Here is a 54,809-nt window from a genome sequence, read left to right as displayed (position 1 = left end):
AGGCGAACCCCGGTTCGACCAACCGCACGCCGCTGATGAACGTCTTCATCCAGGGCAAGATCGGCATGCAGATCGGCCTCCCGCCGATCGTCGGCCAGATCAAGGACAAGAACCCGAGCCTGAAGTACGGTATCGCTCCGATCCCGACCAAGGACGGCTCCTCGTTCACCCTGGGCGTCGCCGACCACCTGATGGCGTTCAAGAACAAGACCGACAAGACGGCCTCGATCAAGAAGTTCCTCGACTACTTCTACAGCGCGCCCGTCTACAGCAAGTGGGTCGGCGCCGAGGGCTTCCTGCCCACGACCAAGACCGGTGCGGACGCAATGGCCTCCGACGAGACCATCAAGCCGTTCCTCGACCTGCTCCCCGACGCCAAGTTCTACCCGTCGACCAACCCCGACTGGGCTGCGGCGCAGGGCGCCATCCAGAGCCAGATCGGGCAGCTGGGCCAGGGCGCGAACCCGGCCGACCTGCTGAAGTCGATTCAGGCGAAGGCCGACGGCAAGTAACCGCAACAGTATGAGTGACACCATCGAGAAGACCCCGACGGGGGCGGCCACCGGCCGTCCCCGTCGCGGGGCGAGCGGACGGCCACGGCCCGGCGGAACACCCGGCGACCTGTGGCACGCGGTTCCGTGGACCCTGCCCGCCCTCATCCTGATCTTCGGCGTCGTGCTGTTCCCGGCCGGCTACATGATCTTCAACTCCACCCGCAAGATCTCGGTCGCCGGCGTCGACCACGGCTCCGTCGGGTTCCAGAACTACCTCACGGTGCTCGCGCGCCCCGAGCTCCCCGGCATCCTGCTCAACACCCTGTTCTGGGTGGTGTCCGTCGTCGTGATCACGGTCGTCATCTCCCTCGCGCTCGCCCAGTTCCTCAACAAGAACTTCCCCGGCCGGCAATGGGTGCGGATGGCCATCCTGATCCCGTGGGCGGCCAGCGTCGTCATGACGACGACCGTGTTCGTCTACGGTCTCGACCCGTTCTACGGCATCATCAACAAGTTCCTCGTCGATGTGCACCTCCTGTCGGAGCCGTTCGGCTTCACCAAGGAGCCGCTGCCCGCGTTCCTGTCGTCGATCGCCATCGCGGTGTTCGTATCGCTGCCGTTCTCGACCTACACCCTGCTCGCGGGTCTCGCCGGCATCCCGGGCGACATGCTCGAGGCGGCCAAGGTGGACGGCGCGGGACCGGCGCGCACGTACTTCAGCGTGACGCTGCCGAACCTCCGCAACGCGATCGCCCTCGCCAGCCTGATCAACATCATCAACGTGTTCAACTCGCTGCCGATCCTCAAGCTCATGACCGGATCGATCCCCGGCTACAAGGCGGACACGACCACGACCTACGTGTTCAAGCTCCTGCAGAACGAGCAGCGCATCGACCTGTCGAGCGCACTGAGCGTGATCAACTTCCTGATCGTGCTGGTGGTCGTCGCCCTCTACCTGTGGATCGTCAAGCCGATGAAGGAGGTCTCATGACCGCCCCCGCCCCCGTGGCGCTCGCCGGCGCTGACACCCCCGTGAAGCCGGCGCGACGTCGGCAGCAGGAAGGCCGGTTCACCGGGCGCGTCGCCGGCCGGATGGTCGCAGGCCTGGTCATCGCGTTGATCTTCGTGCTGCCCTACCTGATCATGCTGATCGGGTCGTTCAAGAGCCGGGACGACATCCTCGCGGTGCCGCCCAGCTACCTGCCGAAGACCTGGCATCCCGAGAACTACCTCACCATGTGGTCGACGCCGGAGACGCCGCTGCCCGAGAACCTCATCTCAACCATCGTCATCTCGGTCTTCGCCACCGCGCTGGTGCTGCTGGTCTGCGTTCCCGCTGCGTACTACACGGCGCGGTTCCGCTTTCCGGGGCGTGGGGTCTTCCTCTTCCTGGTGATCGTGACGCAGATGCTGCAGCCGACGGTGCTCGCCACCGGCCTCTTCAAAGAGATGGTGGCCCTGGGGCTCAACGACACCTGGCTCGCGATGATCCTCATCAACGCCGCGTTCAACCTGGCGTTCGCGATCTGGATCATGCACAACTTCTTCGCGGGGGTGCCGAAGGAGGTCGACGAGGCCGCCCAGCTCGACGGCGCCGGCAAGTGGACGGTGCTGTTCCGGGTGCAGCTGCCGCTCGTCTGGCCCGGCATCGTCACGGCGATCATCTACACCTTCGTGGCGTCGTGGAACGAGTTCGCGGCGAGCCTGGTGATCCTGTCCACCGACGGCAACCAGCCGCTGTCGGTCGCGCTGACCAAGTTCGTCGGTCAGTACGACGCGGCCTGGCAGTACGTCTTCGCCGTGTCGATCGTCGCGGTCATCCCGGTCGTGGTGCTGTTCATGCTGATCGAGAAGCGCCTGGTCGGCGGTCTCACGCAGGGCAGCGTCAAGTAGGCCGGAACGGAGCGCCCGCGCCGTGTGGCGCGATGCGGGCGCTCCGTTCCTGTACGTTTTCGGGTCCGATCGATTGCGGGTTGACCCTCGACCCGGCGTACCATCTCGTGAGGGGGCGCGCACTCGATTTCGGGATTCTGCGCGGGTTTGGAAACGCACGGAGTGGAGGAGCAGGGCGGCGTGCTCATCGACAGGATCGCGCTGGCGCCCTCGACCATCCGTTTCGGGGCACGACAGCACCGCTGGTGGATCGTGGTGCTCGGAATCTTCCTCGCGTCGCGCGTCTTCACGACCACCCTGATGCTCACGCTGTTCCTCACCGCGTCCGCCGGCGACTGGAGCTTCGCGAGCTCGCGCGCCGACCCGACCTTCTTCACCTTCTCCGGTTCGTGGGACGCATCGTTCTACCGGCAGATCGCCGAGATGGGGTACCCGTCGTCGATCCCCACCGACGGCTCCGGCAACGTGGTGCCGAACGCCTGGGCGTTCCTGCCGCTGTTCCCGTGGATCGTCAGCGGCGTCATGTTCGTCACCGGGCTCGCGTTCTACCAGGCCGGGGTGATCGTGGCGACGCTCTTCGGGGCCGCCGCCGCACTCGTGCTCTACCGGCTCGTCGCGTCCCGCGTCGGCGCCACCAGCGGACTGTGGACCGCCGTCTTCTTCTGCTTCGGGCCGCTCTCGTTCATCCTGCAGGTGGCGTACGCCGAGTCGATGTTCTTCTTCCTGCTGTTCGCCTCGCTCTGGGCGATCATGTCGCGCCGCTACTGGTGGGTCATCCCACTGGGCGTCGCTGCGGCGTTCACCAAGCCGGGGGAGCTGGCGCTTCCGCTGACCATCGGCATCCTGTTCATCGTGCGCCTGGTGCAGCAGCGGCGCGGCGGTGAGGCCTTCCGCTGGCGCGAACGGGTGGCGATGATCGTGACCGCCGGCGTGACCGCCGTTGCCGGCCTCGCCTGGCCGCTCATCGCGTCCGCCGTCACCGGCTTCCCCGGCGCCTACCTGCAGACCGAGCTCTCCTGGTGGACCGGTTTCGTCGGCCGGGTCGCGTTCGTTCCGATGACGCCCTGGTTCCTGTTCACCTGGCGGTACGCCAGCGTGATCGGCGCCGTGCTGGTGGTCGCGGCGATCGTCGGCTACGTCTGGTTGCTGCGGCGGCCGAGCATCCGGGCACTCGGCACGGAGGTGGTGGCCTTCGCGGCGAGCTACGCGCTCTACCTGTTCGCCGTGTTCCTGCCGCAGGAGAGCCTGTTCCGGCTGCTGATGCCGCTGTATCCCCTGGCGGGTGCCCGCGGGCTGACGCACAATCGGCGCGCCAGGATGACCGTGCTGATCACCGGGATCGCGCTGCAGCCGGTCGCGATCTTCCTGCTCTGGTTCCTCGGCTACCCCTGAGCGCGGCGCCTGGCTGCGTCAGACGGACGCGTGCTCGTGCCAGGCGATCTCCGGCACCCGGCGGAAGTTCGTGCCCGCGGCCGCCCAGTGCGCGCCCAGTGCGGCCAGCCGCGGTGCGAAGTCCCCGAAGTCCCGCACGCTCTCCACGTCGGCCGTGTCGGCCGGCGCCGGTGACCACGCCACCTCGGCGACCGCGGCGAGGCGCGGGAACACCATCTCCTCGACGTCGTCGATCGTGGCGAGCGTCTCGGTCCAGACCGGACCCTCCACGCCGAGGATGTGCGCGTCGCCGAGCCCGGGCACGATGCGTGCAGGGTCCCACTCGTACGACTGCCGGATGCTCGTGGGGCCGTCGGCCCAGTCCTGCCCGAGGCGGTCGCCCTCCTCGTACACGATGTCGAGGTAGGAGACGTCGGCGGGCGACATGATCACCGAGCCGCCCTGGCGCACGAACGAGAGCGTCTCGTCGCCTGCGCTCTCCCGCGGCGTCAGGAAGTCCCAGTACTGGCCGATCGTGCCGCCGGGGAGCGCGTCGCTCTTGCCCATCTCGTGCCAGCCGGCCGGCGTCTTGCCGTGGTCGGCGACGATCGCCGTCGCGCGGGCGATGAACCGCAGGAACTCACCGGGGGAGGTGCTCAGGCACTCGTCGCCGCCGATGTGCAGATAGGGGCCGGGGGTGAGCGCCGCGACCTCGCCGACCACGTCGTCGATGAACTCCCACGTGCGCACGTCGTCCGCCTGCAGCGTGCTGAAGCCGACCTTGGAGCCGGTGTAGAGCGCCGGGGCGGCGCCCGACGGAGTGAGCTCGGGGTACGAGGCGAGGGCGGCGTTCGTGTGTCCCGGCATGTCGAGCTCGGGAACGATCGTCACGTGGCGGGCCGCCGCGTAGGCGACGAGCTCGCGGAACTCGTCCTGCGTGTAGAAGCCGCCGGCGCTGCCGTCGCTGCCGGTCGAGCCGCCGTGCGCGGTCAGGTTCGGCCAGCGCTCGATCTGGATGCGCCAGCCCTGGTCGTCGGTGAGGTGCAGGTGCAGGTGGTTGATCTTGAGCAGCACGATCGCGTCGATGAAACGGCGCACCTCGGCCGGCGCGAAGAAGTGGCGGGCGACATCCAGCATCGCCCCGCGATACGCGTAACGCGGCCGGTCGCGGATGATCACCGGCTCGATCGTCAGCGGGTCCGAGGCGCACTCGACCGGGAGCAGCTGGCGCAGCGTCTGCACGCCCCAGAACGCCCCGGCGGCGCTCGCGGCCCCGACGCGCACGCCCTCGGCCGTGACGGACAGGCTGTAGCCCTCGGCACGGGAGTCCTCCGGCACCTCGTCCTCGGCGATCACGATGGCGATGTCGCCGAAGGCCGGTGGTTCGTGCACGACCGTGAGGTCGCGGCGGCAGTCGGAGGCGAGCTCGGCCAGCAACAGTTCGGCCACTTCCCCGGCTCCTGCGCCGGCGACGCTGACCCGGGCGCCCGGCCGGAGTGTGAACGGTGCGCCGTCGACGGACTCGGCGGAAACGGGATGGGGGATGACCGGGATCGGCTCGCCTGCGGGCACGCGTTCTCCTTCTGCTGGGTAAGAGCTTTGGTGAGAGAGGCCGACGCTGCCCGCCCGCTGGACGACCATCAGCGAGTATTGCAGGGCTCTTAACTAAAGGGCAAGGCCCGAGAGCGCGTTCGGGCTTTGCTATGCTTGCGATCGTCGCGACTGGCGCTCAAATGGTCACCATTGGGAAGCGACACGGAGCCTTGATCAGATCGGGTGGATTCGGCCGCGCGCCTGGGTCGATACGGATTCTCTGTCCACCCCTGTCATAAAAGGAGCCGGTTTTGACTGACACACTTCCTTCGACGTTCACCGCCCCGCTCGCCGAGGTCGACCCCGAGATCGCCGAGGTGCTGCAGCTCGAGCTGGGCCGCCAGCGCGACTACCTCGAGATGATCGCGTCCGAGAACTTCGTCCCCCGCGCCATCCTGGAGTCGGTGGGCAGCGTGCTCACCAACAAGTACGCCGAGGGCTACCCCGGGCGTCGCTACTACGGCGGCTGCGAGTACGTCGACATCGCCGAGCAGCTGGCGATCGACCGTGCCAAGAGCCTGTTCGGCGCCGAGTACGCCAACGTCCAGCCCCACTCCGGTGCGAGCGCGAACGCCGCGGTCCTCTCCGCGATCGCCACCCCGGGCGACACCATCCTGGGTCTCGAACTCGCCCACGGCGGTCACCTGACCCACGGCATGAAGCTCAACTTCTCCGGCAAGCTCTACAACGCCGTCTCCTACGGCGTCGACCCGGAGACCTTCCTCGTCGACATGAACGTCGTGCGCGACAAGGCGCTCGAGCACAAGCCGCAGGTCATCATCGCGGGCTGGTCCGCGTACCCGCGTCACCTCGACTTCGCCGCGTTCCGTGCGATCGCCGACGAGGTCGGCGCCAAGCTCTGGGTCGACATGGCGCACTTCGCCGGTCTCGTCGCCGCAGGGCTGCACCCGTCGCCCGTCCCGTTCGCCGACGTGGTGAGCTCCACCGTGCACAAGACGATCGGCGGCCCGCGCTCGGGCTTCATCGTCGCGCGCGACATGGAGCTGGCCAAGAAGCTCAACTCCAACGTCTTCCCCGGCCAGCAGGGCGGCCCGCTGATGCACGTGATCGCCGCCAAGGCGACCGCGTTCAAGCTCGCCGCCACCGACGAGTTCCGCGACCGTCAGGAGCGCACCATCCGCGGCGCGCAGATCCTGGCCGACCGTCTGACGGCGGAGGACTCGCGCGCCGGCGGCGTCGACGTGCTCACCGGCGGCACCGACGTGCACCTGGTGCTCGCCGACCTGCGCCACTCGCAGCTCGACGGCCAGCAAGCGGAGGACGTGCTGCACGAGGTGGGCATCACGGTCAACCGCAACGCGGTCCCGTTCGACCCGCGCCCGCCGATGGTCACCTCGGGGCTGCGCATCGGAACGCCGGCGCTCGCCACCCGCGGCTTCGGCGACGTGCAGTTCACCGAGGTCGCCGAGATCATCGCCGCCGCGCTGCAGCCGGGTGCCGACACCGGAGCCCTGCGCGCACGCGTCGGCGCGCTGACGGCCGCGTTCCCCCTGTACCCCGGCCTCACCCCGTCGGGGCAGGACGCCTTCCCGGTCGAGCTCCCCTCCTCGATCTGAGACGGCGCCGAGACATGACCGCACAGATCCTGGACGGCAAGAAGACGGCAGCGGCGATCAAGGCCGAACTGAAGGAGCGGGTGGACGCCCTGCGCGAGCGCGGTGTCGTACCCGGGCTCGGCACGGTGCTCGTCGGCGACGACCCCGGTTCGCAGTGGTACGTCGCGGGCAAGCACCGCGACTGCGCCGAGGTCGGTATCTCGTCGATCCGCCGTGACCTGCCCGCCGACATCTCGCAGGCCGAGCTCGAGGCCGTCGTCGAAGAGCTCAACGGCGACCCCGACTGCACCGGTTTCATCGTGCAGCTCCCGCTGCCCCCGCACATCGACACCGACGCGATCCTCGAACTCGTCGACCCCGCCAAGGACGCCGACGGGCTGCACCCGACCAACCTCGGCCGCCTGATGCTGAACGTCAGCCGACCGATCACCACGCCCCTGCCGTGCACCCCGCGCGGTGTCATCGACCTCATGCTGCGTCACGGGATCGACCTGAAGGGCAAGGACGTGGTCGTGGTCGGCCGCGGTGTCACCGTCGGCCGCTCGATCGGCTCGCTGCTCACCCGCCGCGAGATCAACGCCACCGTCACCCTGACCCACACCGGCACCGTCGACCTGGATGCCCACCTGAGGCGTGCCGACGTGATCGTCGCCGCTGCGGGGGTCGCCGGCCTGGTCACCGCCGACAACGTCAAGCCGGGCGCGATCGTGCTCGACGTCGGCGTGAGCCGCATCGAAGACCCCGAGACCGGAAAGAGCCGCGTCGCCGGCGACGTCGCCCCCGACGTGGCCGAGGTCGCGTCGTGGATCTCCCCGAACCCGGGCGGCGTCGGCCCGATGACCCGCGCGCTGCTGCTGCAGAACGTGGTCGAGTCGGCCGAGCGCTCGCTGGAGGTCTAGGGCGTGGGCGAGCCGGGCGTGGGCGAGCAGAGCGTGGGCGAGCAGGGCGTGGGCGAGCAGAGCGTGGGCGAGCAGAGCGAGCAGGCCGAACGGGAGCGCACGCACCCCGCCGTCCAGCGCGTGGAGCAGGCGCTGCGCGACGGCGGCGTCGAGCCGCGCATCCGGTGGTTCGAGACGGCCACGCCGACGGCGGTCGCCGCGGCGGCCGAGCTCGGCATCGAGGTGGGCGCGATCGCGAACTCCCTCGTGTTCACGTTCGACGACGAGCCCCTGCTCGTCATGACCTCGGGCGCGCACCGGGTCGACACCGCGTTCCTCGGCGAACGCCTCGGCGGCCGCATCCGCCGCGCCGACGCCGAGACGGTGAAGGCGGCGACCGGTCAGACCATCGGCGGCGTTGCGCCCGTCGGCCACCCGGCGCCGATCCGCACGGTCGTGGACGTGGCGCTCGCCGGCTATCCGGAGGTCTGGGCGGCCGCCGGGCACGCGCACACGGTCTTCCCGACCACCTTCGACGAACTGGTGCGGCTCACCGGCGGCGAGCCGGGGCCGGTGGAGCCCTCGGAGGTCTAGTCCCGGTCAGCGCGGCCGGTGCGCCTCGGTGATCTCCAGGTAGGCGGCCGCGTTGCGCAGCACACCCGCGCGCTCCTCGTCGGTCAACTCGCGGCGCACCTTTCCCGGCACGCCCGCCACGAGCGATCCGGGCGGGATGATCGCGCCCTCGAGCACCAGGGTGCCCGCGGCGAGCAGCGATCCGGTGCCGACCACCGCGCCGTTCATCACCGTCGCGTGCATCCCGACCAGCACGCCGTCTTCGATCGTGCAGCCGTGCAGCACCGCGTTGTGCCCCACCGACACGTCGTCGCCGACGGTCAGGGGGAAGCCGGCGTCGACGTGGCACGAGACGTTGTCCTGGATGTTGCTGCGTGCGCCGACCACGATGTCCTCCGACTCGGCGCGCAGCACGGCGTTGTACCAGACGCTCGCCCGCTCGCCCAGCCGCACGCGTCCGGCCAGTACCGCTCCCGGGGCGACGAAGGCGGTTTCGGAGACGGTCGGCGCCGCCCCGTCGGCAAGGGTGTGGATGCTCATCCCGTCAGCCTAGGCCGCGTGTCTGCGCCGGGTGCGCCCGCATGATCGAATGGTGGGATGGGCAGGCACCACAGAACCACGCCACGCAGGGCTGTCGCCGTCGGCCTCGGCGCCGCCGTCGGCGCGTCCGCCGTGCTGGCGGCGAGCGAGTGGCTCACCTGGCGCGCGTCCGTGCAGGCGCTGCCGCTCGGCCGTCTCGACCCGGCGATCGGCGAGCCGGACGAGGTCGTGCTCGTGCTCGGCTTCGCGTCGAGCAGCAGCGGACGGGTCAACGCCGTGCAGCGCTGGCGCACCAGGATCGCGGTGCGGTCGGTCGACCCGCGAACGGCCACCTTCGTGTTCTCCGGCGCCGCGACGCGGTCGGAGCGGTCCGAGGCCGCGCTGATGGCGGACTACGCCGTCGCGGTACTCGGTGTGCCGGCCGACCGGGTCGTGCTGGAGGAGCAGGCGCGCTCGACCTGGGAGAACATCCGGTTCTCGCTGCCGCTCATCGGCGACGCGCCCTCGGTCAGGATCGCGTCGAACACCTTCCACGCCCTGCGAGCGCGCCGATACCTCGCGCAACAGGCCCCGGAGGTCGCTGCGCGACTGCGCCGCGCGCGGGACTACCGGCCCGGCGAGTTCGCGCCTCTGAAGCCGGTGCTCGTCGTCTACGAGTGGGTGCGTGCCGCGGCGGTCACCCGTCGTGCACGACGATGAAGCGGTCGCGCACCACCCGGCCGCCCGGCTCGTCGAGGGCGGCGCGCACCTCGTCGAGGATGCTCGGCGGCATCGCCAGCGGGGCCTCGTCAGGTTGTTCGACCGTGCCGGAGGGGTAGTCGACGCCCGGCTGGTTCGACATCTCGACGTGCGCGCCGAGCAGCGTGCGCACCGGCACCGCCGACCCGTCGCGGAACGCGATCAGCCGCTCGATGGTTCGCACGAAGTCCGGACGATCGCGTACGTAGAGGTTGCCGGGGCAGATCGTGTCGCCCGTGAACAGGATGCCCGTCGCGCGGTCGAAGAACGCCACCGCCGACGGCTCGTGGCCGGGCGCGCCGATGAGGTCGAGCATCCGGTCGCCCAGGTCGAAGCCGACGATCTCGGCCGGCCACGACCGGAATCCGAAGAAGCCGATCACCTCGGCCGCGGTGGTTCCGACGACGGTCGTCGCCGGGCGATCGGCCAGCAGGGCGTCACCGGCGATGTGGTCGCGGTGCGCATGCGTGTGCGCGACCACGAGGGGGTACGGCCGCACGAAGCGCGCCGGATGGCGGCGCAGCCAGTCCTGGGTGAGCTCGTCGATCGTGCGGCGCAGCGGGAACACCGCCTCGTCGGTGGTCGCCCCCGTGTCGAGCAGGAGCGATCGGTCGCGGCCGAACAGCAGGAACAGGAACGGCGCCTCCCAGTGGGAGGTCTTCGGCTGGCGGATCTGGACGGTGTCGGGGTCGAGCCAGGTGAGCTCCGCGTCGGTCATGCCGTCAATTCTCGCGCTTCGCGCCCTCCGACGGGGTGACGGTGAAGAGTTCCGGCTGACCGAAGCCGTGCTCGGCGAAGGCGCCGTCGAGTGCGACGAACACCCGGGACACCGCGTCGGTCGGCACGAGCGCGATGGCGGAGCCGCCGAAGCCGCCGCCGGTCATCCGGGCGCCGATCGCGCCGTTCGCCTGCGCGGTCTCGACCGCCAGGTCGAGCTCGGGCACGGAGATCTCGAAGTCGTCGCGCATCGAGCGGTGCGACGCGTCGAGCAGCTCGCCGATCGCGGTCGGGCCGGACTCCCGCAGGGTGCGCACGGTGTCGAGCACCCGCTGGTTCTCGGTGACCACGTGCCGCACGCGGCGGAAGGTCACGTCGTCGAGGACCTCGCGTGCCCGGTCGAGGTCGGAGACGGACACGTCGCGCAGCGATTCGACGCCGAGGGCGCGCGCCCCGGCCTCGCAGGAGGCGCGGCGCTCGGCGTAGCCGCCGGTCGCGTGCGCGTGCTCAACGCCGGTGTCGATGATCACGATCTCGAGGCCGGCCTCTTCCAGCCCGAGCGGGATGATCTCCGCTTCGAGCGAGCGGCAGTCGAGGAACACCGCGGAATCGTGCTGGCCGAGCAGCGACGCCGACTGGTCCATGATGCCGGTGGGGGCGCCGACGACGACGTTCTCGGAGCGCTGGCCAACCGCGGCGAGCGTGCGGCGGTCGAAGCCCAGCTGCCACACATCGTTGAGCGCGAGGGCGACCGCGCCCTCGATCGCGGCCGACGACGACAGCCCGGCGCCGACCGGCACGTTCGAGTCGATCAGGATGTCGAAGCCGGGCACGGCGCTCAGGTCGGCGCCGAACTGGCCGAGCGCCCAGGCGACGCCGAGCGGGTAGCCCGACCAGCCGCCGAGCGTGTCGGGGCCGATCCGGTCGAGGTCGATCTCCACCACCTCGTCGGCGAAAGAGCTGCCGACGCGCGCGATCCGGTCGTCACGCAGGCCGAGCGCGGCGACCGTGCGGCGGTTGATCGCGAACGGGAGCACGAAGCCCTCGTTGTAGTCGGTGTGCTCGCCGATCAGGTTGACGCGCCCGGGGGCGGACCAGAGGCCGTCGGCGTCGCGGCCGAAGATCTCGGCGAAAGCGGCGAGGGTGTCCTGGCGCAGGTCGGTCATCGAGGGGGCCCTTCAGGAAGCGGTGGGGGTGGAAGCGGGTGCGAGACCGGCGATGCCGGCCGGCAGTTCGCCGACGGGGGTGTCGCGATCGGCCCGTGCGATCGCGTCGCGCAGCCGGTCGGCCGCCTGCTCCGGGGGGATGTCGCCGATCCAGGCGCCCATCGCGGACTCGGAGCCGGCGAGGTATTTGAGCTTATCCGCTGCACGCCGGGGCGAGGTGATCTGCAGCATCAGCCGGATCTCGTCGCGGCGCACGCCCACCGGCGCCTGATGCCAGGCGGCGATGTACGGGGTCGGCGAGTCGTACAGCGCGTCGATCCCGCGCAGCACCCGCAGGTAGAGAGTGGCGAGTTCGTCGCGCTCGGCGCTCGAAGTCTCGGTGAAGTCGGCCACGTGGCGGTGCGGCAGCACGTGCACCTCGACCGGCCAGCGCGCGGCGAACGGCACGAACGCGGTCCAGTGCTCACCGGCCAGGATCACGCGCTCGGACGCCCGCTCCCGCTCGAGGATGTCGGCGAACAGCGTGGGTCCGTAGGCGTCGAGCGACCGGATGAGCGCCGTGGTGCGCGGGGTCACGTAGGGGTAGGCGTAGATCTGCCCGTGCGGGTGGTGCAGCGTGACGCCGATCGCCTCGCCGCGGTTCTCGAACGGGAAGACCTGACGCACGCCGGGCAGCGCCGAGAGCACCGCGGTGCGGTCGGCCCAGGCCTCGATGACGGTGCGCGCGCGGGAGGGGGTAAGGGTGCCGAACGATCCGGTGGTGGCCGGGCTGAAGCAGACGACCTCGCAGCGGCCGACCGAGGTGCGGGTGCGTCCGAGGCCGACCTCGGCGAGGTCGTCGAGGCCGCTCGGCGCGTTCTCGTCGTCGAGCAGCGGTCCGAACGAGGGCGACTTGTTCTCGAATACGGCGACGTCGTAGAGGCTCGGCACCTCCGAGGGGTTGCCCGGCGTGGCCGGAGCGAGCGGGTCCAGTTCCGCCGGAGGCAGGAAGACGCGGTTCTGGCGGGAGGCGGCGATCGAGATCCATTCGCCGGTCAGCGGATCCTGGCGCATCGTCGCCGTCGCGGGACGCGGTGCCGGCTCGCGCAGGTCGGGGGCGCGCTCGGGGGAGAGGGTCGTGTCGGCGTCGTCGTAGTAGACGAGCTCGCGGCCGTCGGCCAGCCGGTGTTCGCGCTTGGTGATCTGAGGCATCGCCGCCCTTTCGGTTTCGAAAGCAAATCTAGCGTTCCGGTTTCGTATTGACAAGTAAACGCAAGCGCCGGAGCATTGCTGCATGAGCGAACCGCTGCCAGCCGCCCTCCGCCGTGAGCGGATGCTCGAGCTGATCGGGGAGCACGGCTTCATGCGGGTCGGCGATCTGAGTGAGGCGTTCCACGTCTCCGACGTCACAGTGCGCACCGACCTCGATCACCTCGACCGGCTGCAGAGCATCCGGCGTGTGCACGGCGGTGCGGTGCTGCGCGGAACCGGGATGCGCGAGCCGAGCTTCGAGGAGTCGCTCGAGTCGTCCGCCGAGGAGAAGCGGCGCATCGCTCAGCACGCGGCCGCCGCCGTCGAATCGGGGAGCAGCCTCATCCTCGACGTCGGGACGACCACCACCGCCATCGCGCGCGCACTCGTCGAACGCACCGACCTCGACGACCTCACCGTCATCACCAACGGACTCACCATCGCGCTCGAACTCGAGCAGGCCATCCCGCGCTTCCAGGTGGTCGTGACCGGGGGCAGCCTGCGCCCGCTCCAGCACTCGCTGGTGGAGCCGCTCGCCTCCACCCTCCTCGACCGGATGCACGCCGACCTGGCGTACATCGGCTGCACCGGCGTGCACCCCACGGGCGGCATCACCAACGTCAACCTGCCGGAGGCCGACCTCAAGCGCGTGATGGTCGGCGCGGCGACCAGGGCCGTCGTGGTGGCCGACGGGTCGAAACTGGGCCGCACCCACCTCGGCAGGATCGCCGCGATCGACGAGGTCGACGGCCTCATCACGGGGTCGACCGCCGACGACGCCGTGCTCGCCGAGCTGCGCAGCGCGGGGCTCGACGTCACCGTCGCCGCCTGAGCGGAGGCGCGGCAGAATCGCCCCGCCGCCCGCGGCTCCTCGGGCATACCCTGGTGCCATGCGCGCACCGACCGGCACCCAGTATCCGCTCGCTCTCGGCCCTCTCACCGCCACCGTCACCCAGGTGGCGGCAGGCCTGCGCTCCCTGCGCCACGGCGATACCGACCTGACGGAGCCGTATCCCGAGAGCGCCACGCCGCCGTCGGGCTGCGGCATCGTGCTCGTCCCGTGGCCCAATCGCGTGAAAGACGGCGCGTGGGATCACGACGGCACGACGCGGCAGCTGGCGCTCACCGAACCGGCGCGCAGCAACGCGATCCACGGACTGCTCCGCTACCGGCCGTACGAGCTCGTCGAGCACACCGCGTCGTCGGTGACGCAGTCGGCGGCGATCGCGCCCGAGCTGGGCTATCCCTTCGTGCTCGACACCACCGTTCGGCATCAGCTCACCGCCGACGGCCTCACGGTCACGCACACGATCGTCAATCAGGGCGTGGATGCTGCTCCGGTCGCGGTGGGCGCGCATCCGTACCCCAAGATCGGCGGCGTCCCGACCGGGGAGCTGACCGTCACGGTCGCCGCCGAGACCCACCTCGACGTCGACGACCGCCTCAACGTGGTGGGGGAGTCCGCCGTCGCGGGCACCCGGTTCGATCTGCGGTCGGGGAGGCTGGTGGCCGACCTGCAGCTCGACGACGGCTTCGCCGGCGTGCCGCTGGTGCAGGGGCCCGGGGGCGGCATGGCCGAGCACGTCATCGCCGCTCCCGACGGCCGGCGGATCGTCGTCTGGGGGGACGAGGCGTTCCGCTATGTGCAGGTGTACACCTCGCGCACCTTCGCGACCGAGACCGCGCCGGACGTGGCGCTCGCCGTCGAGCCCATGACGGCGCCCGCCAACGCGCTCAACACGGGGCGCGGCCTGCGCTGGCTCGCACCCGGCGAGTCGTGGACGGTCTCCTGGGGTATCCGACACCTGAACTTCCCGGCCTGACGGCATTTCGCGGTCCGCCACGCTACGGTGGGTGGATGCGTGACGGGGGGCGGACGAGCGGCACGATGCGCCCGTTCTGGCCCGTCAGATCGCGCGCCCAGGCCGGCGTTCTCGCGGCCACAGCGCTCACGGTGCTGGTGATCACCTTCCTCGCCGCGGTCATGGTCGGCCTCGCCGTGCGGTCGCCGACGGCCGCCGTGCGGCAGAGCATCGAGGCCGGTCCCGCCGCCGCCGTCTCGCTCGCGCTGCAGGCCTCGCTCTCCGAGGACGGCGACGCGCAGGACGCGGTCGTGCGTGCGACCATCGCGAAGAGCTTCGCGGGAACGGCCGTCACGGTCGACCGCACCGCGTACGTCGCGAGCACGGCGCTCACCACGAGCGGCCGCTCGGTGCTGGCACTGGCCGGCGACGACGCCGTGGAAGCGCGTGCGACGCTCGCGGCCGGCAGCTGGCCCGGCGCATCCGGCGCATCCGGCGCGACCGGCGAGGTGGCCGTCGACCGCGAGCTCGCCGCCGCCCTCGACCTGGCTCCCGGCTCCACGCTCACCGTCGCCGGTGCCGACGGGCCCGTCACCCTGCGGGTCACCGGCGTCTGGCGCGCCACGCATCCGGACGCCTCCGCGTGGCTCGGCATCACCGCCGGCACCGGCGGGACCGATGGTCGCGTGATCGTTGCCCCGGACATCCTCCCGACGGTCTCGACCTCGCCCGCCGCGCAGTGGGTCGTCACCCCGGACGCCCGTCGCACCACCGCCGCGCAGCTGCCCGCACTGCGCACCGCCTTCACGCACATCGCCGACGCCCTCACCGAGAAGCCGAACGCGGCGAGCTCGCCGTTCGCCGGACTCGGCGGGGCGGCGGCGACCGTCGCCGACATGCAGCAGTCCGTCGGCGCGCTGAGCGCTGTCGTCCCGGTGCCGCTCGCCGTGCTGGCGGTGTGCTCGGCGATCGCGCTCATCCTGCTCGCCCAGCTGCTGGCTCGCTCGCGATTGACCGAGACGCGGCTGCTGCGGGCGCGGGGCGCGACCGTGGAGGATCTGCTGCGGGTGGGAGCGGTGGAGTCGGCCGTGGTGGCGCTCGCCGGGGCCGTACTCGGCGCCGTCGCCGCGCAGGCGGTGCTGCTCGGCCAGGTCGGCCCTCCCGGCGGCTGGCCCACCGGCGTGCTGGAGGTCGCCCTGCCGCCGCTCGTGGTCGTGATCGTCGCAGTGGCCGCCGCCCTGCTCATCACGGGTCTCTCGGCCCGCTCCGCCACGGGCGCACCCGGTGCGGTGGAGGCCGGGCGCGGGCGCTCGGCCGTCTCGGCCGGGCTGGCCGTGCTGGCCGTGGTCGCCGCCGGGGTCACGCTCTGGCGCTTCCTCTCGTTCGGGTCGCCCGTCGCCGCGGACGGACGCGTCGACCCCGTCGGCGTCATCGCCCCGGCCGCGGTGCTCTGCGCGATCGCGATGCTCGGCCTGCTGCTCTTCGGGCCGGCCGCCGCCGCGGTCGAGGCTGTCGCCGCACGTGGTCGTGGTGTCGGGGCCGTGCTGCCCGCCCGTCAGGTCGGACGCGGCCTGGCCCTGTTCGCCGCACCCGTCGCCCTCGTCGTGCTCACCGTCGGGGCCGCGACCTTCTCGGCCGGCTACGTCGGCACCTGGAGCGGCTTCCTGCACGACTCCTCGCGCCTCGTCAACGGCTCGGACGTCCGCGTCGCGCTGGGGGTCGAGGGCAGCACCCGCGGACCCGGCGACGCGACCGGCGTCGCGAGCCTTGCCAAGGACCCGTCCGTGTCCGCAGCGGCCCCGGCGCTCACCACGGACGCGGACTTCGGCCAGGGGACCATCACTCTGGTCGCGGTCGACGCGCGGAGCCTCCCCGAGCTCACCCGCGTCGGCGCCTACATGTTCGACGCCCCGACGGTCGCCCGTCAGCTCACGGCCGGTGCCGGCCTGCGCGGGGTCGCGCTCCCGCGCGGGGCTTCGGAGGTGACAGCTCAGGCCGGGGTGGTCGTCCCGGCGACGCCCGGAGAGCCGGCGGCGACGCCCCCGATGCTGAAGCTCACCTTCTGGGTGAGCGACGCGGCCGGTGAGGTCATCCCGTTGCCGGCGGCCACCACGATGAGCACGTCGACATCCGTGCGCGACGGTGTCCCCGGCACCCAACATGCTGCCCTGCCCGCCGGCGGTCCCTGGACCCTGGTCGCGGTGGACACCCACCTCGACACCGGGGCGACGGCGACGGCGGCCGAGGTGAGCATCCGGTCGCTGGCGACGCGCACCGGCGGCACCTCGACCCCGCTCGCCCTTCCGGATGCCCAGCAATGGCAACCGGCGACGAAGGCGTTCGGCGCACCGTTCTCGCTCGAGCCGCTGACGGGCGGTACGGGCGGCATCGGCTACCGTGCCGCGCTCGTCCCACCAGGCGTGGACAACGCGGTGCGGCTGATGCCCGCGGGCGGCGGGAAGGTGCCGGCCGTCTTCACCCAGGCGGCGGCCGCCGCGAGCTCGCTCACCGCCGGCGAGTCCGTCTCTGTGCAGGGGACCTGGGTCGACGTGGACGCCACCGTCGCCTCGGTCGTCGCTGCGGTGCCCGGCACGAACGAGCAGACCGCCGTGCTCGTCGACCTGCGCGCGCTCGACGACCAAGTGCTGCGCACCTCTCCCAACGCTCCCCGGCTCGGCAGCGTGTGGCTCGCCACCGATCGGCCGGATGCGGTGGCCGCGGCCGTGCAGCGGGCGGCGGGCGCCGACGCGGTCGTGAGCACCGCATCCGGATCATTCGTGGCGCGCTTCATGGCGAGCGCCATCGCGAGTCTCTGGCTGGGCACCGCCGGCTGCGCCGCCCTGGCCCTCGTCGCTCTCGGCGCCGCGGTCGCCGCCCTGCTCAAGCGCCGGCGCGGCGAGGTGATCGTGCTGCGTGCCGTGGGCATGAGCGGCCGCCAGCAGGCCGCGAGCCGGCGCCTCGAGGTGGTCGGCGTCGTCGCTGCTGCGGCGGTGTTCGGCCTCGCCGGCGGCGTCGCCGTGTTCCTGCTGGCCGGGAACGCCCTCGCGCGGCTCTCGGTCGTGACCGCCCCCAGCACGCTGGCCGTGCAGGGGCAGGTCGATGTGGTCGGGCTGCTCGCGGCTCTCACCGCCGTCGGCGTCGCGATCGCCCTCGTGCTCTGGTTCTACGGGTCGCGGGTGCGGCGACAGGTCGCCGACACCGCGTACCGGGAGGAGACCCGATGACCGCAGGGGCCTCGACGATCAGCGGCGCCGGACTGGCCCGGCGGGCGATGGGCGCCTTTCTCGGCGGCCTCCTCCTGCTCGGCGTCGTCGTGCTCGTCGCCACCACAGCGGTGGCGGCCTGGCCCCGGTTCGCCAGCACGCTCCTCACCGATGACCTGCAGTATCAGGTCGGGCAGACCCAGGCGGTCAACCGCGACCTCGTGACGCTGGTCGTCACCGGCGGAGACCTCTCCGGCATGCCGCAGAGCGCCGCCGCCACCTGGAAGGCGATGCCCGGAGCGCTGCAGTCGGTGCGGAACGGGATGAAGCCGGACCTGCGCGCCGTGACCGCGCCCGGCGACTACTCCGCCCGCAGCGACACCATCGGGATCGAGCCCCCGGCCGGCGCGGCGAGCAACAGCCGGTACGGCGCCATCCTGGAGGCGTACGGCAGCCTGCGCGACGTCTCCGTGCTCGACACGGGCGCGTGGCCGGCGCCCGCCCCGCCGACCATCCGGCAGGGCTCTGTCATCGAAGTGGTGCTCTCCACCGCCGCGGCCGGCGAGCTCGGCTGGAAGGTGGGGGAGAGCCGGGGATCGTCGCTCGGCGAGGACCCGATCTCTCTGAAGCTCGTCGGCACCGTGCACCCGAAGAGCGCGGGTGCTGACTTCTGGGCGCTCGACACCGAGCGCGCGCACGGGTTGTTCGCGGACCACGGCGACGGCGGCAAGGAGTACCAGGGCATCGCCTGGGTCGACCCCGGCTCCTGGCCGGCCATCGCACCGACCATCGGCTCGGCGATGACCGCCGGCTGGTTCCCCGTGCGTCCGAGCGCCTTCTCGGTCGACCGGATCGACGCCGTGAAGGGCGACCTGAACAACTTCCTGGCCTCTGCGCCCAGCGTGAGCATCGACTCGGTCGTGACGCCGTTGCGGTTCAGCACGGCGCTCGACCGGACGCTCGACGAGTTCCTCACGCAGGCGCAGCCGGCCAACACCCTCTTCGCCATCCTGGCGGCCGGACCGCTCGGGGTGGCGATCGCCGTGCTCGTGCTCGGCGTGCGTCTCGTGCTCGGCCGGCGGCGCGACGCCCTCGCCCTGATGGCGGCGCGCGGAGGCTCGCCCGGGCGGCTGCGCTGGGGTCTCGCGCTGGAGGGCGCTGTCGTCTCCGTACCGGCGGCCGCCCTCGGGCTCGCCGCGGCGCTCGCCCTCACCCCGCGCGGCGGCCCGGTGACCGTCTCGATCGTCGCGGCCGTGCTCTGCGCGCTGACGCCGCCGCTCGTGCTCGCCGTCGCGGCCGGTTCACTCGGACCGCGCGACGATCTCCGGGGCGAACGGGCGGCCAGACGGCGTTGGGGCTGGGTCGTCGAGCTGATCGTCGTCGGACTCGCCGTGCTCGGGGTCGTCGCGCTCTTCCAGCGCGGCATCGCCCCGCGCGATGCCGGCCTCGGTGTCGACCCGCTGCTCGCCGTCACGCCGATCCTGATCGCGCTCGCCGCCTGTCTCGTCGTGCTGCGCATCTACGCCGTGCCGCTCGGCTGGCTCGCCCTCTCGTTCCGCCGGCGGCCGGGCGCCGTCGCATACATCGGCTCGACCAGCGCCGTCCGATCCCGCGCCGGCGGGCTCTGGCCCGTCTTCGCGCTGGTCGTCGGCGTCAGCATCACCGTGTTCTCGGTGAGCATCCTGTCGACGGAGCGGGCCGGGATCGAAGACGGCGCGCGTGCCCGCGTCGGTGCCGACCTGAGCGTCAGCGCCGCCTCGACCTTCACCGACCAGCAGGTCGCGCAGCTCCAGAAGGTCGCGGGGGTCGCCCACACCGCGGTCGTCGAGTGGGCGGGCGGGCTGCAGATCCAGGCCGGAACGATCGGCGGCGACCTCTCCGGCTACCTCGTCGATCCGAAGCAGTTGGCCGTCGTCGAGGCCGACCTCCCCGAACGCGCTCGCATCTCGACGGCGCTCACGTCCGTCATCCCCGGTCGCACCGGAGCGGTGATCGGCGGCTGGTCGTCGCAGATCCCGATCACCAGCGCCATCCTGTACGCCCAGACGAACGTGCACCTCGCCGTGACGGAGTTCGACTACAAGCCCGGCGTCTACCTGTGGGACGCCGAATGGGCGATCATCGACAAGACCACCCTGCCCGCCGACGCCGGCGTCACCGGCAAGCCGAACACCGTGCTCATCGCCCTCGCGCCCGGCGCCGACGCCGCGAAGGTGCACGCGGCCCTCGAACGGATCGCCGGCGACGGTGCGAAGATCGGAGACGCCATCCAGGAGCAGAAGACGCTGCGGCAGGCGCCGCTCGTCTCCGGACTCGAGACCATCGCCCTCATCTCGATCGCGCTCGCCGCGCTCATGTGCATCGGTGCGCTCCTCCTCACGCTGGTGATGAACACCGCCTCGCGCACCCGCCTCGTCGCGACGCTGCGCACCATCGGATTCACGAGCCGGCAGACGGCCGGTCTGGTCGGCTGGGAGCTCGGACCGATCCTCGTCGTCGGGCTGATCGCGGGCATCCTGGTCGGTCTCGCCCTGCCGCCGATCGTGCTGGCGCCCGTCGACCTGAGCGGGTTCACCGGTGGCCCGATCGCCCCGGACATCGTGATCGACCCCGTGCTCGTCGCTGTCGCCGCCGGAGCATTCGCCCTGGTCACGGCGCTGGCGACACTCATCGCCCTCGCGGGCGCCCGGCGCCGGTCGCCCGCGGCCGTGCTGCGAGCTGGAGGAGAAGAATGACGGATGTGACGGAAACGAAACAGGAGGCAGACGCGAGCATCGTCTGCTCCGACCTGGTGCGGATCTTCACCGCGGAGGGCGTCGAGGTGCAGGCGCTGCAGGGCCTCAATCTGCGGGTGCGCAGCGGCGAGCTCGTCGCGATCGTCGGCGCCTCCGGATCGGGCAAGTCGACACTGCTCGGCATCCTCTCCGGTCTCGACAAGCCGACCGCCGGCGCGGCCTCGGTCGCCGGGCGCGATCTGCTCGGACTGACCGCCAAGCAGCGCGTCGCCTACCGCAGGCACACCGTCGGTTTCGTCTGGCAGCAGACCTCGCGCAACCTGCTGCCCTACCTCACCGCCCGCGAGAACATCGCGCTCACGATGTCGCTCGCCGGGACCCCCGGCCGCGAGGCGCGGTCGCTCGAACTCCTCGACCTCCTCGAGGTCTCGCACTGCGCCGACCGCCGGCCGGGCGAGATGTCGGGCGGCGAGCAGCAGCGCACGGCCATCGCCGTCGGCCTCGCGAACGATCCCCACGTGCTGCTCGCCGACGAGCCGACCGGCGAACTCGACGAGGCCACCAGCGCCGAAGTGCTCGAGGCGATGCGCGGCGTCAACCGCGAACTCGGCGTGACCACCCTCATCGTCACCCACGACCCGGCCGTGTCGGAGCACGTCGCCCGCACCGTGCAGATCCGCGACGGCCGCACCTCGACCGAGGTGCTGCGCCGCACCGGCATCAGCGAGAGCGGCGACGAGCACACCGTCGCCGAGGAGTTCGCCGTGCTCGACCGCGTCGGGCGTCTGCAGCTGCCGCAGGAGTACCTCACGAACCTCCGGATGCGCGACCGCGTGCGCCTGGCGCTCGAAAGCGATCACGTCGGCGTCTGGCCGCACGAAGACGAGGGGGAGCACGATGACGCTCGCTGAGACGGACGCGGGCCGAGCCGGGGAGGCCGCCGCAGCCCACGACGCCGCAGCGCACGCCACCCCGGAGCCCATCCTGCGCGCGGAGGGCGTCACCCGCGTCTTCGAGAGCGCTGCCGGCGAGGTCACCGCCGTCGCCGACGTGTCGCTGGTCGTGCATCCGGGCGAGCTGCTCGTGATCAAGGGGCGCTCCGGCTCGGGTAAGACGACCCTGCTCAACGTCCTCGGCGGGTTGGACCGGCCGACCGCAGGGACGGTGTGGCTCGAGGAGATCGAGCTGACCGCGGCATCCGAGGCCCAGCTCGTCGACGTGCGGCGATCCCGTCTGGGGTTCGTCTTCCAGGCGTTCGGGCTCGTACCGGTGCTCTCCGCTGCCGAGAACATCGAGGTGCCCCTCCGGCTCCTCGGAACCCCGCCCGGCGAACGGGATGCGCGGGTCGCAGAACTCCTCGACCTCGTCGGTCTCGCCGGACACGCCAAGCAGCGCCCGACCGAGCTCTCCGGCGGGCAGCAGCAGCGCGTCGGCATCGCACGGGCGCTCGCCGCCCGACCCCGCGTGCTCTTCGCCGACGAGCCGACCGGGCAGCTCGACAGCGTCACCGGCGCCGCCATGATGGACCTGCTCGTCGACCTCGTGCACCGAACCGGCGTCGCCGCCGTCGTCACGACGCACGACCCGCTGCTCATGGCCCGTGCCGACCGCGTGCTCGAACTGCACGACGGTCGCCTGCTCCCGCCGCCGCGGACGCGCGGACGTCACGCCGCGCCCACCGAACCGGATGCGCCGCGTCCGCCCGGGGACACCGAGTCGGTCTAGCCTCACCGTCTCCTCCCTGCGACCGGCGCGCGGTGAGCTGCGTCGGCTGATCACGCTGACCCACGCGTAGGCGCTCCCTCGCCGCACGTGGAGCTCCTACGTGCACGCGCACCATGCAAGCGTTGCACCGCATGGATTGCTAGGGCTTCTACGCCACTTGGAGTCCCCGCAGAGGATGAGGACGCCCCACCCAGCAGCGCGCATGACAGCAGCGCATCGGGCACCGAATCCTCAGACCATTGGAGACCAAGCATGCCCTCGGAACACACCGCGACCACCACGAAGTCCGGCCGCAAGCGACTCATCATAGGCGCGTGCTCGGTGCTCGCGGTCGGCGGTCTGCTGACCGCCGCAGCCTTCACCGACGTCGCGAACATCAACCTCGGCGCCGGCTCCGACGGCATCATCGGTGGTGAGGACTCGACGTTCGCTCTCCTCGTCGCCGACGCCGACGCCGACGGCAACCCGATCACGCCGGTGGACGACAGCGACTGGGTCTCCGCGAACACCGCAGCCGGAATCACCTACAACCTCGCTGGAGCGGAGCTGCTCGTGCCCGGCGACAGCGTCTCGGTCGACATCCCGGTCAAGAACGACAGCGTCAACTTCGACGCCCTCCTCGGGGCGAGCATTGTGAACATGGACCCCACGGGCGACAGCACCCTCATCGACGCGCTGCGCTTCACCGTCACCTTCACCGACGAGGACGGCGTGCAGAGCACGGTGATCAGCGACGCCGCCCTCGCCGCCGCAACTGCGGCGCTCGGCACGGCGACCCTCAGCCCGGGTGCCGACGGCGAGTTCGGGGTCACCGTCAGCCTCCCGTCGACCGCCGGCAACGAGATGCAGGGCAAGACCGCCGAGATCCGCGCCGTCATCGACGCCCAATCGCAGGCGGTCTGACCGCCGTCGGTGGTGGGTGCGCCGGGCCCGCGGCCCGCGCACCCGCCGCCGCCATTCCGATCACGCAGCAACCCCGAACCTGAACGTGAGGACACCCCTGTGCCTGTGCGCAGTCACACCACCCGTCTGGCGGCCGCCCTCGGCGTCTTCGGCCTCGCGGCCGCCCTGACCGGCGCCGCGGTCTTCGTGAACGAAGACGTCAGCGTTCATTTCAACGGCACGGACAACCGTTTCGCCATCGTCGCCGCGGCGGCCGAGGGGCACACCTGGACGCCGACGGCAGCCGAATGGCACGCCGGCAGCGCCGACCCGATCATCCTGGACCTCGGCGACGCGGACTCCGGACCCCGCGTGATCACCCCGGATGACCCCATCGAGGTCAGTATCGCCGTCAAGAACGACGGCCCGCTCGATGGCCTGCTCTCCCTGCACATCGACGACGTCGGCGTGGCCGCCGGCACCCAGAACCTCTTCGGCAGTCTGCAGTTCACCGTGACCGAAGGGTCCGACACCCTGCTCGACCGTCAGACCGCGGGGACGACGCCCCTCTCCTACTCGTGGCCGGCATCCGTGCCGGAGGGAGCGTCCAAAGTGCTCAGAGTGCGGATCTCGCTCCCGGCCACCGCGACCGACAACACCGGGTCAGCAGCCGGCATCCGCTTTCGCTTCGAAGGAGTGAACGCCTGATGACCCGCATCCCGACGCGCATGCGCGCGTGGCGGCCCACCCTGCCGAGAACGGGAACGTACCGGGCGTCCCTCGCCGTCGGCTGCGTCCTCGCCCTCGCGATCGGCTCCACCGCCGGCGCGTGGACCCACGAGTCGACCGGCACCTTCGCCGAGCTCCAGAACCCGGCGAAGCTGCGGCTGCTGGGCAGCAGCCCGTTCGCCGACCTGGCAGGGACGACACTCAGCCAGGCGGCGGAATTCGTCACCACGCCGCCGCCCGGCACACCCTGGTCGTCGATCACACCCCTGACCTTCACCAGCCCCCTCGCAGCGATCGACGCCGACGGCACCGGGCATCCGCTCGCCGTGACCGTCACGCTTCATCCGACTCCCGGATCGGACAGCCGCCTCATGGCGGCGCTGCGGTATCGCCTCAGGGATTCCTCCGGAGCATTCTCCGCGGCGGATCCCTGGCGCTCGATGGACGCGTTCAATGCTCTGCCCGCCGCGCAGCGCACCATGATCGTCAACGGCGACGACTCGAACAGGGCGACGTTCTCCGTCGACGTCCTCCTCGACGCGGACGCTCCCGTCCCACCAGACGGCGAGACGTGGGACGGAATGTTCGTCGCCCAGCTCGCGGGAACGGTCACGCCATGAGATCAGCCATAGCGCTCACCCTGACCTGCCTTCTGATGGCGTGGACACTGCTCACCCCATCGACCGCGCACGCTGCCGAGAGTCACGACGTGCAGGTGACGTTCCCCGCCCCCGGGCACAGCACGACATGGGAGGTGCCGATCGAGGGTTCGAGCGGTTCCGAGGCGTCCGCTGCGCGCGTGCTGCTCGGCTCCGCTCTGGTACTGCCCGACGAAGCGGTGCAGCCCGTGCTGCGCCTCACCGACGCGAACACCGGGGAGACACTGATGCCCCCGACGCCGCTGCGCGAGCTCAGCGCGACCGGCTACGACCTGCGGGCCGCCGACGGCAGCGTGCCCTCGCGGGTGCGCGGGGAGCTGTCCCTGCCGCGCGCCGCGGGAAACGCCTACCAGGGCGTCTCGCAGACCGTCACCCTCCGTGTCTCGACCGAGATCGACGATCGAGGCCCCGGGCCGGCAGGGGCCGGGGAAGAGGATGACGGCCTGGCGGCGACGGGTATGAACCTGCTGTGGCTGATCGGCCTCGGAGCGGGCCTGGCGGCCGCGGGGATCCTCCTCGCCGCCGGCGCACGACGTCGCCGCAACGACACCGCACCCACGACCTCCGAGGAGGCAGGACGATGAAGAAGCTCTCCCCGAAAACCTGGGCGGGTGTGGCGATCGCGACCACCCTGACCGCAGGGATCACGCTCACCGCACTGTTTCCGACCGCGGCCGCCTACACCGATCTCGGCAATGTGTCCCTGGGCCCCACCGTCGACACCGATCGGTACGACGGCGTCGGGCTCTTCGGCGCCGACTCCATCGTGCTCGACCCGGCCACGGCGACCCTCCCGATCGAACACGCCCTCGTACCCGGGTTCTCCTACGACGCGAGCGTGTCCGTGTTCAACAACTCCAGCACGCGCACGAGCGAGATCACCGTACGACTACTCGGCGGGGCCGTCTCCGCCTCCCGGATCGACGTGTCCGGGCAGCACCTCGTCTCACTCTCCATCGACGGGCAGCAGGTGCTCGACCGGGTACCGCTCGCCGACGCGCACGCCACCATCACCCTGCCTCCCCGAGCGGGGGCGCTCCTGCAGCCGGGCGACACCTGGTCCGGCAGCACGAACGAACGCGCACGCCTCGATTTCACGCTCGAGTATCCACTGAACGCGACTACAGAGGACCTCCACGATGGCGCGGTCTGTTGGCAGGTCGCCCTCACCGCGACACCGCGACCCTCCTGAAACCCGCGATCTCAAGCCCGCGACCCGGCCGGAAAGGACCCCCCTCCCGATGCGTACCCCACTTCGTCTTCCGGCTGTGCTGCTGACGGCGTCATTCGTCGTCAGTGCCGCGGTGGTGACGAACGCCGGCCCGCTCGCGGCGCGCGATACGAGAGCGGCGTACACGTCCGACGGATACCTCTCGACCGCCGAGCAGTACTCGCACTGGAAGGAAACGGTCTACGCTCCCGACCCCGCCTTCGACTCGAGCACCGGGGCGAACAGCGTCGTCTATTCGATCGCTGTCGATGATGACGGCAAGGTCCTCGCCGTCGGCGAGTTCAACGCCGTCAACGGCACAGCAGCGGGCAAGGTGGTCCGGCTGAACCCGGACGGCAGCACCGATCCCACCTTCGACACCGGCACTGGACTCCAAGGTGCGCCGTACGACGTAGCCATCGATGCCGACGGCAAGATCCTCGTCGGTGGCGTTTTCCGCGCCTACAACGGCACCGCGGCCGGCGGGGTGGTGCGGTTGAACCCGGACGGCAGCCTCGACTCCACCTTCGACACGGGCACCGGCATCGCCAACGACGGCCTTACCTCGGCAAGTGTTCGCTCTGTGGCCCTCGCCCCGGACGGCAAGATCGTCCTCGGCGGTCAATTCAGCAGCTTCAACGGCCGACCAGCCCGGAGTGTGGTCCGGTTGAACGTCGACGGCAGCGTCGACCCGACGCTCATCGCCGGCAGCGGCGTCAGTTCCGGCACGACGGATCTGGTGTCGGCCGCAGCCGTCGACGCAGACGGCAGGATCCTCCTCGGCGGCCTGTTCTCCGGGTTCAACGGGGTACCCGCCGGCAACCTGGTCCGGTTGAACGTCGACGGGAGCGTCGACACCGGGTTCAGCCCCGACGATCGAGGCCGTCTCAGCGGCCTGTTCCTCGACCCGGATGGCAAGATCTTCCCCCTCGGCTCCGGCGCCCTGGTCCGGTTGAATCCCGACGGGAGCCCCGACTCCGCCTTCGATACGGGCGCCGGTACTGATGAATCGGCCTGGGATGCCGCCGTGAACACCGATGGCACGACCCTCGTCGTCGGCAGCTTCACGACCTTCAACGGCGCGCCGGCCGGTCACGTCGTCCGGCTGAATCCCGATGGGAGCACTGACCCGACCTTCAGCGCCGGTACCGGCACCGATTCGGACATTCGCTCCGTCGCGCTCGACCCCGAGGGCCGAATCGTCATCGGCGGCTTCTTCACGACCTCCAACGAGATACCAGCCAACCACGTCGCGCGTCTGACACTGCAGACCGTGCCCCACTGAAGCCGCCCGAGCCGAACCGCTCCGATCCGATCCGAAAGAGCCTCAATACATGCGTAAGCCCCGTGTTCGTCCGGCTCTGCTGCTGACGGCGTCGTTCGTCGTCAGTGTCGCGGTGGTGATGAGCGCCGGCCCACTCGAGGCGCATCCCACGAGTGCGTCGTACCGATCCGATGGCTATCTGTCGAGCTCCGAGGAGCTCTCGCATTGGGTGGACACCATCTACGCGCCCGACCCGGCCGTCGACATCGGCACCGGCGCGGACGGCTCCGTGCAGGCCGTCGCCGTCGACGCCGATGGGAGGAGCCTCCTCGTCGGGGACTTCACCGCCTTCAACGGCACAACGGTCGGCCGCGTGGTGCGGTTGAACACCGACGGCAGCGTCGACACCGCTTTCGACACGGGCAGCGGCGCCAACGACACGGTGCGGGCGCTCGTTGTCGACGCTGAGGGCAGGATCATTCTTGGCGGCGACTTCACCGCCTTCAACGGCACAACGGTCGGCCGGGTGGTGCGGCTGAACCCCGATGGCAGCATCGACGCCACCTTCGATACCGGCATCGGCGCCAGCAGCACCGTGCATGGGGCCGCGGTCGACGCGGACGGCAGAATCGTCATCGTCGGTGCCTTCGCCGCGTTCAAAGGCACCTCGGCGGCGAACAAGGTGGTGCGGTTGAATCAGGACGGCAGCATCGACAACGACTTCACCGCCAACACGGGTACCGGCGCTCCCGGCGGCGTCATCCTGGACGTCGCTGTCGGCGTGGACGGCACGATCCTTCTCGCCGGTACCTTCACCACCTTCAACCGAACAGCAGTCGGCAACACGGTGAGGTTGCAGCCGGATGGCCGTACCGACACCACCTTCGACACCGGCACCGGATCCGACAGCACCGTGCGAACCATCGCGATCGACCCCGACGGAATGGTCGTCCTCGGCGGTGATTTCACCACTTTCGACGGCACAGAGTCGGCATCGCTGGTCCTCCTGCACCCGTCGGGCGCCGTCCACACCCGCTTCATCGGCAGCGGTGACAATTCAACGCGAACCGTCGCCCTGGACGCCGACGGCAACATCTTCTTCGGTGGCGTCCGCGCCGACGGGACCGGCCGGTTCGCGCTCCTGAACCGGGACGGCCGCGCCGACACCTCCCTCACCACCGGCACGGGCGCGGACGGCTCCGTCAATTCGGCCGCGTTGGACGAGGACGGCGCGCTTCTCCTCGGCGGCGACTTCACCACCTTCAACGGCGAATCGCACAGCAGGGTCGTGCGGCTGACCCTGCAGGTCGTTCCCCACTGAAACCGCCCGAGCCGATCCGCTGCCCGCGCGGCCGCGCGTTCAGCTGCGTGCGAGCTGCGGGTAGAGCACCCGCACGTCCTGGTTCAGCACCGCCTTCACGGCCTGCGCGGTCTCGCCCACGATGGCCTCGACGTCGCCGGCCTCGACGACGTCGAACGTCTCGGTGACGACCTGCGCCGGCGGCACCTTCACCCCCGTGGCGTTGGCGGCCATCTCGGTGTCGACCCAGCCGACGTGCACCCCGACCACCTGGATGCCCTTCGGCGCCAGTTCGACGCGCGCCGAGTTGGTCGCCGACCACAGTGCCGCCTTCGTGGCGCTGTACGAGCCGAGCGCCAGCCAGCTGAGCGCGGAGAGCATATTCACGATCGCCCCGCCGCCGTTGCGTTCGAGCACCGGTGCGAAGGCGCGGGTCACCAAGACGGGTCCCCAGAAGTTCGTGTCGAACTCGCGGTGGATCTCGGCGAGGTCGCCCGAGACGAGCGACTGATTCACGCCGATGCCGGCGTTGTTGACAAGCACCGTGACATCACCTGCCGCCGCGGCTGCCGCCTCGATGCTGTCGGCGTCCGTGACGTCCAGCGCGAGGGGGACCACGCGCGGATCGTCCGAGACGATGCTCTCCGGTCTGCGGACGGCCGCGTAGACCTTCGAGGCGCCGCGTTCCAGCAACTGGGACACGAACTCCGCCCCCAGCCCGCGATTCGCGCCGGTGACCAGGGCGACCTGTCCATTGAGATCTGTCATGACAATCCTCCAGAGGATGCGGTGAACGGTGTCGAAAATAAACCGATCGGTTTACTCGATGAAGCCGACAATACACAGATCGGTTTACTTTTCGCAATCCCGATTCTAGAATCGACCCATGACCGTCGTCGCCGAAACCCCCAACCCCAAGCCCAAGCCGCGTGAGCGCGTGCTCGAGGCGGCGGCGCGGCTGTTCCTGCGCGACGGCATCCATGTCGTCGGCGTCGACCGCCTCGCCGACGACGCCGGGGTCTCCAAGCGCTCGATCTACCAGCACTTCGAGAGCAAGGATGCGATCGTCGCCGAGATGCTGCGCGTCTACGGTCCGCGCGTGGTCGCCTCCTACTTCGACACCACCGACGAGCGAACGCCCCGCGAGCGCGTGCTGCACGTCTACGACGCTCTGCACGAGGCGGCCGAGGCGTCCGACTTCTTCGGCTGCCCCTTCGTGAACGTCGCCACCGAATTGCGCGACCGCGAGCATCCCGCAGCGCTCGTCGCGCAGCACTTCAAGCGCGAACTCACCGAGTTCTTCGAGCGGCAGGCCGTGGAGGCCGGCGCGGCATCGCCGCACCTGCTGGCCGTGCAGCTCACGCTGCTCTTCGACGGGGCGTCAGCCAGCGCAGCGCTCCGCGGAGGCACGCCGCTCGCGGCCAGGATGGCCGCCGAACAGCTCTTCGATGCCGCCGTGGACTCCGGCGCAGCCGGCCGGAGTTAGCTGACAGGGGCTAGCCCACCCGAGCTAGTCCACCGTCAGAACGCCTCGCCCGGGTCGATGTCGTGGTCGTCCTCGTCGTCCTCTTCGTCGGACATCGCGAAACGCTCCACATCGTCGAGGGCCGGCGCCTGTGCGTCGCCCGATGCGCTCCCCTCGTCGAGGAAACCGCTCCCGTCGGGATACCCGGCCTCGTCGGGATACTCGATCGACTCGCGTTCAGTCATCGTGACCACCTCCGCGACCCAGCTTGCTACTCCTGCTTCAGTGAGCGCCAGCCCCCGGCGCGATTATTCGCCACGATCCGGCGCAGGAACTCCAGCAGGGCGTCCCGGTCGATCGGGTCGCCCTCGCGGAAGCCGATCGTGCGCGCCGTCTGGTTGCCGTGGCCTGCCGTGATGAGCCCGGCCGGATCGGGCACGATCGCGCCGTCGTAGACGAAGAGGTTCACGTGGTCCTTGGCCGCCAGGAAAGCACAGACGTTGCCGTCCAGCACGAAGTAGGGCTGCACGGTGCGCTTGATCGTCTCCTCGATGCCCGGATCGGCATCGTGGATGATGTCCCGTAGCCGCTGGAGCAGCTCGCGCTGCCAATCCGGCCGCGCGTCGATGTACGCGTCGACGCGCGGATCCTTCGTGTAAGCGGTCTCTGCGGCGCCCATGCCGACAGGGTAGCCCCGTCGTCGGGCGTAGCGTGCCGGGCGTGTCCGCCGAAAACGCCTCCGCGGCACGGCGCGGAGCCGTCGTGCTCCTCTGCGCCGTGCAGTTCGTCGACGTGCTCGGGGTGACGAGCGCGACGACAGCGGTTCCCGAGATCCTGAAGGGCGTCGGAGGCACCGAAGCGTCCGCCTCGCTCATCATCGCGTCGTACGCCATGTTCTTCGGCGGTCTGCTGGTGCTCGCTTCGCGGCTCGGCGACCGGTTCGGGCACCGGCGCATCCTGCTCACCGGCATCGGCATGTTCGCCATCGTCTCCGCGGCGGGCGCGCTCTCGTCGTCGGTGATCGCCGTCGTGGCGACCAGGGCGCTGCTCGGCGCCGCCGCCGCCCTGTCGGTTCCGAGTGCGCTCCGGCTGCTCCTCGCCGCCGCGCCGGAGGGGCCGCGGCGAACCGGGGCGCTCGCGCTGTGGAGTGCGGCCGGCGCCGCGGCCGGCGCGGCCGGCTTCGTGGTCGGCGGGCTGCTGACGCAGCTCCTGGACTGGCGCGCCGTTTTCTGGATCAATGCGCCGATCGGCGTGCTGCTGTTCGCGGGCGTCCTGCTGCTCATCCCGGTCCTGCCGACGGGTTCCGCGATGCAGCGCTTCGACGTGCTGGGCGCGGTGCTGCTCATCCTCGCGGTGATGTCGCTGGTCGTGGGCACCGCCCTGCTCGAAGCGGAGGGCACGCGGGTCGTCGGCCTGATCGCGATCGGACTCGCCCTCGTCATCGGCAGCGCCTTCGTGCTCTGGCAGCGCCGCGCGCGTGCACCGCTCATCCCGGCGGATGCGGTGCGTTCGCCGAACCTGCGTGCGGGCACGGTCGTCTCGTTCGTCAACACCGCGGCCACCAGTTCGGCCTCGGTGCTGGTGACGCTCGAACTGCAGGACGCTCTCGGGCTGTCGCCGTTGCAGGCCGGGCTCTCGCTGGTGTGGCTGAGCGTGGCCGTCGCCGTCGGTGCGGCGGTCTCGAGGCCACTCGCGCGGCGACTGCAGCCGAACCGGATGGGCGCGCTGGGGCTGGCAGCGATCGGGGCGGGCGACCTCGTGCTCGTGGTGTCCGCCGGAACCGTCGCCGGAGCGATCGCGGGCACCGTCGTGCTGGGCGCCGGACTCGGCGTCGCGTCGGTGGCGGGCACCACGATCGGCACGACCGTGCCGGCACGGCTGGCGGGGGTCGCGACGGGCATCCTCAACACCGGAGCCCAGCTCGGCACGGCGATCGGCGTGGCCGTGCTCGTGCTCGTGTCCATATCGACCAGTGCCGCCCTGGCCTGGGGGATCGCCGCGCTCGCCGCGGGGGCGACCGCTGGGTGGCTGGTGTTCCGGCGCGCGGTCCCTGCCGAGGAGTAGTGTCGCGCCGGCGCTGGCCGGTCGGCGGCACGATCGCTACGGCACGATCGCTACGGCACGATCGACAGGAAGATGAACGCCGCGAACAGCACGAGGTGCACCCCGCCCTGCTGACGCGTCGCCCGGCCGGGGACGATGGTGAGCACGCTGACGATCACGGTGAGCACCAGCAGCACGATCTGGCTCGCGCCCAGGCCGAGGTGCAGCGGCCCGGTCAGCCAGATCGACGCGATGGCGATCGACGGGATGGTCAGGCCGATGCTCGCCATCGCGGAGCCGAGCGCCAGGTTCATGCTGGTCTGCATCCGGTTGCGTGCCGCGGCCTTCGCCGCAGCGATGCCCTCCGGCAGCAGCACGAGCAGGGCGATCACGACGCCCACGAACGACTGCGGGAAGCCGATGGCCGCCACGCCCGCCTCGATCGACGGCGACTCGAGCTTCGCGAGCCCCACCACGGCGACGAGGGCGACCACGAGCAGTCCGAGGCTGATCATCGCCGTACGGGTCGACGGCGCCTCGGCGTGGCTGTCGTCGTCGATGGGCTTGCCCTTCGAGGTCACCGGGAGGAAGAAGTCGCGGTGCGCGACGGTCTGCGTGAACACGAACATCGCGTAGAGCACCACGGATGCGATGGCCGCGAACACGAGCTGGCTGGGCGAGAACTGCGGTCCGGGGGTCTCGGTGAAGGTCGGCAGCACCAGGGTGAGCGTGGCGAGGGCCGTGACCGTCGCGAGCGCGGCGCCCGTGCCCTCCGCGTTGAAGTGCGTCGTCGCGCGCCGGGAGGCCCCGAGCAGGAGCGAGAGGCCCACGATCCCGTTCATCGTGATCATCACGGCCGAGAACACCGTGTCGCGGGCGAGCGTGGCGGAGTCCTTGCCGCTCGTCATCAGCGTGACGATCAGCGCGACCTCGATCACCGTGACCGCGACCGCGAGCACGAGCGAGCCGAACGGCTCGCCGACCTTGTGGGCCACCACCTCCGCATGCTGCACCGCGGCCAGCACGGTTCCGGCGAGGACGACAGCGACCAGGCCGATCAGGAACGGACCCAGCTTCACGTTCCAGACCGCCACGAGCAGCACGACCCCGACGATCGGGACCACGATCGGCCAGAAGCGGACGGCCCACGCAGCGATGGCTCTCATCCGTCCATCATGGCAGGCGCGCGCACGAGCGGCCCGCCCGGGATGGGGACGGGCCGCTCGGCGATACCGCGTGCGACGGAGGGGTCTACATCGCCGGCGGCATCAGCACGGTGTCGATGAGGTACACCGTGGCGTTGGCCGTGTGGACGCCGCCGCAGATCACCTTGGCGTTGTTCACCATCATGTTGTCTCCGGTGCCGCTGACGGTGACCTCGCCGCCCTCGACGGTCTTGTGGGTGCCGGCGATCTTGTCAGGGGCGATCTGGCCGGGGACCACGTGGTAGGTCAGGATCTTGGTCAGCGTCGCAGCGCCGGCATCGGTCTTGAGCGAGTCGATCGTGGCCGCCGGGATCTTCTTGAAGGCGTCGTCGACCGGGGCGAAGACGGTGAACTCGCTGCCGTTGAGCGTGTCGACCAGGTTGACCTTCGGGTTGAGCTTGCCGGACACCGAGGCGACCAGCGTGGTCAGCAGCGGGTTGTTGCTCGCTGCGACGGCCACCGGGTCCTGGGCCATGCCCGAGACCGAGCCGGCGCCGCTCGGAACGGCCTTCGCGTAGGCCGCGCATCCGCTGCCGACCAGGTCGGCCGCCGGATCCATGGTCGACGCGCTGGCGCTCGGAGTCGTCATCGACGAGTCGCCGCTGCTGGAGGAACCGGATCCGCTCGACCCTGAGGAACACGCCGAGAGACCGAGGGTGGCCGCTGCGGCGAGTCCCAGAACGGCGATGAGGTGACGTTTCTGAACTCGCATGGAACTACTCCTTCGTATGGGATCAGCCGCGGCTGGGAGGCGGCTTACATCAGGGCATTCGGCACTGCCCGGCGATCGGATTGGGAATCGTGCGAATCAATCCGCGCGCACCTCCCGTTCCGAACCCCAGGCACCCCGACGGAAGGTCATCACGTGTACCTCACTCTCGCTCTCATCGGATTTCTCGGTGGGCTCATCACCGGCATCTCGCCGTGCATTCTGCCGGTCCTCCCGGTGATCTTCTTCTCGGGCGGCGTGCAGGGCGCGCGCACCTCTCGCGCCGAGAAACGGGCGGCGGGCGCTGGGTCGTCCGATGACGCCGAGCGTGCATCCGGTCTGTCGGGCGGGGGAGCGGTCGCCACCGCCACCCGCACCGAGGCGCCGCCCGCACCGGCCGAGCCCACCGTCTCCCGCTGGCGTCCCTACCTCGTCATCCTGGGTCTGGTCGTCAGCTTCAGCGTCTTCACCCTCATCGGCTCGCTGCTGCTCGCCCTGCTGCACCTCCCGCAGGACGTGCTGCGCTACGCCGGCATCGTCGTGCTCGTGCTGATCGGGGTCGGGCTCATCGTGCCGAAGTTCGAGGAGTACCTCGAGAAGCCCTTCTCCTGGATCCCGCAGCGCAACGTCGGAACCGAGCGCGGCGGCTTCGTGCTCGGCATCGCACTCGGCGCCGTCTACGTGCCCTGCGCCGGCCCGGTGCTCGCCGCCATCACCGTCGCCGGCTCCACCGGCCGGATCGGCATCGAGACCGTCGTGCTCACCGTCACCTTCGCGCTCGGCGCCGCCATCCCGCTGCTGATCTTCGCGCTCGCCGGGCGCCGGGTCGCCGAGCGAGTCAGGTCGTTCCGCAAGCACCAGAAGGGCATCCGGATCACCGGAGGCGTGCTCATGCTGGCGCTCTCCGTCGGTCTGCTCTTCAACCTCCCCCAGGCGCTGCAGCGGCTCGTCCCCGACTACACGAGCGCGCTGCAGGACCAGTTCTCCAACTCCGATCAGGTCTCGCAGGCCCTCAACCTCGGCGGCATCGTGAACGCGCAGAACAAGAACCTCTCCAAGTGCACCAACAACGCGGATGCGCTGCAGAGCTGCGGCACCGCACCCGACATCACGGGCATCCAGCAGTGGTTCAACACACCGGGGAACAAGCCGATCGCGCTCTCGCAGCTGAAGGGCAAGGTCGTGCTCGTGGACTTCTGGGCCTACTCCTGCATCAACTGCCAGCGATCGATCCCGCACGTCGTCGCGTGGGACAAGGCCTACAAGGCCGCAGGGCTCGACGTGATCGGCGTCCACGCCCCCGAGTACGCCTTCGAGAAGGTGCCGGCGAACGTCGAGGCGGGCGCGAAGGGCTTCGGCATCACCTATCCCGTCGCGATCGACAACAATCTCAGCACGTGGACCAACTACCGCAACCGTTACTGGCCGGCCCACTACCTGATCGACGCGAAGGGCGTCGTGCGCAACGTGCAGTTCGGTGAGGGCAACTACGCCTCCACCGAGAAGCTCATCCGTGAGCTGCTGCAGGATGCGAAGCCGGGAGCCTCGCTGCCGGCCGCCACCGAGGTGCGCGACACCACACCGAAGAGCGGGACCACCACGCCCGAGAGCTACCTCGGCACCACCAAGGTCGTGAACTTCGGCGGAAGCGAGAAGTACTCGTCGCAGACCGGTTCGTTCGCCTTCCCCGCGGCGCTGGGCGCCAACCGGTTCGCCCTCGACGGCGCGTGGGCGCTGGCGACCCAGTACATCCAGCCCACCACCGCGGATGCGAAGGTACGGCTGAACTACACGGCCGGCGAAGTGCGCATGGTGCTGGCGGGCAGCGGAACCGTCTCGTACACGATCGGCGGCGCCACCAAGACGCTCCACGTCTCGGGGACGCCGAACTCGTACCGACTGCTCAAAACGAGCGGTGCACATACCGGTACGGTCACGGTTATCGTGCCACGCGGGGTTCAAGCCTATTCATTCACCTTCGGAGGGTGATGTGATGGGGGAATGACCGTTCCCCGTCCCGTCCGAGCGTCCGTCCTGATCGCCGCCGCGGCAATGGCCCTGGCGTTGACCGCCTGCTCGTCACCGACCTCGGGGCCGACGACGCCCTCGCCCTCCGCGTCGGACTCGTCGTCGCCGAGCTCGACCTCGACCGCGACGCCGCGACCGACCGGCACGAGCACGGCCACCCCGATCGACGGGCAGTGCGCCACCTCAGACCTGTCGGGCGCGATCGGCCCGGGCGCGGGTGGTGCAGCCGGCAGCATCGGCGTCACGATCGTGCTTACCAACACCGGTTCGTCCTCCTGCGATCTGCAGGGCTGGCCGGGTGTCTCCTTCGTGGGCGACGGCAACGGCACTCAGCTCGGCAAGTCCGCCGAGCTCGACCGCTCCACGCCGCATCCCACCGTGACCCTCGCGCCGGGCGGAAAGGCGTCGGCTCCCCTCAAGATCACCCAGGCGGGCAACCTCCCGGAGGAGGAATGCAAGCCCAAGACCGCCGACGGCTTCCGCGTCTACCCGCCGGGATCGACTGCGTCGCTGTTCATCAAGACGACCGACTACACCGCCTGCACCGTGCCGACGGCCTCGCTGCTGAGCGTCGGGGCGCTGGTCGCCGGCTGACCGGCGGATGTCGGAGGTCGGGCGCAGACTGAGAGCATGCCGACGCCGCGCGAGAGACTCCTCCTGATCTTCGAAGCCGAGCACCCCGAGACGGCCGATCGCGCCGTCAAAGACGAGGCCATCCGTCGCACCTTCGGCATGGATCCTGCGCAGTACCGTGCCCTGATCGCCGAGCTGCAGCGCCGCGAGTCACACGCCGACGCCGCCTGAGCACGCGAGCGCTGCCGCCCGGCGGTTGATGCGGTCCTACTCGATGCTTGTTGCGATCGTCCCGACGCCGAGAGCCGCCAGGATGCCCGCCGACACCCGCTCGAGCGTCTTCGTGACCCGGGGCCGCCGCAGCCACACCACCGCACGCGACGCGAGCACCGACACCACCGCAAGATAGACCAGCGCGACCAGCGCGTCCACGGCGCCGAGGAGCATCGTGTTTCCGATGGCCGCGCCGTCCTGCGGGATGAACTGCGGCGCCACCGCGAGGAAGAACAAGCCGACCTTCGGGTTGAGCAGTGTCGACACCGCGCCCGCGATCAGGCTCGAGTGCAGGCGGACGCGCGGCGGCTCGAGCTCGAGCCGGCCGGCTCCGCGCCGGGAGGCGAGGAACGCGCTGACCCCGAGGTAGACGAGGTAGAGGCCGCCCACGATCTTGATGATGCGGTACGCCTCCGCCGACTGCTCCAGCAGCGCCGCCAGCCCGAACGCCACGGCCGCCGCCCAGATGAGCGACCCGATCGCCGAGCCGATCGACGCCGCGATGCCCGCGCGCATCCGCACCAGGCTGTAGCGCAGGATGAGGAACGTGTCCGGGCCGGGGGTCAGCGCGAGGACCGCGCACAGCCCGGCGAACGCGAGGATCGAGGCAGCCGTCATCCGCACATTCTACGGTCGGGACGCTTGGCACTGATCGTCGAAAAAGCAACCCGGTACCCCGGGTGCGCCGAACGGCCTACCGTCGCTGACGAGCCGGGTCGCAAGGACCGGCCCACGACGAGAGGACCACCGTGGCAGCCACGAACACCGACACGAAGACCGCGACGAAGACCGCGCGGAGCAGGGCCACCACCGCGAAGGCGCACACCGCCGGAGCCGCGTCCACGCGACGCGAGCACGCCGAGCACGGCTTCGTCGCCTCCGCCGAGCTCACCGCGGCGATGCAGCGGGTGCACGTCGACCTCATCGAGCTCCACCTGCAGGGCAAGCAGGCGCACTGGAACGTGGTCGGCAAGAACTTCCGCGACCTGCACCTGCAGCTCGATGAGATCGTCGAGTCGGCGCGTGAGTTCAGCGACGTCGTCGCCGAGCGGCTGCGTGCACTGCACGCGACACCGGATGGCCGCAGTGCGACCGTCGCGAAGACGACGAGCCTGCCCGAGTACCCGAACGGCGAGGTCGACACCGCCGAGGTCGTCGACCTGATCACCGAGCGTCTCGAGGCCACCGTCGCCACCATGCGCGACGTGCACGACGACGTCGACGAAGAGGACCCGACCACCGCCGACATCCTGCACGAGATCATCTCCACCCTCGAGCAGTACGCCTGGATGGTCAGCGCCGAGAACCGGACGCCCTCCGCCCGGTGACCCAGCCCTTCTCGAACGAACAGCGCGCGTACCTCGCCGCCGCCGAGCAGTGCGGCGGGAGGGTCGCGCCGCTGCTCGACGCCCTGCGTGTCCTGGACCCGGCCGTGCTGGCGCCGCAGCCGGCGTCCGGCGGCACCGCGGAGCGCTTCCGGTTCCTCGCGGCCGTCGCCGAGGCGGACGTGACCGCAGCACGCGTGATCGAGCCGCACCTCGACGCCGTCGCGATCCTCCAGGAGAGCGGTGCCGATGCGCCGCCGGCCGGACGCACGTGGGGTGTGTTCGCAGCAGAGGCGCCCGGTGCCGGCCTGCTGGCGACCGAGCGGCGCGACGCCGGCGGGTGGCAGCTCGACGGCGTGAAGCCGTGGTGCTCGCTCGGCGCGCAGGTGACGGATGCCCTCATCACGGCGCGCACCGACGCGGGGGAGAGGCGTATGTTCAGCGTCGACCTGCGGCAGCAGGGCGTTCACGCCGAACCGGTCGAGTGGGTCGCCCGGGGACTGGCGGAGGTCGAGAGCGGCCCGCTGGAGTTCGGTGACGCCGTGGCGGAGCCCGTCGGCGGGGCCGGCTGGTATCTCACCCGTCCCGGCTTCCGCTGGGGCGCGATCGGCGTCGCCGCCTGCTGGTGGGGCGGCTGCCTGCCGCTGTATGCCGCGCTCCGGGCTCGTGCCGGGCGAGACGGCGCCGGCCCGCTGGCGGCCGCGACCGCCGGGCGGCTCCACCGATCCCTCGACGGGGCGCGCCTCCAGCTGGCGCACGCGGGCGACGTGATCGACGACGGAGGCCTGGACCCCCACGCCGCCGCCGTGCTCGCGCACACCGTGCGCGGTCAGGTCGCCGATACGGTCGTCGAGGTCCTCGGCGCCGTCCGCGACGTCCTCGGCCCTGCGGCTCTCGCGTTCGACGAATCGATCGCGCGCCGGTACGCCGATCTCGACCTCTACGTCTCGCAATACCATCGCGGGCCGGACGACGTCTCGCTGTTCGAGCACCTCCGCGGCGAGGCCGGACCCGCATGGTGACGTTCGATGCGGTGCGCGCCCGCACCGGCGCCGCCGAATGGGCGGCCGATCCGCGCTGGGGCGACGTGCCGCCGTTCGACGTCGGCGCCGTGAGCGAACTGATCGTCTTCTCCGCGCATCCCGACGACGAGACCATCGGCGTCGGCGGCCTGCTCGCCCACGCCGCCGAGCACGGCGTTCCCGTGCGCATCATCGTGGCGACCGCCAGCGGCGATGACCGCCGGCCCGACGAGCTGGCCGACGCGCTGAGCCGGCTCGGCCTCGCATCGCACGTCGAAGCCTGGGACCTCCCCGACGGCGCGCTCAAGCACCACGCGACCGCCCTGCGTGACCGCATCGACCGGGCTCTGGCCGATGCGGACGATCGCGTGCTCGTGCTGGCGCCGTGGCCGGCCGATCGCCACGGCGACCATCGCACCCTCGGCCGCGAGGTCGGCTCCTCCGCCGCACTCGCCGCACGAGAGGTGCTCTTCTACCCGATCTGGCTCTGGCAGTGGGGCGAGCCCGACGACGCTCCGTGGTCCCGGATGCTCGCCGTCCCCCTGACCGACGAAGCGCGGCGCCGCAAAAACGACGCACTCGACGCCTTCCCCTCCCAGCTGCGGTCGGCCGCCAATCCCGATGGAGTGCTGAGCGAGGAGTTCGTCGACATCGTCCGTACCGGCCCCGAGGTGCTCATCCGCCCGGAGCGGAACCCGACCGCGCTCGAACGCGACGCGCACTTCGAGCGGCTGCACGCCGGAAGTGACGACCCGTGGGCCGTGCGCAGTCGCTGGTACGAGCGACGCAAACGCTCTCTCCTGCTCGCCTCCCTTCCGGCCGAGCGGTACGGCCGCGTGCTCGAGCTCGGCTGCTCCATCGGGGAGACCACCTTGCTGCTCGCTGAGCGGAGCGACACCGTGGTCGCCGTCGATGGTTCCGCTGCCGCCGTCGCCACCGCGAGGGGGCGGCTCGCGGCGCAACCGGGCGTCTCGGTCGAGCGGATGCACGTGCCCTCCGCCTGGCCCGCGGGTGCCTTCGACCTCATCGTCATCTCCGAGGTCGCGTACTACCTCGCCGACGACGAGTGGCTTGCCACCATCGAGCGCTGCCGGGAGTCGCTCGCGCCCGGCGGGGTCGTCGTGCTCTGCCACTGGCTGGGCGCAGCCGATGATTTCGCCCAGAGCGGTGAGCAGGCGCACGCCGTGTTCCGCGCCACCGCAGGGCACGCAGGGCTCGCCTCCGTCGTCGAGCACCGCGACGCCGCGTTCCTGCTCGAGGCCTTCCAGGCAGACGGAGGGACACCGCGATGACCACCTCGCCGCGACACATCCTCGTCGTCGTGCCGGCACGCGACGAAGCGGAGACCCTCGCCGCCTGCCTCGGCTCCATCATCGACGCCTGCGCCGTCGTGCCGTCTGCCGCCGTGCCCTCCGCCACCGTGACCATCGTGCTCGTGCTCGACAGCTGCACCGACGACTCCGCCTCCATCGCCGCCGGCTTCCCGCAAGTCGTCGTGGTCGACGAGGATTTCGCCGACGTCGGACGAGCACGCGGCCACGGTGCCGCCCTCGGGCTGCGGCTGATCGACGACGATCCCGCCTCCGTCTGGATCGCCACCACCGACGCCGACAGCACCGTTCCCGCATCCTGGCTCCGTGCCCATCTCGACGCAGCGCTAGCCGGCGCCGACGCCTTCGTCGGGGCCGTCGTCCCCGTGCTCGGCGAGCTCGATGACGTGCGCCGCGCCGAGTGGCTGCGGACGCACAGCCCCGGCTCCACGCTCGGACACGTACACGGCGCCAATCTCGGCGTGCGCGGCGACGTCTACCTCCGCGTCGGCGGCTTCCTGGCCGCCGCGACCGACGAAGACGTCGACCTCGTGCGTCGCCTGCGCGCCGGCGGACACGTCGTCGCCGAGTCCGAGGGCGCCCCCGTGCTCACCTCGAGCCGCCTCGTCGGCCGCGTCGAGGGCGGCTACGCGCGGTATCTGGCCGACCTCGCGCCCGGCTTCGCCTGATCGCCTCGTCGGGAGTCAGAGCGTCGGGATGAGCCCGCCGTCGATCGTGATCGCCGACCCCGTCAGGTTCGGCAGGCGCTCGTCCGCCAGGAACGCCACCACCTCCGCCACCTCGCTCGGCTGCGTGAACCGCTTCGTCGCCGACGACGAGAGCGCATTCTCCGCCACCTGCTCCGGCGTGATCCCGTTCGCCGCACCCACCGTGTTGGCTACGCCGGCGTTCCCGAGCCACAGGTCCGTCGCCACCGGCCCGGGGTCCACCGAGTTGACCCGGATGCCCGCCGGTCCCACCTCCTTCGACAGCGCCTTCGCGAAGTTCAGCAGAGCCCCCTTGGCCGCGCTGTAGTCCATCACGCCCGGATCCGGCAGGAACGCGTTCACCGACGCCACGTTCACGATCACGCCGGAGCCTGCGGCGAGCATCCCTGGCACCACCGCCCGGCACATCCGCACCGCCGCCAGGAAGTTGAGATTCAGCGACGCCATCCACTGCTCATCCGTGATCGACAGGAAGCCGTCCACCCGGCTCGTCGTCGCGCCCACATTGTTCACAAGGATGTCCACCCGGTCACCCGCCGCCGCCACGAGCTGCTCCGCCGCGCCAGGCTGAGACAGGTCCGCCGAGACGAACTCCACCCCGCCGCCCGCGTCGTGCGGGTCGTGGGAGTCGTCCGCGATCAGCGCATCGAGTTCCTGAGTCGACGAACGCGCCCCCGCGATCACCGTGCAGCCGTCGGCCAGCAGTCGCTTCACCACCGCCAGCCCGATCCCCTTGCTCGCTCCGGTCACGATCGCCGTACGTTGTGAGCTGCTCATCCTGGGTGCCTTCCCGTCGCTCGCTCGTCACCGGCGTCGATCGGCCGGATGCCCCGCGTGGCACCAGCGTGCTGGATGCGCGAACCTCGTGTCAACGGTTCCGGGGTGCGCCGTCGCGCTGCGGGTTGCGCCGTCGCGCTGCGGGTTGCCGGGCTGCGCCGTCGGCACGGCGTATCCTGCCAGAGGCGACGAGAACCTGCGCGTCGCCCGGAGGGAGAACCACCACCGTGGATGCGTCGCCCACGACCACACGCTGCCGGCAGTGTGGGGGAGCAGCCACCCTGCACCGCAATCCGTACGTCGGCGTCGACCTCTCCGTTCACGAGTACTACATCGACTGCGTGCGCTGCGGCATCGTCGGCTTCGTGCCCGCCGACCGCGAGCCCGAATCGCGTCCCGTGCGGCGGCGCGGCTTCTGGGCGCGCCTCTTCGCCCGCTGAACTCCGCGGAACCTGGTTCGAGAGATTTCTGGGAAAAACGCCCCTTCTCACAGTGTCAGCGCGCACACTGTACGTGGATCTGTCCGGACGTCGCCCTGAGCCTCGCTCGCGGGCGTAGCCCCATCCCCTCGGACCCACGGACCACAGAGGAGATGAGGACATGGGCACCCTGACCTATGACGGCGCGACGATCGAGTTTCCCGACCGTCTGCTCGCGCACCTGCAGATCGTGATCGTCACCAAGTTGCGGCGACGCGAGGGCTTCGCGATGACGTGGCAGCATCCGGAGGACCTCGACGACGGCCGCAGCGCGATCTGGCTCGATGCCTCCATCCCGCTGCACTTCACCTTCGACGGGCCCCGGCCCGCCGCCATGAGCCGCGAGTGGCTCTCCAAACTGACCGACACCGCGAACGCGAACACCGGTCTTCTCGTGCTCGACGAAGGCCCCGAGCGGGAAGAGGCGCTCGAGGGCGCGCCCCGCGTGAAGCGCGTGAGCGAGTACACCTAGTCCCGGCGACCCGACTGAGCCCGGGTGACGTACCGAGCCGCGTGACGGGCCGGCTGCTTCTCAGTCCGTCGCGCGTCGATAGACGTTGACCACGACCCCGGATGAGAGCGCGCGGTTCTCGACGAGCGCGAGACGGGTGCGCGGGAAACCATCGCGGAACAGTTTCTTGCCCGTGCCCAGCACCAGCGGGTAGACCATCAGTCGGTACTCGTCGACCAGATCGTGCTCGGCCAGCGTCGCGATCAGATCCGCGCTTCCCCACACCCGGATCTCCCCGCCCGGCTCCGCGCGCAGCTTCCGGATCGCCTCCGGGACATCCGGACCCAGCAGCTGCGTGTTCTTCCAGCCCACCTCCGTGAGCGTGCGCGACGCCACGTACTTCGGGACGCGGTTGTACCGGCGGGTCAGCTCGCCCATCACGCCGTCAGCGTTCTCGTCCCACACGCCCCAGGCGCCGGCCCAGATCTCGTACGTCTTGCGTCCGAGCAGCAGCCCCTCCGTGCGGCTCTCCCACTCCTTCACGAGCGAATTGCCGATCTCCCCGGACGGGTCGTGCTCCTCGTCGTACGCAATCGACCAGCCGCCGAGTTCGAAGCCGCCCTCGCGGTCCTCATCCGGACCGCCCCCGGCTTGGATGACTCCGTCGAGCGTGATGAATTCCTGAACCACGATCGAGCTCATGTCGCACTCTCCCTGCGCATCGTCGGCACGTCGCCGTCGCCCCCGGCGTCATCGCTGCGGCACGGCTCGCGACGAACACTACCCATGGGTGCCGCGAGCGCAATCCCCGGCGTGGAGGCTGGTTCGAACTGCTCTGCGTCATCGCGGGCTGGGGATACAGCGTGCTCCTCACCGCAGGCGTGACGGTGGCAGTGTTCCGCGCCGGCAGACCAGTGCGCTCATCGGCGGGTGAACCCCGGACAGACAAGTGAAGTGGGCCCGGTGGGGCTCGAACCCACGACCCGCGGATTAAAAGTCCGCTCAGGTTCCGCGCCAGGGGAGTCGCGCCTCCGAAAATCCGCGGAATTCCGCGCTTTTGGAGCACATTGAGATCTCTATGACCTCAGGTGATCTCATACAGGTGTGGGCAAAGTGTGGGCACGGCGATGGCCTCCACCGCTCGACGAGACTGTGATGTCTCAGGACATCTCTGACAAAACTGTCTCAGGACATCTCTGACAAAACTGTCTCAGGACATCTCTGACACTTGGTGCATCAGGACATCCCTGACGCTTCTGTCTCAGGACATCGGTGACGCTTCTGTTTCAGGACATCGGTGACGCTTGAGGGTCAGAGGGTTGTTCGTCTGCGGCCGCGAGGTTTGCCGCTTCCGACGTATTTGGTTCCGGGTGCCGGCCAGGGCTGTTCGATGAGGAGGGTGCCGCGGTCGTCGAAGACCTGGACGGTCTGGTCGGTTTCGACGATGTAGGCGATGGTTCCGGTGAGGGTTCGGCTGACGTGGAAGCGGATGCTGCGGGCCACGATAGTTCCGGTGTCGCGGATGCGGGTTGCTCTGATTCCGTCGGGTGTCAGAGCGGCTGAGGGGCGTGGAGTTGGTCGCGGCGGGGTGACGGCTGGTGTCGCTTCCCAAGCCTGTTGTGGTGTGATCCGTCCTGGCAGGCCCTGGTGGGGACGTTCGGTGTTGTAGATGGTGTCGAACGCGTCGGCCTGGGTCTGCAACTGCTCGAAAGTGGCCGCCAGCGGTTGCTTGTCGAGGTAGCGGAACAGGGTTTGGTGGAAGCGTTCGTTCTTGCCCTGCGTGGTCGGTTTGTAGGGTTTCCCGGTGATCGGCTCGACGCCGAGGGAGGTGACATAGGAGACGAGCTGACCCAGGACACCGCGCCGGGACGGGTTCAACGCCGCCCCGTTGTCACTGAGCGGACGCTGCGGAACCCCGTGGGCCGAGATGCCCTTGGCGACGACGACGATCGCGGCCTCGGAGGTTTCACCCCAGGCAACATGGGAGGCGACCGCGAGCCGGGAGTGGTCGTCGATGAGTTGGAAGATCACGCATTTGCGTCCGCCGGTGAGGGCGTATTCGGTGGCGTCCAGCTGCCAGCACGCGTTCGGCGCCGGATAGACGAACCGCCGGTAGGACGCCCGCGGCTTCTTCCGGGGTTCGATCCGGGCCACCCCGGCATCGCGGAAGATCCGCGCCCCCGACGCCGTGGACGGCACCGGGTCCATCCCGAACGCTCGCATCTTCTCGTGAACACTGATCGGGCCGTGATCCAGGCCAGACTGCTCCAGTGCGGCGCGCACCCCGATCGCCCGCCCGCCCACCTCATTCCCGACCCTCGACGGGCTCTGCTTCGGGCGTCTCAAGCGCGGCTCTAACGCCGCCGCCGGTCCGTCGTCCGCCGCCCGTTTGCGGATCGCGCAGAACGTCTCTCGGGAGATCCCGTGCTCGGCGCAGAACGTGCTCACGGCTCCGCGCGGTGCATCAGGCCGCCATTGAAGGATGGCGAGACGGACGCGAGGATCGACGGGTTCAAGACGGCTCATCCCTCAAACGTCCCGGTTCGGCAGGAGCGTCGAGAACGGGGGAACCCCTCATGGGCGCGATCACGGGCGCCCGTCCAACTCGAACTAGTGCGAGACGCCTCGATGTATCCCGTTTGCGGGGTTGCTGGGTGAGGCACGGCTCTGCCTACTCTGAGACCGTATGAATTTGGGGGATGCATTGCGAACGAAGTTGATCGCAGCCGGGGCGGTGCTTGGGATCGTGTTACTCGGACTTCCCGGCTGCTCCCACGGACCTGACCCGCAGACAGTGAAAATGAACACCGTGCTCGCGAATCTCAAGCTCGCAACTATAAGCAACTTCGCATGCGATTACACATACGAGCCCGGGCTCATCAATCCTGATGGCAACCCACACCAGCGCTCGATCGCCCTGTCCGGCGACGACCATCGCGAAGAGGCAATTGCGCGATTGGAGCACGCTGGGTTCGTACTCACAGACGATCTCGGGGGTCACGCCAGGTTCAAGGGTCCCAACGGGATGCAGGCCGGTGTTACTCCATCGGACCCTGATCGAGCAGGGACGGATATTCGCTATGACAGCAAGTACACGTGCTCCGTTCCTACCAATGGGATGACGGAAGTCACCCTGACGCTCAAGTGAGCGGAACGCGACTCCCGCCCGCAGCGTCCAACTCTGCAACGAGTCGAACATCATCGCCGAGCGTCAGCGCTTCCTGCCGAGCCGGCAAATATCGGGGAGGAACTGTCAAGACCAAACACCGCAGAAGTGTCAGAGATTTATTGATGCAGAACTGTCAGGCATGTCCTGATACATAACGACCGCTCGACGAGACGCTCAGCTGCCCCTCCAATCGGGGCCTGCGAGTCCTACCGGTCTCGGCGACAATGAGGAAATGCCGGGGGAGCGCATCTACGTCGAGATCGACATCCGCTGCGCGGTCGACCAATTGTGGACACTGACACAGGATCCCGCGCTACACCCCCGCTGGGATCTCCGGTTCAGCTCGATCGTTCCGATCGAGCAACTCGCGAGCGGTGGTTACCGGTTCCAGTATGAGCGTCGCCTGCCTTTCCACACCATCGTCGGGATGGGCACCTCGATCGGTGAGCGCAGCAGACCCGACGGCACACGGACCTCCGCCCTGCGATTCACGACGGCGGACAGGCTGTCGCCGCTAGGAGCAGGGCGCGGATACTGGCGCTACCTGCCAAGCGAGTCCGGAACGATGTTCATCACGGGCTACGACTACGAGCCCGGGTGGGGCCGCGCCCTGGATTCGATCCTGATGCGTCCGTTCATCGGGTGGATGACAGCATGGAGCTTCGACCGGCTGCGGATCTGGGCGGAGACGGGGACACCGCCCGAGGCGTGGCCTTTGTGGTCCGTCCTGACGTTCTGGCGCGCGGATCGGCCACGCGCCTCCCGCTGCCTTCGCGCGCCGCGCTCCTCACGGCGCGCGGACGTGCCGCCCTCGACCCTCGCGACCTTGGAGGCCCCTTGACGTCGATCTTCGAGCAGGCGCTCGGCGAGGATTTCGCCCGGCTGTCGCCGATGATGCGGAAGCGGTTCGGCGTTGGCCTGGATGCCGGCTACGCGTGCGTGGGGACCGGCGTCATGTCGCGGATCCGGCGCGGACCGTGGTGGGTCGTGCCGTTCCTGCACATCGGCAAGCTGCGGAACATCCTCATCCCCGATGTAGGCGAGAATGTGCCGTTCACGATCGAGAATTACCCGTACCGCGACCCGTTCGGCCGGGAGACCGTGACCTTCGTGCGCGAGTATCGCGTCGGCCGGCGCCCGAGCCGGTTCGACGCCACGATGATCCTCAATGACGGTCGCGTGCTCGATTACCTCGGAACGCATCAGCACCTCGCGGTCGATCTCGCCCTTCGGGTCGGGTCGGACGGCTCTCTGCACCTGGAGTCGGGCGCGCAGCGGTTCTACGAGGGAAGGTTCGTCGGGTTCCGCTTCCCGATGCTGTTCAGCGGGCACGCCTCGTTGCACGAGTGGTTCGATGAGAAGTCGAACGTCTACCGCATCGAGCTCGAGGTGAGGAACCCGGTATTCGGTTTCCTGTTCGGCTACGCGGGTCAGTTCCGCTGCGAGTTCCCGGGGGCCTCCGATGCCCCCGCGCGGCTGAAACCCGTGCGGCACGAGAGTCGCGTGTGACCCGGTCCGCGTTCGAGGTTGTACTCGGCGCGGACCTCGCCCGTCTGCCCGAGCCGTTGCGTACCCACGTCTCAGCCGGTGCCGGTGTCGGGCACGGTGTGTTCGAGTCGGCTGGATGCACGCGCCCGGTGCTCCGACCGCTGCTGCATACGATGGCGCGACAGCGAATACTGTTCCCCGATTTCGGATCGGACGTTCCGTTCCGCATCACCAATACTTCAACCCCGAACGGCGGGCTCCACGCCGTCCGGACCTTCCGCTTCCTGTCGGGCGACCGCCGACTCGAGGACACCCTCCGCATTGTTGACGGCCACCTCCACGATTTCATGGGCCGTCGGAACGGGTTCGAGGTGCGCATGCTGGTCACGGCCGACAGCGGCGGTCTGCATTTACGCTCCGACCGGCAGTGGGTGCACATCGGTCGTGGACGGGTACCGGTCCCCCGACTCGCCACGGTGACCGTGCACGACAGTGTCGTAGGCGGGCGGCGTCGCATCGACGTGCGGCTGTGCAGCCCGCTGCTCGGCGAGTGGTTCCACTACGTCGGGATGTTCGACTACGGCACCGAGACGAGCCTGCGACCGGCTCGCTGAACTCCGCTAGTAGTGATAGCGGCCCTGAAGAATGATCACATAGGCGTCGTCGACGAGATACACAAGTCGATTCGCCTCATCGATGCGTCGTGACCAGGCTCCCGCTAGTGCGTGTTTCAGAGGCTCCGGCTTGCCGATGCCCTCGAATGGGTCGTCGCGCAGGATGTCTTCGATCAGGAGGTTGATGCGCTTGAGCGTTCGCCGATCCTGGCCCTGCCAGTAGAGGTAGTCCTCCCAGCCGCCGGCCGTCCAGGCGAGCTTGCGACTACTCACCGGTCAGGTCGTGCTCGGTGATGTCTCCCGAGCGTGCGCTCTCGATGGCGTCGATGAGGCGCCGTGCGTTCTTGGGGGAGCGCAGGAGGTAGGTGGTCTCGAGCAGCGAGTCGTACTCGTCCTTGGACATCAGCACGGCCGAACCGCGCTTGGACGTAATCTCGACTTCGGTCTGGTCGAGGTTGACGCGTTCGATGAGGCCGAACAGGTCGCTGCGAGCCTCGCTTGCTGTGATGGCCATGATTCCTCCAAGTGGTACGAGATATTGTACCATTCAAAAGATCTATGGGGCCTCACGGGTCGGGAAGTTCGATAACGCCATCCTTCTCGGCTGGGTGATCGCCTGTGGCCATGTCCTCCTCCAGGTACAGCGTGAGGTAATCACTGTCGATCGGTCGCCCAGTGGGATCAAAGACGTTGTACCGCCGGCGGTAAAGCGCATCTGAGTACTCTCGGTGGCGGAACTCGAGCGTGACCACAATGTCAGGCCAGCCTCCGCTCACGCGGACTTTTACTTCCTGATACGGGCTCTCGACTTGGTGGACCTGGTCGTCGCGCCTCGTCCAGATCGTATGCGGTTCGTCCAGCGAGCGGAGCTGTTCGACCACGCGACGAACTGCGAGCCGGATATATTCCGGGCTGAGCTGCGCGAGCACCCACTCGATTCCGTCGACACCTGTGAGGTCGACGTGATCGCGCGCGTCGTCCTCGAAAGCTCCGGTAGGTGCGTCCTCGGCGCAGCTTTCACCCCAGTCCTCCGTAGGCAACACCGCGGCCTCGTAGTCGTTGACAGACAGAGTCGAAGGAATCCCGGCGGTGAAGTCAACCACGATCTGGCTCTGAGGGTAGGAGTAGCTGATCGCGCCCCCCTCTTCGTCTAGCGTTCCGACGGGGTTGGTCGGAAAGAACGTGATGACCGTTCGGGGGCCAACCTGTTCGATCTCGGCAACTGTGCGGTCGATCTTGAGCGTGTCGATACGCCCGTCGACACTGAAGCGGACGAGCTCGGCCGGTGCGGATGGGCCTGGCAGGGGCGGCGGGTCCAACCGCTTTCCTGATTCCTCGCGGATGTCGCCGGGCGCGAACGCGAACCAGCCGTACGAGACCTCATCGTCGGAGTTCTCGAATTCCTCCGTTGCACCGATGGTGGCGACGTCGGAGTATGTGCCCACTCGTTCTTGATGCCAAAGCTCTTCGCGCCTCTGAAAGTCGTTCCATGACTCCAGCGGCAGGCCCGCACCATCGAAGGACGGCGCTTCCTCGATCTCGCCTTCGCCGGGAAGCGGTTCCGGCGAGGGCCACGAACGATCACTGGCCCAGATCCCTGCTGAGTCGACCCCGATGACAGAGAACTGTCCGATGTCAACGCCGACGGCGGAACCGTCTTGGCTGATCCGGACGGCCGTGGACCATCCCCTTTCGACCGTGTCAGGGCCATCTTCCTCGTACACCACCCAGATTGCATTTGGGGCAGCTACCAGGTGTGCAATCGCGGTGCGTCGAGGTAGGGGCGCATTCGGCCAGGTCACAAAACGGTCCGCATCCCCGCTCTGGAGCAACGCCACCGGGCGGCGCTGGTCGACTAGGAACCGAACTCCGCCGAGCTCGACAGGAGGAAATGGGTTCAGGTGAGGTGGCGCCACGCTCACACTCTAGGGGCGCTAGATCCTCGATGTATTCGCCTGGCTGGATCGGGCGGAGTCACTATTACGTTTGCTGAGCGCTTGCCGGCTGAGACCCGTCCGGGCTGCGAGTGAGTTCCAACTCTCGCCCACCACGCGAAGCTGTGCAATCAACTCGTCCCGCTCGAGAAGCGATGCGTCCTGTTCGCGACGGAGTCGATCGACAGTCCGCGAAACCTCAGCGAGCCTCTTGAGGGCGTCGACGCGCGTGCCCCATTTAGCCTGCAACTCCAACATCGCGTCAGCGGCGTGACGCTTTGCGGCCTCGCGATCGCGGTCTTCCGCGTGCCGTATAGCGGCGGCGTCGCGCGCTTGGCGCTGCCGCGCGTAGGACGCCTCGCGCCGCCCTGCCTTGCCGGAATTCCCCCGATTTGCCATGCAACCGGGTTTACACGCGACCACTGTCATTCACTGGGCTGCCGAAGGTCTCCACTTAAAGTGCCTACGTGCATTGGCTTTCGATCTATCTCTGCGTGAATCGTCCGCTTTCCTTGTCTGCTTCAATCTTCGTCTTCTTTGTCCTCGGCCCTCTTTTCGGTTGGTCTCATCGTTCTTGGTTTCGACTACTTCTCTATTGGTTGTCGTCTCTCGCTTACCCTGGGCTTCGCCGGCCGCATCCAACCGCTTTTCGCAACGCAGGTTCAGGGACACGAGCAAATGTCCGGACTTGCTCAACGGCGAACAGGCCAGGACGCCGGTTGTTCTCGGGAAGCTTCTGCGCGAATCGTGCCTGAGGCTGGCTGACCGCACGTGAGTGGATACACTCGCGCTGTGCCGAAGCTCCCGCCCGTGCGTCTACGTCGAACAGGCCCAGTCATCATCGCGGCGGTTCTAGCGTGCTGCTACGCATGCGTGCTGGTAGTTCTCGCAGGCTTTCTCGCCGTCCAGTGGGCCACGGGCCAGGGCATCATCGGCCACCTCACGACCAATGCAGCCAATCGCGGCGTCGCTTTCATGATCGTGGCCTGTGTGGCCGGTGCGCTGTTCCTGGTCGTCGGTGCGCTGGGGGCTATGAGAGGTCGCCGGGGCCTGGCGGCAATCGTGCCGCTCGCACTCGTTGTCCTCATCGGCTGCATCGGCGAGCCGATCGACATCTCGGCTGGCAACCCACTCGCTGAGAACCTCATCGGCGCGGCGATCGTCGCAGCGGCAGCTGTGCCGGTGGTGCTGCTCCTCCTGCCGAGACGAGCGCCAAGGGTCCGCCCGGTAGGTTGAGCGCCTTGACGACGGGCCCTCATGCCACATACGCAAGGATCGAGTAACACCGGGAGACGCCGCCCGGAAGGATTCATCAGTGGGCAGAGGCGCTCAGCGCGGCGAATCACAGCTCGTGGCTGACTTGGGTCTGCCCGAAGTTGGTTCGGCATTTCCCGACGGTCGCCTGGGGAAGCGTCCTCCCGGCCTGCTTGAACCACTCGTCCCGATGTCAGCGGTAGTGCGGCTCCTGCATCGTCTGACCTTCCACGCCCGGAAGCGCAAGGATTTCGCGGATCAACTCTCGCGGGCCAGCGACGACCGTGTACGGTGCGTCCACCTCGATGGAGAGGCACCAGGCCTCATCTGCCGGCCAGATCAGTTGCGGCATGATGCCGTCGATGTCGCCCGGAACCCATCCGAGCCCCGCACCGTATGGCCAGTCCGGTCGCGCGAGGGCGTCGAGGCTCGTTGATCCGAGGACATATCTGCGGTCGGGGAGGTCGAAGCGGGGCTCGCTGAACTCCTGGACCTGCCCGCGCATGGCCCGCTCGAAGGCGCCATGCTCGAAGTCATCCATCGCCACCAGGCGCGGATCGGTCGCTCGGAGCGTCCTCTCGATCGGGTCGTCGTGCGGCAGCTCGGGGTCCGAATCGACGTCATCGCTGAATATCGCGTACGTCCCCATGCTGGAGGCACCGAATCCCCAGCCCTCCCAGACCGCGACGGTGATCGCATCGGCGTTGCCGGTATGCGCACGCAGGGCGGGCACGAACGATGCGAGCAGGGCCGGGTCAATCCATCCCTCATGCGGCTCGGCGATCGACCAGCCATCGGTCCACTGTTCTGCGGTGCGTTCGCGGGTGATGTCCAGCCACTCGGTGGTGGAGTCCAAAGTCACATCGTTACGCGCAGCCACATCCGCCCAGCTCCAGACCTCCTCGCGGTCGTCTGCGTCGTTATGCGCGTCGACGGGGTGCAGGACGCGCGCATAAGCGGGCATGCCCGAAGGCACCATCATCCCAAGCTCGGGTATTCGCTCTTGCAGCCAACGTCCGCGCAGCGGATCGACGAACCAGTCCATCCGACCATCGTGGCACGCACGAGGATCGCTGGCCGGGCGTCCATCAGTGGTCTGGTGAACTTGGTTTCGGCGTTGGCAGCTGAGCGCACCCCGTTTTGGGTCGCTTCGTGAAACGAGACATACGACTAGCGTCGGCGGTGGGTCTATCACCGGGTGTTCTTCGCGCTGGCCGGCTCACGGGGGGGGGGGAGGCGGTCGTGGGGATGTGGGCGGAGCCGGCTGTGGACACCCGGCTGATGAGGAACAGCCGCACGCAGGTGTGGTTGTTCATCGCATTGACCCTGGTGGTTTTCGGTGGAGCGTTCGCTTTGTTCACAGTCGCCGGCAACGCCGGCTTGTATCGGTCGCCTCCAGTCGCGCAGTTGGCACGGGGCACTTTTGACTACCTCGATGGGCTGTTCCTGGTCATGTGGGCGTGGACGTTCCAGCGCTTGAGCGTGAACGACGGGCTCCAATATCAATTCCAGCTGCGTACGGCGCGACCGTCGCGAAGCCGAGCGTCGGACGTGTGGGGCTTCGCCGGGTTCTCGATCGTCGCGGTCCTGTGGGGAGTACTCGCTGTTCACACCGTCTTCGCCGCCCGTGCGGTGGACCCCGTATATGTGAACCGTTTGCCTCCCGGTGTGCCGGCGGACTCACTGCAGCACGGCGTCGTCGAAGTCACGATCACCTACTTCGTCGTTGTCGGCCTCGTGCTCGTCCTCAACGTGATCGCGCGCCTGTGCAATCCGATCGACTTCGACGAATACGAGCGATACGCCCGCAGGATCCTGCACCTGTCCCCTCGAGAGCCGGTTCGATAACCCAATAGACAGGGAAACGGCCAGCGCCCGTAAGTCCATCCGCTAACGGGACGGTTGAAGCGGAGCGCGCCGTGGTAGCACCGAGCGCCGAGCGATGCGCCAGCCATGTTCGGTTCTATGCAGGACATCGTCGTAGACAACGGATCCGGTCGTTCCGCCACTCATTACCGCCAGCCCCTTGCTGCGGACGTGCGCAACGTCGTCCGCGAGGTGGGTGACGATCACGTTCGTCACATGGTGGCCAATCGGATTGGCGCTGCCCAAGTCTCTCCCGGCTTCGACGACAGCGTTTATCCCCACGAGTTTCCCGTCGCCGTAGGCCGAGAGGTCATAGACAACATCGGCGGTGAACAATTCTTCCAGCCGCCCGAACTCGCCCTCGTCCATCAAATGACCGTGCAGATTGATCAACTCGCGGATCTCGATCCGATCGTCGCTCGACATCGCGTACCGCCTTCGCTCTTCGGGGGCCGGGCACATGGGAACTGGAGCTCCCTACACAGTTGTCCACTCGCCCCGAGGACCAAAGTCCCGCCGCCATCACCCATACCCTGACCGTATCGGAAGCCGATCCCTGAGCGGGCGCACGTTGCGCGCAGCCGAGCAGGATCCCTCACTATGGTCTGGAGCGCTTCGCGTACCTCCATATGGCCGCCGCAACGATGATCACGACAATCACACCGACGACGAGCAGCACCCAGTCCGGCAAAGGACCAATGCTGCCCATAGTGTCATCACACGTCTGACCGCTGGCCGGCGCGGTCGCGCACGACGCGAGGATCAGCTGGCGTAGCAAGCCCATCACGGGATTATCGAGTTCCCTGGCGAGTCGACCTGCGACCAAGGGTCCAACCGACGACGCCGGCGACTACCAGCAGACCGGCCACCGCGGTTCCAACACCCGCGGCCCGCGCTGCCGTAAGCGGGTACATCCCAGTGAATGAGAACGACTCTCCGGACAGCGGCGTATATGCGGTCCAGCCGAACTCGACCGGGGAGAACAGCAGGATTGCCGTGCCAACCAGGATCAGAACAACAGCTGCCACAAGAAGCACCCACAACACGATCCGCCTTCGCATGTGCTCGTCGACCTACTTCAGGGTCACGTCAGCAGGAGGCGCCCATACGACGACCAGTGCGGTCGCTAGCGGGCCGAGAAGGAGCCCGAGCACGAACCACACCCATCGACGGCGCCGCTTCGTTTCGGCCGGGCCGGCGTTGACTATAGCCAACGCCAGCCACCAACCGCTGTTCTCATAGATCGTTGTGGTCGAGCTCATCACCGCAGCGTAACGAATCGGAGTGTTGTGTTGGTCTTCCGACGGGGTCGGAAGAACTCTCACCGAACTATTCGCGATGTCAGGAGAGGACCCATCAGCTCGCGCTCGCGCTCGCGCTCGCGTTCTCGTCGTTGGCGGCTCTAGACCGTCTTGTGCGCGAGAAGTATGAGCCCCGGCGCCGTCGATGCGGGGTCGAGAGTTGCTTGCAGGTCGATCACGAAGCCGCGCGCCTCGAGGAGTTCGGCAAAGGTGTCCAAAGAACGCTTGACCATGTGCACGTTCATGGGGAGCCCGCCGTAGCCCTCGGTCTTCGTGTGCGTTGATGCTCCGAGGTGGCCGCCGACGAGCAGGTAGCCGCCGGGCTTCAACTTTTCGAAGAACTGCGCGAGGACAGTGCTGAGAGAGMTGTCGGGGACGTGATGGAGAACCCACCAGCAGGTGATGCCGGCGAGACTCCGGTTTGGGGAGGGAAGCTCTGTGATCGACCCGACCTCGAAACTGATTTCCGGGTAATTCGTGCGCGCTATCTCAATGAGCCGGGGTGAAAGGTCGATG

At 69.3% G+C, this 54,809-nt stretch carries 59 protein-coding genes and 1 riboswitch (1 of these 60 running past the window's edge); of the genes, 38 read left to right on the top strand and 21 right to left on the bottom strand.

What is annotated here, in order from left to right:
- From AC1DB1_RS16575 to AC1DB1_RS16560, 4 genes are all read left to right on the top strand, one after another.
- A protein-coding gene (locus tag AC1DB1_RS16575; protein WP_477201605.1) for an extracellular solute-binding protein crosses the window boundary here: on the top strand, positions 1 to 512 show its 3' portion. 733 nt of this gene lie to the left of the window's left edge; the window shows 512 of its 1,245 coding nt (coding positions 734-1,245); its start codon lies off the left edge, out of view; its stop codon occupies positions 510 to 512.
- Between the two features lie 10 nt (positions 513 to 522).
- Entirely contained in the window at positions 523 to 1,485 is a 963-nt protein-coding gene (locus AC1DB1_RS16570) for a carbohydrate ABC transporter permease (protein WP_271175607.1), read from the top strand.
- Positions 1,482 to 2,387, top strand: a complete 906-nt coding sequence (locus AC1DB1_RS16565; RefSeq protein ID WP_477201604.1) for a carbohydrate ABC transporter permease — start codon at positions 1,482 to 1,484, stop codon at positions 2,385 to 2,387. The genes AC1DB1_RS16570 and AC1DB1_RS16565 overlap by 4 nt, the downstream gene beginning before the upstream one ends.
- A 180-nt stretch (positions 2,388 to 2,567) precedes the next feature.
- Positions 2,568 to 3,779 (top strand): hypothetical protein, encoded by a 1,212-nt coding sequence (locus tag AC1DB1_RS16560; protein ID WP_477201603.1) that lies wholly within the window; start codon positions 2,568 to 2,570, stop codon positions 3,777 to 3,779.
- Between the two features lie 18 nt (positions 3,780 to 3,797).
- Here the strand turns inward: AC1DB1_RS16560 and AC1DB1_RS16555 are convergent, their stop codons facing one another.
- A complete protein-coding gene (locus AC1DB1_RS16555) occupies positions 3,798 to 5,330 on the bottom strand; it encodes a beta-N-acetylhexosaminidase (RefSeq protein WP_477201602.1) in 1,533 nt (510 codons plus the stop codon).
- A gap of 136 nt (positions 5,331 to 5,466) precedes the next feature.
- Positions 5,467 to 5,565: riboswitch (ZMP/ZTP riboswitch) on the top strand.
- Positions 5,566 to 5,602: 37 nt separating this feature from the next.
- Here AC1DB1_RS16555 and glyA point away from each other — a divergent pair.
- The 3 genes from glyA (at position 5,603) to AC1DB1_RS16540 (ending at position 8,400) form a co-directional block, all read left to right on the top strand.
- On the top strand, positions 5,603 to 6,928 hold the full coding sequence (glyA, locus tag AC1DB1_RS16550) for a serine hydroxymethyltransferase (protein ID WP_271175603.1): 1,326 nt from the start codon (positions 5,603 to 5,605) through the stop codon (positions 6,926 to 6,928).
- A 14-nt stretch (positions 6,929 to 6,942) separates the two neighbouring features.
- Positions 6,943 to 7,827 (top strand): bifunctional methylenetetrahydrofolate dehydrogenase/methenyltetrahydrofolate cyclohydrolase, encoded by an 885-nt coding sequence (locus tag AC1DB1_RS16545; RefSeq protein ID WP_477201601.1) that lies wholly within the window; start codon positions 6,943 to 6,945, stop codon positions 7,825 to 7,827.
- 63 nt (positions 7,828 to 7,890) lie between these two features.
- The gene (locus AC1DB1_RS16540) at positions 7,891 to 8,400 is read left to right on the top strand and encodes a YbaK/EbsC family protein (protein ID WP_477201687.1); all 510 of its coding nucleotides are present in this window, start codon (positions 7,891 to 7,893) and stop codon (positions 8,398 to 8,400) included.
- A gap of 6 nt (positions 8,401 to 8,406) precedes the next feature.
- On the opposite strand, the gene AC1DB1_RS16535 is transcribed toward AC1DB1_RS16540, so the two are convergent.
- The gene (locus AC1DB1_RS16535) at positions 8,407 to 8,919 is read right to left on the bottom strand and encodes a gamma carbonic anhydrase family protein (RefSeq protein WP_477201600.1); all 513 of its coding nucleotides are present in this window, start codon (positions 8,917 to 8,919) and stop codon (positions 8,407 to 8,409) included.
- A 57-nt stretch (positions 8,920 to 8,976) separates the two neighbouring features.
- On the opposite strand from AC1DB1_RS16535, the gene AC1DB1_RS16530 reads away from it, so the two are divergent.
- On the top strand, positions 8,977 to 9,618 hold the full coding sequence (locus AC1DB1_RS16530; RefSeq protein ID WP_477201599.1) for a YdcF family protein: 642 nt from the start codon (positions 8,977 to 8,979) through the stop codon (positions 9,616 to 9,618).
- Here the strand turns inward: AC1DB1_RS16530 and AC1DB1_RS16525 are convergent.
- The 3 genes from AC1DB1_RS16525 to galT are packed head-to-tail and all read right to left on the bottom strand — an operon-like array spanning position 9,596 to position 12,731.
- Positions 9,596 to 10,375, bottom strand: coding sequence for an MBL fold metallo-hydrolase (locus AC1DB1_RS16525; RefSeq protein WP_477201598.1), 780 nt, complete (start codon positions 10,373 to 10,375; stop codon positions 9,596 to 9,598). The two genes, AC1DB1_RS16530 and AC1DB1_RS16525, sit on opposite strands and share 23 nt — an antisense overlap.
- A 4-nt stretch (positions 10,376 to 10,379) precedes the next feature.
- Positions 10,380 to 11,540 carry a galactokinase gene (gene galK, locus AC1DB1_RS16520; RefSeq protein ID WP_477201597.1) on the bottom strand — a complete coding sequence of 387 codons (1,161 nt, stop codon included), beginning with the start codon at positions 11,538 to 11,540 and terminating at the stop codon, positions 10,380 to 10,382.
- 12 nt (positions 11,541 to 11,552) lie between these two features.
- Positions 11,553 to 12,731: a galactose-1-phosphate uridylyltransferase gene (galT, locus tag AC1DB1_RS16515; protein ID WP_477201596.1), complete on the bottom strand. Its 1,179-nt coding sequence runs from the start codon at positions 12,729 to 12,731 to the stop codon at positions 11,553 to 11,555.
- Between the two features lie 82 nt (positions 12,732 to 12,813).
- Here galT and AC1DB1_RS16510 point away from each other — a divergent pair, with 82 nt between their 5' ends.
- From AC1DB1_RS16510 to AC1DB1_RS16450, 13 genes are all read left to right on the top strand, one after another.
- Positions 12,814 to 13,602, top strand: coding sequence for a DeoR/GlpR family DNA-binding transcription regulator (locus tag AC1DB1_RS16510; RefSeq protein ID WP_477201595.1), 789 nt, complete (start codon positions 12,814 to 12,816; stop codon positions 13,600 to 13,602).
- Between the two features lie 58 nt (positions 13,603 to 13,660).
- Entirely contained in the window at positions 13,661 to 14,593 is a 933-nt protein-coding gene (locus AC1DB1_RS16505) for an aldose 1-epimerase family protein (RefSeq protein ID WP_477201594.1), read from the top strand.
- A 35-nt stretch (positions 14,594 to 14,628) separates the two neighbouring features.
- A complete protein-coding gene (locus AC1DB1_RS16500; RefSeq protein WP_477201593.1) occupies positions 14,629 to 17,796 on the top strand; it encodes an FtsX-like permease family protein in 3,168 nt (1,055 codons plus the stop codon).
- On the top strand, positions 17,793 to 20,510 hold the full coding sequence (locus AC1DB1_RS16495; RefSeq protein WP_477201592.1) for an ABC transporter permease: 2,718 nt from the start codon (positions 17,793 to 17,795) through the stop codon (positions 20,508 to 20,510). The genes AC1DB1_RS16500 and AC1DB1_RS16495 overlap by 4 nt, the downstream gene beginning before the upstream one ends.
- Positions 20,507 to 21,421, top strand: a complete 915-nt coding sequence (locus AC1DB1_RS16490; RefSeq protein ID WP_477201591.1) for an ABC transporter ATP-binding protein — start codon at positions 20,507 to 20,509, stop codon at positions 21,419 to 21,421. The genes AC1DB1_RS16495 and AC1DB1_RS16490 overlap by 4 nt, the downstream gene beginning before the upstream one ends.
- Entirely contained in the window at positions 21,408 to 22,235 is an 828-nt protein-coding gene (locus AC1DB1_RS16485) for an ABC transporter ATP-binding protein (RefSeq protein WP_477201590.1), read from the top strand. The genes AC1DB1_RS16490 and AC1DB1_RS16485 overlap by 14 nt, the downstream gene beginning before the upstream one ends.
- Positions 22,236 to 22,487: 252 nt before the next feature.
- Complete coding sequence (locus tag AC1DB1_RS16480) at positions 22,488 to 23,138, top strand: hypothetical protein (RefSeq protein WP_271175590.1); 651 nt, start codon at positions 22,488 to 22,490, stop codon at positions 23,136 to 23,138.
- Between the two features lie 99 nt (positions 23,139 to 23,237).
- The gene (locus tag AC1DB1_RS16475) at positions 23,238 to 23,825 is read left to right on the top strand and encodes a hypothetical protein (RefSeq protein ID WP_271175589.1); all 588 of its coding nucleotides are present in this window, start codon (positions 23,238 to 23,240) and stop codon (positions 23,823 to 23,825) included.
- On the top strand, positions 23,825 to 24,466 hold the full coding sequence (locus AC1DB1_RS16470) for a hypothetical protein (protein WP_271175588.1): 642 nt from the start codon (positions 23,825 to 23,827) through the stop codon (positions 24,464 to 24,466). The genes AC1DB1_RS16475 and AC1DB1_RS16470 overlap by 1 nt, the downstream gene beginning before the upstream one ends.
- Positions 24,463 to 25,089: a hypothetical protein gene (locus AC1DB1_RS16465; protein ID WP_477201589.1), complete on the top strand. Its 627-nt coding sequence runs from the start codon at positions 24,463 to 24,465 to the stop codon at positions 25,087 to 25,089. Before AC1DB1_RS16470 ends, AC1DB1_RS16465 begins: the two co-directional genes overlap by 4 nt.
- Positions 25,086 to 25,697 (top strand): hypothetical protein, encoded by a 612-nt coding sequence (locus AC1DB1_RS16460; RefSeq protein ID WP_477201588.1) that lies wholly within the window; start codon positions 25,086 to 25,088, stop codon positions 25,695 to 25,697. The genes AC1DB1_RS16465 and AC1DB1_RS16460 overlap by 4 nt, the downstream gene beginning before the upstream one ends.
- A gap of 49 nt (positions 25,698 to 25,746) precedes the next feature.
- Complete coding sequence (locus tag AC1DB1_RS16455; protein WP_477201587.1) at positions 25,747 to 27,000, top strand: hypothetical protein; 1,254 nt, start codon at positions 25,747 to 25,749, stop codon at positions 26,998 to 27,000.
- A 49-nt stretch (positions 27,001 to 27,049) separates the two neighbouring features.
- Positions 27,050 to 28,300, top strand: coding sequence for a hypothetical protein (locus AC1DB1_RS16450; protein ID WP_477201586.1), 1,251 nt, complete (start codon positions 27,050 to 27,052; stop codon positions 28,298 to 28,300).
- 39 nt (positions 28,301 to 28,339) lie between these two features.
- Here AC1DB1_RS16450 and AC1DB1_RS16445 read toward each other — a convergent pair whose 3' ends face one another.
- Positions 28,340 to 29,047 carry an SDR family oxidoreductase gene (locus tag AC1DB1_RS16445; protein WP_271175583.1) on the bottom strand — a complete coding sequence of 236 codons (708 nt, stop codon included), beginning with the start codon at positions 29,045 to 29,047 and terminating at the stop codon, positions 28,340 to 28,342.
- Positions 29,048 to 29,165: 118 nt separating this feature from the next.
- On the opposite strand from AC1DB1_RS16445, the gene AC1DB1_RS16440 reads away from it, so the two are divergent.
- Positions 29,166 to 29,765, top strand: a complete 600-nt coding sequence (locus tag AC1DB1_RS16440; protein WP_271175582.1) for a TetR/AcrR family transcriptional regulator — start codon at positions 29,166 to 29,168, stop codon at positions 29,763 to 29,765.
- A gap of 35 nt (positions 29,766 to 29,800) precedes the next feature.
- Here AC1DB1_RS16440 and AC1DB1_RS16435 read toward each other — a convergent pair whose 3' ends face one another.
- Together AC1DB1_RS16435 and AC1DB1_RS16430 are read right to left on the bottom strand one after the other, a co-directional pair.
- Positions 29,801 to 29,989, bottom strand: coding sequence for a hypothetical protein (locus AC1DB1_RS16435; protein ID WP_271175581.1), 189 nt, complete (start codon positions 29,987 to 29,989; stop codon positions 29,801 to 29,803).
- Positions 29,990 to 30,015: 26 nt separating this feature from the next.
- On the bottom strand, positions 30,016 to 30,423 hold the full coding sequence (locus AC1DB1_RS16430) for a DUF1801 domain-containing protein (RefSeq protein ID WP_477201585.1): 408 nt from the start codon (positions 30,421 to 30,423) through the stop codon (positions 30,016 to 30,018).
- A 41-nt stretch (positions 30,424 to 30,464) separates the two neighbouring features.
- Between AC1DB1_RS16430 and AC1DB1_RS16425 the strand changes: the two genes are divergently transcribed.
- Positions 30,465 to 31,808 (top strand): MFS transporter, encoded by a 1,344-nt coding sequence (locus AC1DB1_RS16425; RefSeq protein WP_477201584.1) that lies wholly within the window; start codon positions 30,465 to 30,467, stop codon positions 31,806 to 31,808.
- Positions 31,809 to 31,858: 50 nt separating this feature from the next.
- Here AC1DB1_RS16425 and AC1DB1_RS16420 read toward each other — a convergent pair whose 3' ends face one another.
- Entirely contained in the window at positions 31,859 to 32,953 is a 1,095-nt protein-coding gene (locus AC1DB1_RS16420) for a calcium:cation antiporter (protein ID WP_477201583.1), read from the bottom strand.
- A gap of 85 nt (positions 32,954 to 33,038) precedes the next feature.
- Entirely contained in the window at positions 33,039 to 33,704 is a 666-nt protein-coding gene (locus AC1DB1_RS16415) for a fasciclin domain-containing protein (protein ID WP_477201582.1), read from the bottom strand.
- Between the two features lie 153 nt (positions 33,705 to 33,857).
- Between AC1DB1_RS16415 and AC1DB1_RS16410 the strand changes: the two genes are divergently transcribed.
- Genes AC1DB1_RS16410 through AC1DB1_RS16400 form a run of 3 tightly spaced genes read left to right on the top strand, consistent with a single transcriptional unit; the run spans position 33,858 to position 36,533 of the window.
- Positions 33,858 to 35,690, top strand: a complete 1,833-nt coding sequence (locus AC1DB1_RS16410; RefSeq protein ID WP_477201581.1) for a cytochrome c biogenesis protein DipZ — start codon at positions 33,858 to 33,860, stop codon at positions 35,688 to 35,690.
- Positions 35,691 to 35,702: 12 nt separating this feature from the next.
- Positions 35,703 to 36,323: a DUF4232 domain-containing protein gene (locus AC1DB1_RS16405; protein WP_477201580.1), complete on the top strand. Its 621-nt coding sequence runs from the start codon at positions 35,703 to 35,705 to the stop codon at positions 36,321 to 36,323.
- Positions 36,324 to 36,359: 36 nt separating this feature from the next.
- On the top strand, positions 36,360 to 36,533 hold the full coding sequence (locus tag AC1DB1_RS16400; RefSeq protein WP_271175574.1) for a DUF3263 domain-containing protein: 174 nt from the start codon (positions 36,360 to 36,362) through the stop codon (positions 36,531 to 36,533).
- A gap of 36 nt (positions 36,534 to 36,569) precedes the next feature.
- Here AC1DB1_RS16400 and AC1DB1_RS16395 read toward each other — a convergent pair whose 3' ends face one another.
- Positions 36,570 to 37,193 carry a LysE family translocator gene (locus tag AC1DB1_RS16395; protein WP_271175573.1) on the bottom strand — a complete coding sequence of 208 codons (624 nt, stop codon included), beginning with the start codon at positions 37,191 to 37,193 and terminating at the stop codon, positions 36,570 to 36,572.
- 131 nt (positions 37,194 to 37,324) lie between these two features.
- Between AC1DB1_RS16395 and AC1DB1_RS16390 the strand changes: the two genes are divergently transcribed.
- Genes AC1DB1_RS16390 through AC1DB1_RS16375 form a run of 4 tightly spaced genes read left to right on the top strand, consistent with a single transcriptional unit; the run spans position 37,325 to position 40,921 of the window.
- A complete protein-coding gene (locus AC1DB1_RS16390) occupies positions 37,325 to 37,903 on the top strand; it encodes a Dps family protein (RefSeq protein ID WP_271175572.1) in 579 nt (192 codons plus the stop codon).
- Positions 37,900 to 38,922: a hypothetical protein gene (locus AC1DB1_RS16385; RefSeq protein ID WP_477201579.1), complete on the top strand. Its 1,023-nt coding sequence runs from the start codon at positions 37,900 to 37,902 to the stop codon at positions 38,920 to 38,922. Before AC1DB1_RS16390 ends, AC1DB1_RS16385 begins: the two co-directional genes overlap by 4 nt.
- A complete protein-coding gene (locus AC1DB1_RS16380) occupies positions 38,916 to 40,214 on the top strand; it encodes a PIG-L family deacetylase (RefSeq protein ID WP_477201578.1) in 1,299 nt (432 codons plus the stop codon). The genes AC1DB1_RS16385 and AC1DB1_RS16380 overlap by 7 nt, the downstream gene beginning before the upstream one ends.
- Positions 40,211 to 40,921, top strand: coding sequence for a glycosyltransferase family 2 protein (locus AC1DB1_RS16375; RefSeq protein WP_477201577.1), 711 nt, complete (start codon positions 40,211 to 40,213; stop codon positions 40,919 to 40,921). Before AC1DB1_RS16380 ends, AC1DB1_RS16375 begins: the two co-directional genes overlap by 4 nt.
- 15 nt (positions 40,922 to 40,936) lie before the next feature.
- Here AC1DB1_RS16375 and AC1DB1_RS16370 read toward each other — a convergent pair whose 3' ends face one another.
- Positions 40,937 to 41,737, bottom strand: a complete 801-nt coding sequence (locus AC1DB1_RS16370; protein ID WP_477201576.1) for an SDR family NAD(P)-dependent oxidoreductase — start codon at positions 41,735 to 41,737, stop codon at positions 40,937 to 40,939.
- Positions 41,738 to 41,964: 227 nt separating this feature from the next.
- Between AC1DB1_RS16370 and AC1DB1_RS16365 the strand changes: the two genes are divergently transcribed.
- Complete coding sequence (locus tag AC1DB1_RS16365; RefSeq protein ID WP_477201575.1) at positions 41,965 to 42,177, top strand: hypothetical protein; 213 nt, start codon at positions 41,965 to 41,967, stop codon at positions 42,175 to 42,177.
- A gap of 160 nt (positions 42,178 to 42,337) precedes the next feature.
- Complete coding sequence (locus AC1DB1_RS16360) at positions 42,338 to 42,688, top strand: DUF7882 family protein (protein WP_271175566.1); 351 nt, start codon at positions 42,338 to 42,340, stop codon at positions 42,686 to 42,688.
- A 60-nt stretch (positions 42,689 to 42,748) separates the two neighbouring features.
- On the opposite strand, the gene AC1DB1_RS16355 is transcribed toward AC1DB1_RS16360, so the two are convergent.
- On the bottom strand, positions 42,749 to 43,369 hold the full coding sequence (locus AC1DB1_RS16355) for a dihydrofolate reductase family protein (protein WP_477201574.1): 621 nt from the start codon (positions 43,367 to 43,369) through the stop codon (positions 42,749 to 42,751).
- Between the two features lie 609 nt (positions 43,370 to 43,978).
- The gene (locus AC1DB1_RS16350; protein WP_477201573.1) at positions 43,979 to 45,193 is read right to left on the bottom strand and encodes an integrase core domain-containing protein; all 1,215 of its coding nucleotides are present in this window, start codon (positions 45,191 to 45,193) and stop codon (positions 43,979 to 43,981) included.
- Between the two features lie 274 nt (positions 45,194 to 45,467).
- Between AC1DB1_RS16350 and AC1DB1_RS16345 the strand changes: the two genes are divergently transcribed.
- The 4 genes from AC1DB1_RS16345 (at position 45,468) to AC1DB1_RS16330 (ending at position 47,938) form a co-directional block, all read left to right on the top strand.
- Positions 45,468 to 45,815 (top strand): hypothetical protein, encoded by a 348-nt coding sequence (locus AC1DB1_RS16345; RefSeq protein WP_477201572.1) that lies wholly within the window; start codon positions 45,468 to 45,470, stop codon positions 45,813 to 45,815.
- 253 nt (positions 45,816 to 46,068) lie between these two features.
- On the top strand, positions 46,069 to 46,677 hold the full coding sequence (locus AC1DB1_RS16340; protein ID WP_477201571.1) for an SRPBCC family protein: 609 nt from the start codon (positions 46,069 to 46,071) through the stop codon (positions 46,675 to 46,677).
- A complete protein-coding gene (locus AC1DB1_RS16335) occupies positions 46,674 to 47,345 on the top strand; it encodes a DUF4166 domain-containing protein (protein WP_477201570.1) in 672 nt (223 codons plus the stop codon). Before AC1DB1_RS16340 ends, AC1DB1_RS16335 begins: the two co-directional genes overlap by 4 nt.
- On the top strand, positions 47,342 to 47,938 hold the full coding sequence (locus AC1DB1_RS16330) for a DUF4166 domain-containing protein (RefSeq protein ID WP_477201569.1): 597 nt from the start codon (positions 47,342 to 47,344) through the stop codon (positions 47,936 to 47,938). Before AC1DB1_RS16335 ends, AC1DB1_RS16330 begins: the two co-directional genes overlap by 4 nt.
- 6 nt (positions 47,939 to 47,944) lie before the next feature.
- Here AC1DB1_RS16330 and AC1DB1_RS16325 read toward each other — a convergent pair whose 3' ends face one another.
- The 3 genes from AC1DB1_RS16325 to AC1DB1_RS16315 are packed head-to-tail and all read right to left on the bottom strand — an operon-like array spanning position 47,945 to position 49,854.
- Positions 47,945 to 48,211, bottom strand: a complete 267-nt coding sequence (locus AC1DB1_RS16325; RefSeq protein WP_477201568.1) for a Txe/YoeB family addiction module toxin — start codon at positions 48,209 to 48,211, stop codon at positions 47,945 to 47,947.
- Positions 48,204 to 48,452, bottom strand: a complete 249-nt coding sequence (locus AC1DB1_RS16320; protein ID WP_387210948.1) for a type II toxin-antitoxin system Phd/YefM family antitoxin — start codon at positions 48,450 to 48,452, stop codon at positions 48,204 to 48,206. Before AC1DB1_RS16320 ends, AC1DB1_RS16325 begins: the two co-directional genes overlap by 8 nt.
- 52 nt (positions 48,453 to 48,504) lie before the next feature.
- The gene (locus AC1DB1_RS16315) at positions 48,505 to 49,854 is read right to left on the bottom strand and encodes a hypothetical protein (RefSeq protein ID WP_477201567.1); all 1,350 of its coding nucleotides are present in this window, start codon (positions 49,852 to 49,854) and stop codon (positions 48,505 to 48,507) included.
- A gap of 810 nt (positions 49,855 to 50,664) precedes the next feature.
- On the opposite strand from AC1DB1_RS16315, the gene AC1DB1_RS16310 reads away from it, so the two are divergent.
- Positions 50,665 to 51,108: a hypothetical protein gene (locus AC1DB1_RS16310; RefSeq protein WP_477201566.1), complete on the top strand. Its 444-nt coding sequence runs from the start codon at positions 50,665 to 50,667 to the stop codon at positions 51,106 to 51,108.
- A 211-nt stretch (positions 51,109 to 51,319) separates the two neighbouring features.
- Here AC1DB1_RS16310 and AC1DB1_RS16305 read toward each other — a convergent pair whose 3' ends face one another.
- Complete coding sequence (locus tag AC1DB1_RS16305; RefSeq protein ID WP_477201565.1) at positions 51,320 to 52,171, bottom strand: hypothetical protein; 852 nt, start codon at positions 52,169 to 52,171, stop codon at positions 51,320 to 51,322.
- Between the two features lie 221 nt (positions 52,172 to 52,392).
- Between AC1DB1_RS16305 and AC1DB1_RS16300 the strand changes: the two genes are divergently transcribed.
- Positions 52,393 to 52,974: a hypothetical protein gene (locus AC1DB1_RS16300; protein WP_477201564.1), complete on the top strand. Its 582-nt coding sequence runs from the start codon at positions 52,393 to 52,395 to the stop codon at positions 52,972 to 52,974.
- Between the two features lie 42 nt (positions 52,975 to 53,016).
- Here the strand turns inward: AC1DB1_RS16300 and AC1DB1_RS16295 are convergent, their stop codons facing one another.
- From AC1DB1_RS16295 to AC1DB1_RS16285, 3 genes are all read right to left on the bottom strand, one after another.
- Complete coding sequence (locus AC1DB1_RS16295; RefSeq protein ID WP_477201563.1) at positions 53,017 to 53,418, bottom strand: nuclear transport factor 2 family protein; 402 nt, start codon at positions 53,416 to 53,418, stop codon at positions 53,017 to 53,019.
- 647 nt (positions 53,419 to 54,065) lie between these two features.
- Entirely contained in the window at positions 54,066 to 54,254 is a 189-nt protein-coding gene (locus tag AC1DB1_RS16290; RefSeq protein WP_477201562.1) for a hypothetical protein, read from the bottom strand.
- A 140-nt stretch (positions 54,255 to 54,394) separates the two neighbouring features.
- Positions 54,395 to 54,809, bottom strand: a 415-nt coding sequence (locus AC1DB1_RS16285; protein WP_477201561.1) for a class I SAM-dependent methyltransferase, incomplete at its 5' end; no start/stop codon positions are given.

It is taken from the genome of Leifsonia sp. 10N434 (assembly GCF_056394405.1).
The sequence above is the reverse complement of the archived record's forward strand: the minus strand, read 5'-3'. Positions and strand labels throughout refer to the sequence as shown.

Bases quoted from the DNA above. Each gene is read 5' to 3' on its own strand.
- AC1DB1_RS16395 (WP_271175573.1), bottom strand. From the start codon at position 37,193: ATGACGGCTGCCTCGATCCTCGCGTTCGCCGGGCTGTGCGCGGTCCTC.
- AC1DB1_RS16420 (WP_477201583.1), bottom strand. From the start codon at position 32,953: ATGAGAGCCATCGCTGCGTGGGCCGTCCGCTTCTGGCCGATCGTGGTC.
- AC1DB1_RS16485 (WP_477201590.1), top strand. From the start codon at position 21,408: ATGACGCTCGCTGAGACGGACGCGGGCCGAGCCGGGGAGGCCGCCGCA.
- AC1DB1_RS16405 (WP_477201580.1), top strand. From the start codon at position 35,703: ATGACCGTTCCCCGTCCCGTCCGAGCGTCCGTCCTGATCGCCGCCGCG.
- AC1DB1_RS16295 (WP_477201563.1), bottom strand. From the start codon at position 53,418: ATGTCGAGCGACGATCGGATCGAGATCCGCGAGTTGATCAATCTGCAC.
- AC1DB1_RS16375 (WP_477201577.1), top strand. From the start codon at position 40,211: ATGACCACCTCGCCGCGACACATCCTCGTCGTCGTGCCGGCACGCGAC.
- AC1DB1_RS16505 (WP_477201594.1), top strand. From the start codon at position 13,661: ATGCGCGCACCGACCGGCACCCAGTATCCGCTCGCTCTCGGCCCTCTC.
- AC1DB1_RS16460 (WP_477201588.1), top strand. From the start codon at position 25,086: ATGAAGAAGCTCTCCCCGAAAACCTGGGCGGGTGTGGCGATCGCGACC.
- galK (WP_477201597.1), bottom strand. From the start codon at position 11,540: ATGACCGACCTGCGCCAGGACACCCTCGCCGCTTTCGCCGAGATCTTC.
- AC1DB1_RS16535 (WP_477201600.1), bottom strand. From the start codon at position 8,919: ATGAGCATCCACACCCTTGCCGACGGGGCGGCGCCGACCGTCTCCGAA.
- AC1DB1_RS16465 (WP_477201589.1), top strand. From the start codon at position 24,463: ATGAGATCAGCCATAGCGCTCACCCTGACCTGCCTTCTGATGGCGTGG.
- AC1DB1_RS16495 (WP_477201592.1), top strand. From the start codon at position 17,793: ATGACCGCAGGGGCCTCGACGATCAGCGGCGCCGGACTGGCCCGGCGG.
- AC1DB1_RS16525 (WP_477201598.1), bottom strand. From the start codon at position 10,375: ATGACCGACGCGGAGCTCACCTGGCTCGACCCCGACACCGTCCAGATC.
- AC1DB1_RS16290 (WP_477201562.1), bottom strand. From the start codon at position 54,254: ATGAGCTCGACCACAACGATCTATGAGAACAGCGGTTGGTGGCTGGCG.
- AC1DB1_RS16340 (WP_477201571.1), top strand. From the start codon at position 46,069: ATGCCGGGGGAGCGCATCTACGTCGAGATCGACATCCGCTGCGCGGTC.
- AC1DB1_RS16565 (WP_477201604.1), top strand. From the start codon at position 1,482: ATGACCGCCCCCGCCCCCGTGGCGCTCGCCGGCGCTGACACCCCCGTG.
- AC1DB1_RS16440 (WP_271175582.1), top strand. From the start codon at position 29,166: ATGACCGTCGTCGCCGAAACCCCCAACCCCAAGCCCAAGCCGCGTGAG.
- AC1DB1_RS16545 (WP_477201601.1), top strand. From the start codon at position 6,943: ATGACCGCACAGATCCTGGACGGCAAGAAGACGGCAGCGGCGATCAAG.
- AC1DB1_RS16400 (WP_271175574.1), top strand. From the start codon at position 36,360: ATGCCGACGCCGCGCGAGAGACTCCTCCTGATCTTCGAAGCCGAGCAC.
- AC1DB1_RS16305 (WP_477201565.1), bottom strand. From the start codon at position 52,171: ATGGACTGGTTCGTCGATCCGCTGCGCGGACGTTGGCTGCAAGAGCGA.
- AC1DB1_RS16360 (WP_271175566.1), top strand. From the start codon at position 42,338: ATGGGCACCCTGACCTATGACGGCGCGACGATCGAGTTTCCCGACCGT.
- AC1DB1_RS16370 (WP_477201576.1), bottom strand. From the start codon at position 41,737: ATGAGCAGCTCACAACGTACGGCGATCGTGACCGGAGCGAGCAAGGGG.
- AC1DB1_RS16455 (WP_477201587.1), top strand. From the start codon at position 25,747: ATGCGTACCCCACTTCGTCTTCCGGCTGTGCTGCTGACGGCGTCATTC.
- AC1DB1_RS16380 (WP_477201578.1), top strand. From the start codon at position 38,916: ATGGTGACGTTCGATGCGGTGCGCGCCCGCACCGGCGCCGCCGAATGG.
- AC1DB1_RS16430 (WP_477201585.1), bottom strand. From the start codon at position 30,423: ATGGGCGCCGCAGAGACCGCTTACACGAAGGATCCGCGCGTCGACGCG.
- AC1DB1_RS16435 (WP_271175581.1), bottom strand. From the start codon at position 29,989: ATGACTGAACGCGAGTCGATCGAGTATCCCGACGAGGCCGGGTATCCC.
- AC1DB1_RS16470 (WP_271175588.1), top strand. From the start codon at position 23,825: ATGACCCGCATCCCGACGCGCATGCGCGCGTGGCGGCCCACCCTGCCG.
- AC1DB1_RS16320 (WP_387210948.1), bottom strand. From the start codon at position 48,452: ATGGCCATCACAGCAAGCGAGGCTCGCAGCGACCTGTTCGGCCTCATC.
- AC1DB1_RS16530 (WP_477201599.1), top strand. From the start codon at position 8,977: ATGGGCAGGCACCACAGAACCACGCCACGCAGGGCTGTCGCCGTCGGC.
- AC1DB1_RS16570 (WP_271175607.1), top strand. From the start codon at position 523: ATGAGTGACACCATCGAGAAGACCCCGACGGGGGCGGCCACCGGCCGT.
- AC1DB1_RS16450 (WP_477201586.1), top strand. From the start codon at position 27,050: ATGCGTAAGCCCCGTGTTCGTCCGGCTCTGCTGCTGACGGCGTCGTTC.
- AC1DB1_RS16445 (WP_271175583.1), bottom strand. From the start codon at position 29,047: ATGACAGATCTCAATGGACAGGTCGCCCTGGTCACCGGCGCGAATCGC.
- AC1DB1_RS16480 (WP_271175590.1), top strand. From the start codon at position 22,488: ATGCCCTCGGAACACACCGCGACCACCACGAAGTCCGGCCGCAAGCGA.
- AC1DB1_RS16415 (WP_477201582.1), bottom strand. From the start codon at position 33,704: ATGCGAGTTCAGAAACGTCACCTCATCGCCGTTCTGGGACTCGCCGCA.
- AC1DB1_RS16345 (WP_477201572.1), top strand. From the start codon at position 45,468: ATGAACACCGTGCTCGCGAATCTCAAGCTCGCAACTATAAGCAACTTC.
- AC1DB1_RS16500 (WP_477201593.1), top strand. From the start codon at position 14,629: ATGCGTGACGGGGGGCGGACGAGCGGCACGATGCGCCCGTTCTGGCCC.
- galT (WP_477201596.1), bottom strand. From the start codon at position 12,731: ATGCCTCAGATCACCAAGCGCGAACACCGGCTGGCCGACGGCCGCGAG.
- AC1DB1_RS16490 (WP_477201591.1), top strand. From the start codon at position 20,507: ATGACGGATGTGACGGAAACGAAACAGGAGGCAGACGCGAGCATCGTC.
- AC1DB1_RS16355 (WP_477201574.1), bottom strand. From the start codon at position 43,369: ATGAGCTCGATCGTGGTTCAGGAATTCATCACGCTCGACGGAGTCATC.
- AC1DB1_RS16350 (WP_477201573.1), bottom strand. From the start codon at position 45,193: ATGAGCCGTCTTGAACCCGTCGATCCTCGCGTCCGTCTCGCCATCCTT.
- AC1DB1_RS16510 (WP_477201595.1), top strand. From the start codon at position 12,814: ATGAGCGAACCGCTGCCAGCCGCCCTCCGCCGTGAGCGGATGCTCGAG.